The 57,459-nt window shown below is 52.1% G+C and carries 52 protein-coding genes, 2 tRNA genes and 1 pseudogene; 22 read left to right on the top strand and 33 right to left on the bottom strand.

Going from position 1 to position 57,459, the window contains the following annotated elements; all coding sequences use genetic code 11:
* Window positions 1–210 precede the first annotated feature (210 nt).
* The gene (locus tag OXI60_08520; GenBank protein ID MDE0309855.1) at window positions 211–438 is read left to right on the top strand and encodes a hypothetical protein; all 228 of its coding nucleotides are present in this window, start codon (window positions 211–213) and stop codon (window positions 436–438) included.
* 112 nt (window positions 439–550) lie between these two features.
* Window positions 551–754: a hypothetical protein gene (locus OXI60_08515; GenBank protein MDE0309854.1), complete on the top strand. Its 204-nt coding sequence runs from the start codon at window positions 551–553 to the stop codon at window positions 752–754.
* A gap of 64 nt (window positions 755–818) precedes the next feature.
* On the opposite strand, the gene OXI60_08510 is transcribed toward OXI60_08515, so the two are convergent.
* Window positions 819–3,140: a xanthine dehydrogenase family protein molybdopterin-binding subunit gene (locus OXI60_08510; GenBank protein ID MDE0309853.1), complete on the bottom strand. Its 2,322-nt coding sequence runs from the start codon at window positions 3,138–3,140 to the stop codon at window positions 819–821.
* 38 nt (window positions 3,141–3,178) lie between these two features.
* On the bottom strand, window positions 3,179–4,045 hold the full coding sequence (locus tag OXI60_08505) for a UTP--glucose-1-phosphate uridylyltransferase (GenBank protein ID MDE0309852.1): 867 nt from the start codon (window positions 4,043–4,045) through the stop codon (window positions 3,179–3,181).
* Between the two features lie 203 nt (window positions 4,046–4,248).
* Between OXI60_08505 and htpG the strand changes: the two genes are divergently transcribed.
* The 4 genes from htpG (at window position 4,249) to OXI60_08485 (ending at window position 7,830) form a co-directional block, all read left to right on the top strand.
* The gene (gene htpG / locus OXI60_08500) at window positions 4,249–6,156 is read left to right on the top strand and encodes a molecular chaperone HtpG (GenBank protein ID MDE0309851.1); all 1,908 of its coding nucleotides are present in this window, start codon (window positions 4,249–4,251) and stop codon (window positions 6,154–6,156) included.
* A gap of 116 nt (window positions 6,157–6,272) precedes the next feature.
* Window positions 6,273–6,350: transfer RNA gene (locus OXI60_08495), tRNA-Pro, on the top strand.
* A gap of 397 nt (window positions 6,351–6,747) precedes the next feature.
* A tRNA-His gene (locus tag OXI60_08490) sits at window positions 6,748–6,823 on the top strand.
* Window positions 6,824–6,861: 38 nt separating this feature from the next.
* Window positions 6,862–7,830: a threonine dehydratase gene (locus tag OXI60_08485; GenBank protein MDE0309850.1), complete on the top strand. Its 969-nt coding sequence runs from the start codon at window positions 6,862–6,864 to the stop codon at window positions 7,828–7,830.
* 138 nt (window positions 7,831–7,968) lie between these two features.
* On the opposite strand, the gene OXI60_08480 is transcribed toward OXI60_08485, so the two are convergent.
* Together OXI60_08480 and OXI60_08475 are read right to left on the bottom strand one after the other, a co-directional pair.
* Complete coding sequence (locus tag OXI60_08480) at window positions 7,969–9,210, bottom strand: type II toxin-antitoxin system HipA family toxin (GenBank protein MDE0309849.1); 1,242 nt, start codon at window positions 9,208–9,210, stop codon at window positions 7,969–7,971.
* Entirely contained in the window at window positions 9,207–9,515 is a 309-nt protein-coding gene (locus tag OXI60_08475) for a helix-turn-helix domain-containing protein (protein MDE0309848.1), read from the bottom strand. The genes OXI60_08480 and OXI60_08475 overlap by 4 nt, the downstream gene beginning before the upstream one ends.
* Before the next feature lie 448 nt (window positions 9,516–9,963).
* On the opposite strand from OXI60_08475, the gene OXI60_08470 reads away from it, so the two are divergent.
* Window positions 9,964–11,511 (top strand): trimethylamine methyltransferase family protein, encoded by a 1,548-nt coding sequence (locus OXI60_08470; protein MDE0309847.1) that lies wholly within the window; start codon window positions 9,964–9,966, stop codon window positions 11,509–11,511.
* 148 nt (window positions 11,512–11,659) lie between these two features.
* Here OXI60_08470 and doeB read toward each other — a convergent pair whose 3' ends face one another.
* The 6 genes from doeB to coaBC all read right to left on the bottom strand — a co-directional run bounded on the left by doeB (window position 11,660) and on the right by coaBC (window position 17,533).
* Window positions 11,660–12,652 carry a N(2)-acetyl-L-2,4-diaminobutanoate deacetylase DoeB gene (gene doeB / locus OXI60_08465; GenBank protein MDE0309846.1) on the bottom strand — a complete coding sequence of 331 codons (993 nt, stop codon included), beginning with the start codon at window positions 12,650–12,652 and terminating at the stop codon, window positions 11,660–11,662.
* Window positions 12,653–12,665: 13 nt separating this feature from the next.
* Window positions 12,666–13,658, bottom strand: coding sequence for an ectoine utilization protein EutC (gene eutC, locus OXI60_08460; GenBank protein ID MDE0309845.1), 993 nt, complete (start codon window positions 13,656–13,658; stop codon window positions 12,666–12,668).
* Window positions 13,659–13,798: 140 nt separating this feature from the next.
* Window positions 13,799–14,821, bottom strand: coding sequence for a homoserine O-succinyltransferase (locus OXI60_08455; protein ID MDE0309844.1), 1,023 nt, complete (start codon window positions 14,819–14,821; stop codon window positions 13,799–13,801).
* An 18-nt stretch (window positions 14,822–14,839) separates the two neighbouring features.
* Window positions 14,840–15,688: a hypothetical protein gene (locus OXI60_08450; GenBank protein MDE0309843.1), complete on the bottom strand. Its 849-nt coding sequence runs from the start codon at window positions 15,686–15,688 to the stop codon at window positions 14,840–14,842.
* A gap of 197 nt (window positions 15,689–15,885) precedes the next feature.
* The gene (dut, locus tag OXI60_08445) at window positions 15,886–16,341 is read right to left on the bottom strand and encodes a dUTP diphosphatase (GenBank protein MDE0309842.1); all 456 of its coding nucleotides are present in this window, start codon (window positions 16,339–16,341) and stop codon (window positions 15,886–15,888) included.
* Window positions 16,310–17,533 (bottom strand): bifunctional phosphopantothenoylcysteine decarboxylase/phosphopantothenate--cysteine ligase CoaBC, encoded by a 1,224-nt coding sequence (gene coaBC / locus OXI60_08440; GenBank protein ID MDE0309841.1) that lies wholly within the window; start codon window positions 17,531–17,533, stop codon window positions 16,310–16,312. The genes dut and coaBC overlap by 32 nt, the downstream gene beginning before the upstream one ends.
* Before the next feature lie 122 nt (window positions 17,534–17,655).
* Between coaBC and rpmB the strand changes: the two genes are divergently transcribed.
* Window positions 17,656–17,892 (top strand): 50S ribosomal protein L28, encoded by a 237-nt coding sequence (gene rpmB / locus OXI60_08435; protein MDE0309840.1) that lies wholly within the window; start codon window positions 17,656–17,658, stop codon window positions 17,890–17,892.
* Between the two features lie 24 nt (window positions 17,893–17,916).
* Window positions 17,917–18,102, top strand: a complete 186-nt coding sequence (rpmG, locus tag OXI60_08430; protein MDE0309839.1) for a 50S ribosomal protein L33 — start codon at window positions 17,917–17,919, stop codon at window positions 18,100–18,102.
* Window positions 18,103–18,202: 100 nt separating this feature from the next.
* Here the strand turns inward: rpmG and OXI60_08425 are convergent, their stop codons facing one another.
* Window positions 18,203–19,375: a transposase gene (locus OXI60_08425; protein MDE0309838.1), complete on the bottom strand. Its 1,173-nt coding sequence runs from the start codon at window positions 19,373–19,375 to the stop codon at window positions 18,203–18,205.
* 21 nt (window positions 19,376–19,396) lie between these two features.
* Window positions 19,397–19,615: a translation initiation factor IF-1 gene (gene infA / locus OXI60_08420; protein ID MDE0309837.1), complete on the bottom strand. Its 219-nt coding sequence runs from the start codon at window positions 19,613–19,615 to the stop codon at window positions 19,397–19,399.
* A gap of 421 nt (window positions 19,616–20,036) precedes the next feature.
* Here infA and OXI60_08415 point away from each other — a divergent pair, with 421 nt between their 5' ends.
* Window positions 20,037–20,450 (top strand): CopD family protein, encoded by a 414-nt coding sequence (locus tag OXI60_08415; protein MDE0309836.1) that lies wholly within the window; start codon window positions 20,037–20,039, stop codon window positions 20,448–20,450.
* 139 nt (window positions 20,451–20,589) lie between these two features.
* Here the strand turns inward: OXI60_08415 and OXI60_08410 are convergent, their stop codons facing one another.
* Window positions 20,590–21,366 carry a DUF1223 domain-containing protein gene (locus tag OXI60_08410; GenBank protein ID MDE0309835.1) on the bottom strand — a complete coding sequence of 259 codons (777 nt, stop codon included), beginning with the start codon at window positions 21,364–21,366 and terminating at the stop codon, window positions 20,590–20,592.
* A gap of 56 nt (window positions 21,367–21,422) precedes the next feature.
* Here OXI60_08410 and OXI60_08405 point away from each other — a divergent pair, with 56 nt between their 5' ends.
* Entirely contained in the window at window positions 21,423–21,905 is a 483-nt protein-coding gene (locus tag OXI60_08405) for a tRNA (cytidine(34)-2'-O)-methyltransferase (protein MDE0309834.1), read from the top strand.
* A gap of 397 nt (window positions 21,906–22,302) precedes the next feature.
* On the opposite strand, the gene OXI60_08400 is transcribed toward OXI60_08405, so the two are convergent.
* From OXI60_08400 to OXI60_08390, 3 genes are all read right to left on the bottom strand, one after another.
* Complete coding sequence (locus tag OXI60_08400; protein ID MDE0309833.1) at window positions 22,303–23,217, bottom strand: NAD-dependent epimerase/dehydratase family protein; 915 nt, start codon at window positions 23,215–23,217, stop codon at window positions 22,303–22,305.
* 9 nt (window positions 23,218–23,226) lie between these two features.
* On the bottom strand, window positions 23,227–24,399 hold the full coding sequence (locus tag OXI60_08395; protein MDE0309832.1) for a cation:proton antiporter: 1,173 nt from the start codon (window positions 24,397–24,399) through the stop codon (window positions 23,227–23,229).
* 81 nt (window positions 24,400–24,480) lie between these two features.
* Complete coding sequence (locus OXI60_08390; GenBank protein ID MDE0309831.1) at window positions 24,481–25,053, bottom strand: thioredoxin family protein; 573 nt, start codon at window positions 25,051–25,053, stop codon at window positions 24,481–24,483.
* A 462-nt stretch (window positions 25,054–25,515) separates the two neighbouring features.
* Here OXI60_08390 and OXI60_08385 point away from each other — a divergent pair, with 462 nt between their 5' ends.
* Window positions 25,516–26,313, top strand: a complete 798-nt coding sequence (locus OXI60_08385; protein MDE0309830.1) for a DUF547 domain-containing protein — start codon at window positions 25,516–25,518, stop codon at window positions 26,311–26,313.
* Window positions 26,314–26,317: 4 nt separating this feature from the next.
* Window positions 26,318–26,998: a glycosyltransferase family 2 protein gene (locus OXI60_08380; protein MDE0309829.1), complete on the top strand. Its 681-nt coding sequence runs from the start codon at window positions 26,318–26,320 to the stop codon at window positions 26,996–26,998.
* 18 nt (window positions 26,999–27,016) lie between these two features.
* Here the strand turns inward: OXI60_08380 and OXI60_08375 are convergent, their stop codons facing one another.
* Window positions 27,017–28,336, bottom strand: a complete 1,320-nt coding sequence (locus OXI60_08375) for a hypothetical protein (GenBank protein MDE0309828.1) — start codon at window positions 28,334–28,336, stop codon at window positions 27,017–27,019.
* 189 nt (window positions 28,337–28,525) lie between these two features.
* Here OXI60_08375 and OXI60_08370 point away from each other — a divergent pair, with 189 nt between their 5' ends.
* On the top strand, window positions 28,526–29,113 hold the full coding sequence (locus tag OXI60_08370) for a hypothetical protein (GenBank protein MDE0309827.1): 588 nt from the start codon (window positions 28,526–28,528) through the stop codon (window positions 29,111–29,113).
* 101 nt (window positions 29,114–29,214) lie between these two features.
* Here the strand turns inward: OXI60_08370 and OXI60_08365 are convergent, their stop codons facing one another.
* From OXI60_08365 to OXI60_08355, 3 genes are all read right to left on the bottom strand, one after another.
* The gene (locus OXI60_08365) at window positions 29,215–29,436 is read right to left on the bottom strand and encodes a hypothetical protein (protein MDE0309826.1); all 222 of its coding nucleotides are present in this window, start codon (window positions 29,434–29,436) and stop codon (window positions 29,215–29,217) included.
* A complete protein-coding gene (locus OXI60_08360; protein MDE0309825.1) occupies window positions 29,436–37,712 on the bottom strand; it encodes a hypothetical protein in 8,277 nt (2,758 codons plus the stop codon). Before OXI60_08360 ends, OXI60_08365 begins: the two co-directional genes overlap by 1 nt.
* Window positions 37,713–38,440: 728 nt before the next feature.
* On the bottom strand, window positions 38,441–38,773 hold the full coding sequence (locus OXI60_08355; GenBank protein MDE0309824.1) for a hypothetical protein: 333 nt from the start codon (window positions 38,771–38,773) through the stop codon (window positions 38,441–38,443).
* A 334-nt stretch (window positions 38,774–39,107) separates the two neighbouring features.
* Here OXI60_08355 and OXI60_08350 point away from each other — a divergent pair, with 334 nt between their 5' ends.
* Window positions 39,108–39,503: a hypothetical protein gene (locus OXI60_08350; protein ID MDE0309823.1), complete on the top strand. Its 396-nt coding sequence runs from the start codon at window positions 39,108–39,110 to the stop codon at window positions 39,501–39,503.
* 127 nt (window positions 39,504–39,630) lie between these two features.
* Here the strand turns inward: OXI60_08350 and moeB are convergent, their stop codons facing one another.
* Complete coding sequence (moeB, locus tag OXI60_08345) at window positions 39,631–40,401, bottom strand: molybdopterin-synthase adenylyltransferase MoeB (GenBank protein MDE0309822.1); 771 nt, start codon at window positions 40,399–40,401, stop codon at window positions 39,631–39,633.
* Window positions 40,402–40,461: 60 nt separating this feature from the next.
* Between moeB and moaC the strand changes: the two genes are divergently transcribed.
* From moaC to OXI60_08330, 3 genes are read left to right on the top strand one after another with little or no spacing between them, the layout of a single operon-like run.
* A complete protein-coding gene (gene moaC, locus OXI60_08340) occupies window positions 40,462–40,944 on the top strand; it encodes a cyclic pyranopterin monophosphate synthase MoaC (protein ID MDE0309821.1) in 483 nt (160 codons plus the stop codon).
* The gene (locus OXI60_08335; protein MDE0309820.1) at window positions 40,937–42,202 is read left to right on the top strand and encodes a molybdopterin molybdotransferase MoeA; all 1,266 of its coding nucleotides are present in this window, start codon (window positions 40,937–40,939) and stop codon (window positions 42,200–42,202) included. Before moaC ends, OXI60_08335 begins: the two co-directional genes overlap by 8 nt.
* A 16-nt stretch (window positions 42,203–42,218) precedes the next feature.
* A complete protein-coding gene (locus OXI60_08330; GenBank protein ID MDE0309819.1) occupies window positions 42,219–42,803 on the top strand; it encodes a class I SAM-dependent methyltransferase in 585 nt (194 codons plus the stop codon).
* A gap of 144 nt (window positions 42,804–42,947) precedes the next feature.
* On the opposite strand, the gene OXI60_08325 is transcribed toward OXI60_08330, so the two are convergent.
* The 10 genes from OXI60_08325 to OXI60_08280 all read right to left on the bottom strand — a co-directional run bounded on the left by OXI60_08325 (window position 42,948) and on the right by OXI60_08280 (window position 52,551).
* The gene (locus OXI60_08325) at window positions 42,948–43,256 is read right to left on the bottom strand and encodes a DUF1244 domain-containing protein (protein MDE0309818.1); all 309 of its coding nucleotides are present in this window, start codon (window positions 43,254–43,256) and stop codon (window positions 42,948–42,950) included.
* Between the two features lie 14 nt (window positions 43,257–43,270).
* Entirely contained in the window at window positions 43,271–43,723 is a 453-nt protein-coding gene (locus tag OXI60_08320) for a molybdenum cofactor biosynthesis protein MoaE (GenBank protein MDE0309817.1), read from the bottom strand.
* 2 nt (window positions 43,724–43,725) lie between these two features.
* Window positions 43,726–43,959 carry a MoaD/ThiS family protein gene (locus OXI60_08315; protein MDE0309816.1) on the bottom strand — a complete coding sequence of 78 codons (234 nt, stop codon included), beginning with the start codon at window positions 43,957–43,959 and terminating at the stop codon, window positions 43,726–43,728.
* Window positions 43,960–43,974: 15 nt separating this feature from the next.
* The gene (locus OXI60_08310; GenBank protein ID MDE0309815.1) at window positions 43,975–45,000 is read right to left on the bottom strand and encodes a fructose-bisphosphate aldolase class I; all 1,026 of its coding nucleotides are present in this window, start codon (window positions 44,998–45,000) and stop codon (window positions 43,975–43,977) included.
* A 49-nt stretch (window positions 45,001–45,049) separates the two neighbouring features.
* Complete coding sequence (gene pyk, locus OXI60_08305) at window positions 45,050–46,474, bottom strand: pyruvate kinase (protein ID MDE0309814.1); 1,425 nt, start codon at window positions 46,472–46,474, stop codon at window positions 45,050–45,052.
* Window positions 46,475–46,480: 6 nt separating this feature from the next.
* On the bottom strand, window positions 46,481–47,677 hold the full coding sequence (locus tag OXI60_08300) for a phosphoglycerate kinase (GenBank protein MDE0309813.1): 1,197 nt from the start codon (window positions 47,675–47,677) through the stop codon (window positions 46,481–46,483).
* Between the two features lie 8 nt (window positions 47,678–47,685).
* Entirely contained in the window at window positions 47,686–48,693 is a 1,008-nt protein-coding gene (gap, locus tag OXI60_08295) for a type I glyceraldehyde-3-phosphate dehydrogenase (protein ID MDE0309812.1), read from the bottom strand.
* Between the two features lie 51 nt (window positions 48,694–48,744).
* The gene (gene tkt, locus OXI60_08290; GenBank protein ID MDE0309811.1) at window positions 48,745–50,739 is read right to left on the bottom strand and encodes a transketolase; all 1,995 of its coding nucleotides are present in this window, start codon (window positions 50,737–50,739) and stop codon (window positions 48,745–48,747) included.
* A gap of 105 nt (window positions 50,740–50,844) precedes the next feature.
* Window positions 50,845–51,606, bottom strand: coding sequence for a metallophosphoesterase (locus OXI60_08285; protein MDE0309810.1), 762 nt, complete (start codon window positions 51,604–51,606; stop codon window positions 50,845–50,847).
* 123 nt (window positions 51,607–51,729) lie between these two features.
* Window positions 51,730–52,551, bottom strand: coding sequence for an SDR family NAD(P)-dependent oxidoreductase (locus OXI60_08280; protein MDE0309809.1), 822 nt, complete (start codon window positions 52,549–52,551; stop codon window positions 51,730–51,732).
* Window positions 52,552–53,022: 471 nt separating this feature from the next.
* Here OXI60_08280 and OXI60_08275 point away from each other — a divergent pair, with 471 nt between their 5' ends.
* The 3 genes from OXI60_08275 to OXI60_08265 all read left to right on the top strand — a co-directional run bounded on the left by OXI60_08275 (window position 53,023) and on the right by OXI60_08265 (window position 54,893).
* Complete coding sequence (locus OXI60_08275; protein MDE0309808.1) at window positions 53,023–53,643, top strand: YqgE/AlgH family protein; 621 nt, start codon at window positions 53,023–53,025, stop codon at window positions 53,641–53,643.
* Between the two features lie 84 nt (window positions 53,644–53,727).
* Window positions 53,728–54,195 carry a Holliday junction resolvase RuvX gene (ruvX, locus tag OXI60_08270; protein MDE0309807.1) on the top strand — a complete coding sequence of 156 codons (468 nt, stop codon included), beginning with the start codon at window positions 53,728–53,730 and terminating at the stop codon, window positions 54,193–54,195.
* Between the two features lie 80 nt (window positions 54,196–54,275).
* Entirely contained in the window at window positions 54,276–54,893 is a 618-nt protein-coding gene (locus OXI60_08265; protein MDE0309806.1) for a transposase, read from the top strand.
* Between the two features lie 846 nt (window positions 54,894–55,739).
* Here the strand turns inward: OXI60_08265 and OXI60_08260 are convergent.
* Window positions 55,740–55,964 carry a hypothetical protein gene (locus tag OXI60_08260; GenBank protein MDE0309805.1) on the bottom strand — a complete coding sequence of 75 codons (225 nt, stop codon included), beginning with the start codon at window positions 55,962–55,964 and terminating at the stop codon, window positions 55,740–55,742.
* 505 nt (window positions 55,965–56,469) lie between these two features.
* On the opposite strand from OXI60_08260, the gene OXI60_08255 reads away from it, so the two are divergent.
* Window positions 56,470–56,721 carry a DUF1902 domain-containing protein gene (locus OXI60_08255; GenBank protein ID MDE0309804.1) on the top strand — a complete coding sequence of 84 codons (252 nt, stop codon included), beginning with the start codon at window positions 56,470–56,472 and terminating at the stop codon, window positions 56,719–56,721.
* A 260-nt stretch (window positions 56,722–56,981) separates the two neighbouring features.
* Here the strand turns inward: OXI60_08255 and OXI60_08250 are convergent.
* Window positions 56,982–57,284, bottom strand: a pseudogene (locus OXI60_08250) (transposase).
* Between the last annotated feature and the right edge of the window lie 175 nt (window positions 57,285–57,459).

Raw genomic sequence — 57,459 nt, 5'->3', positions numbered from 1 at the left:
TTCGCAGGGGATTGGACAGTAGCACCGTTGGCGAGATTACGGACCTGGACCAAGATCAACTGGAAAAAATCAAGAGCACGCTGAACAATCCAGACTAAGCGTCTCGATTCATCAATTTCAACAGTGCCGCACTGGCCGGATGACTTGTCCAGGATGACAATGGGGCGGTTGCGAGATCTTTAGATTCAGAAGAGTGGGAGCGAAAAGGTTATGGCGTTGGCATTGAGCAGTCTTGAGTTAAGAGAACAGAAGGCGTGGCAGGAAGGTTGGAAGGAAGGTTGTAAGCAAGCCCGGCAGGAAGTTATTGACGAATACAGGACTACGATTGCGGAGCGACTGCTTCGCAGGGGATTTGACAGTAGCACTGTTGGCGAGGTTATGGACCTGGACCAAGACCAACTGGAAAGGATCAAAAGCACGCTGGACGACCCAGACTAAGCGGCTCGATTCATCAATTTCAACAGTGCCGCACTGGCCGGATGACTTGTCCAGGATGACAATGGGGCGGTTGCGAGATCTTTAGATTCAGGAGAGTGGGAGCGATAAGGTTATGGCATTGGCATTGAGCAGTCTTGAGTTAAGAGAACAGAAGGCGTGGCAGAAAGCCCGGCAGAAAGGTATTGACAAAAACAGGATCACGACTGCGGAGCGACTGCTTCGCAGGGGATTGGACAGTAGCACCGTTGGCGAGATTACGGACCTGGACCAAGACCAACTTGAAAGAATCAAAAGTACGCTGAACAACTCAAACTAAGCATCTCGATTCATTAATTTCAACGGCACCGCGCTGGCCACCGGACTTGTCCAAGATATTGAACTTAGGATATGGCTTGCCTTACACCCTGAATCCTGTACCACACACTTTCCGATGTGACCGGCATTTGAATGTCTGTGATGCCGAGCGGTTTCAATGCATCGGAGATTGCGTTCATGACAGCTGCAGGTGCGCCCATCGTGCCGATTTCCCCCACACCCTTCACGCCCAATGGGTTCTCATCGGTTTCAATCGCATTCCAGATTGTCACAAAATCGGGCACCTCGTCGGCTCGTAGTATCGCATAGTCCATGAAACTGCCGGTCAGCAACTGACCATCGTCATGACCATAGATCACTTTTTCACAAATCGCGTGGCCGATGCCCTGCACAATACCACCGTGCACCTGCCCTTTTGCAATCATGGGATTGACCAGTATCCCAGGATCGCTTACTGCGATATAGCTCTCGATTGTCACCGCTCCGGTTTCCGGGTCGACTTCCACCTCACAGGCATGACACCCACTGGCAAACATGCCAGCCTGTGCAAAGTGCTCATGAGAATCCGACAGCGACTCGTCACAGCCAGTCACTTTTTTCGCAATTTCAAACAATCCAACGCGGCGGTCCGTACCCGTTACACAGAAGCGACCCGCCGAATACTCAACATCCCGTTCAGATGCCTCCAGGTGCTCGGCTGCGTACCCGCGCGCCTTTTCCAGCACCTTCCGTGTCGCATGGAACATTGCAGTGCCGCCGAGTCGGAGTGATCGAGATGCATGGGTTCCTGATCCTGTTTTCACAAGATCGGTGTCACCGTCGATTATTCGCACGCGATCGACCGGGATTTGCAGCTGAGTGGCCAAAACCTGGGCGAATGCGGTTTCGTGACCCGTTCCAATTGATTTCGTACCAAGAAAGGCACTTACAAATTCCCCGTCAATCTGAACTTCGGCAAATTCATTCGGTGCCCCACCGACACTGTCGACAAAGACAGAAAATCCGATGCCCCTGTACTTGCCGGCCTCTTTTGAGGATTCATATCTGCGAAGATATTCGCCTTGGTCAATACACGCCAATAACTTGCTGAAATTGCCAACAAAGTCGCCCGCTGAATAAACCGCTCCCGTAGCTGTCCTCCAAGGCATGTCCTCGGTCCTGATCAGGTTATTGCGCCTGAAACTCAGCCGATTGACTGACAGTCTTCGGGCAGCCTCATCAACAGCACGCTCGATCGCATACGAGACTTCCGCGCGCGCCACACCTCGAAAAGCGCCAATCGATGCTGTATTGGAAAACACAGCCCGTAACCGATAGTGCGCGACTGGAATCCTGTATGCTCCGCAAGCCATCAGATTCATGTAATTCGCATACAACCACATTGAACGTGGCTGGAGGTAAGCGCCGACACGCCAGAAACTAGAAATTCGAATGGCAGTCATATCGCCTGATGCATCGACCGCAAGACTGACTTCCATCTTGTGGTCGCGCGATTGGATATCGGTGCTGAAACACTCAGTTCGATCGGGCACCCATCTCACCGGAGCGCCGGTCACCTGCGAAAGCCAGCCGACGACAGCAAATTCAGGATACGGAGATGTGCGCGCACCGAACCCGCCGCCCGTATCAGGCGATACGACCCGAACCGCACTCTCCGGCACGTTCAGCATCTCAGCAATCCCGCGCTGATGCCAATGTGGGGATTGACCACCGCAGTAAATCTCAAACCGATTGCGATCCGTGTCAAATCGAGCGATTACGGTACGCGGCTCCATGTAAACGGGGGTGTGCCTCGGAAAATCCACTTCAACGGTAATGACTTCCACGGCACAACCAAACGCCTCGTCGACCCCTGCATGATCGCCGTTTTCGTGATCGGTACAGAGGTTGCTGCCAAGCTCATCCCATATCAGCACTGCGTCATCCGCCAATGCATTGTCAATGTCGGTGATTGCTGGCAACGGCTCATAATCGACATCAATCAGCTCCGCCGCCTCCTGTGCTTGGATCGCACTGTCTGCGACTACTACAGCAACCGCTTCACCGACAAACCGTACCTTGTTTCTGGCAAGAGGCCATCTGCGGACATCCGGCAATTCACTGCCATCCCTGTTCGAAATCGGAAAATCAGGACTGCGAGTCAGCGGATTGATCGGTTGAAGCCCTGATTTTGCCAGTGTTTCGCCGTTTGCGACAGCCCTCACACCAGACAAATCGGCAGCCACGCTCATGTCAATCGATTTGATGCGCGCATGGGCGTGGGGACTTCTGACAAATACCGCGTGGAGTTGTCCTTCAAACTGAAGATCGTCCGTAAAGCAGCCGGCGCCGGTTACCAGCCGCTCGTCTTCAACACGCAATAACGATTCGCCGATCAGATTTCTCATATCGCTGGACTAAGTGCGTGCGCAAAAGGGACGCGTGGTCAATCCGACCCCGACAATTCTGCCACCTTTGCCATCAGGACGGGGTCCTGTCGTGCATAGGCGATATTCGCTGCAATGTAACCCGCCTTGCTGCCACAGTCGTACCGCGTACCCATGAATCTCAGTGCATGGACGGGCTGCTCGGAGGCGATTGAATTGATCGCATCAGTGAGCTGGATCTCACCCCCATGGCCTGCCTTGATTTTTTCAAGATGCGAGAATATCTGACTCGCCAGTACATACCGTCCGATCGCAGCGAGATTGGATGGCGCATCCTCCGGTCTTGGCTTTTCCACAACGCCATCGACCCGGTAAACCCGTCCTGAGGATTCAGTCGGTGTGATGACGCCATAACTGCTGATATTGTCGTTGTCGATCTGTTCAACAGCCAGGATGGAACTTCCGACATCATTGTGCAACTCTACCATCTGCTGCATGCAGGGCTTGTCCCACAAAACCAGATCATCCGGTAAGAGGACCGCAAAAAAATCCTCCTCAATCACGTCCCTTGCGCAGAGCACAGCGTGTCCCAGTCCCAGCGGTTTGTCCTGGATCACAAAATGAATGCTGTCCGGGTCCAGCGCATTTTCCTGCACCGACCTCAACTCACGGAGTTTTCCCTTGTGTTCAAGAACTTTTTGCAGATCCGGTTGTCGGGAAAAGTGTTTGGCAACCAGGTCGCTGTGTGCCGAAACAACAAAAACGAATCGCTCAATCCCCGCAGATCTCGCCTCCTGGACAGCATACTCAATCAGCGGACGATCAACAACCGGAAGCATTTCCTTTGTTATCGCCTTGGTTGCCGGCAAGAATCTGGTTCCGAGCCCGGCGATCGGAAGTACTACGGTACGAACAGATCCACTCATCGGTCGGGCTGACACCTTGAATGCGGGCATTGATCGTATCGCAACATCATGGTTCCCTATTTATTGATAAAATCCCCGTCAACTTAGCTTTGCATGGCCAAAGCAACAAATTTATAGCATTTGAATTCATCTTATGCTTGAATTATCCAAGTTTAACCCGATCTAAGTTGAAAATTTCACCGTAGGTATTGGAGTTCTTTCAGATGGCGGAAGATCAAGTTAACGAAAAGGTTTCTTTTCAGGCAGAGGTTCAGCAACTGCTGAATCTGGTCATTCATTCACTGTATTCGGAACGCGAGGTGTTTTTGCGGGAACTGATCTCAAACGCCTCTGACGCATGTGGTCGTCATAATTTCGAGTCTCTCACCGATTCGACACTTCTCGAGCAGGAGCAGGATTATTCGATTGAGGTCGAAGTCAGCAAACGACACAAGACCATCAAGATTCGGGACAATGGTGTCGGCATGACTCTCGATGAGGTGGTCGAGAACATCGGCACCATCGCCCGGTCAGGAACCAAGAAGTTCATGGAAGCGATGTCGGGAGATCAGACCGATGACAGCAATCTGATCGGCCAGTTCGGTGTCGGATTCTATTCGGCCTTCATGGTCGCCGAGCACGTTGAGATTCACACCCGCAAGGCCGGACAACCCAAACAAAGCGGCGTAAGCTGGAAGTCGGACGGAGTCAGTGGTTATACGATTGAAGACGAAACCATTGAGAGTCATGGAACTGAAGTCATTCTCTCCTTGCGCAAGGACGCCAAGGAATTCCTGGACGTTGACAAACTCAGGGGGATCATCAAAAAGTATTCTGACCACGTCTCCCTGCCGATTCGTCTGCGAAACGCACCGACCGCGAAAAAAGATGAGGAATGGGAACTCGCAAATTCGGGTTCCGCACTCTGGACTCGGTCCAGAAAGGACATTTCGGACGAGGAATACGACAATTTCTACACGACCCTGTCATACGACCAGGAAAAGCCTCTGTTGAGACTGCATAACCGGGTTGAGGGTCGACTCGAATATTCAGCGTTGCTGTTCATTCCATCCCGAGCACCTTATGATCTTTGGGATGTCGACCGGCGCCGGGGAGTGAAATTGTACGTGCGCCGGGTCTATATCATGGACGACACAGAAAATCTTCTGCCCTCCTATTTCAGGTTTGTGCGCGGGATTATCGATTCTGATGACCTGCCGTTGAATGTATCTCGTGAATTTCTGCAAAAAAACAAGCAGATCGAACGTATCCAGTCTGGAATCATTAAACGGCTGCTCAACGAGCTGAAGCGACTGGCTGGAAAGGATTCTGAGAAATATCAGCAGTTCTGGGAACAATTCGGAAAAGTCTTCAAGGAAGGTGTCACCGAAGATTCAGACAACCGGGAGACAATTGCACAGTTGCTCCGATTCTCAACAACCCAGACTGAGGGCTCGGACCAGACTGCCTCCTTGCAGGACTATGTTGACCGGATGAAGGAGAATCAGGATGCGATCTACTACATCACCGCAGACAGTCATGCGTCTGCTGAAGGTTCGCCGCATCTGGAAATTTTCAGGAAACATGACATTGAGGTATTGTTGTTGGGAGACCCGATCGACGAGTGGGTTGTGATGCATCTCACAGACTTTGCGGACAAGCCTCTTAAGTCAATTGCCAAAGGCGACCTTACACTGGATTGGCTCGATGACCAAGATACACCCAAGGAAGATCAGGCCAGTCAGGAAGTGGAATCGCTGGTGGAAAGGCTCAAGTCGGCGTTGGGTGAGCGTGCGTCGGATGTGCGAACGACTTCCAGGCTGACTGATTCACCTGCTTGCCTGGTTGCCAACGAATTCGCGCCAAGTCGCAACCTGACCCGGATTCTGAAAGCAACCGGACAGAACGCATTTGAGATGTCGCCGATTCTGGAAATCAACCCCGAGCATCCCCTGATCGTGCATCTGCTTGAAAAAGACGACGATCTGGATGACTGGGCGCATGTGCTGTTTGACCAGGCAGCTCTGAGTGAGGGCGCGATACTGGAAAAACCTTCTGACTATGTCAGGCGGGTCAATGCCTTGCTCGCAAACTCGATCGGGGATCAGCCTTCGATCATCGTTACGCCATGATCTGCATTCGTCTGATAGCCCAAAGATGTTACATCGGAACCAATCAGACAGTATAATTTCGGACATTGTCGCGACTCGGTGAATCCGATTGATTCACTGAGTTTTAGTGCTTTTAGCGGGGTATGGCGCAGTCTGGCTAGCGCACCTGCTTTGGGAGCAGGGGGTCGGGGGTTCAAATCCCTCTACCCCGACCAGTGTGAATTAAGCGCCTGTAGCTCAACTGGATAGAGCAACGGCCTTCGACAGGAGCCTTTACAGGGAAATAAACCTGTAAAGTGGAGGGCACTGTATCGGTGAAACCTTAACGCGTGGTGGCGATGGCAATACCGAGGAAACTGTCGCAATCTCATGGGATAGGATCCGTAGAGACTATACGTGCCCCACCTGAGACGGTGAAGATATAGTCCAGACCACAAACCGGCTTTGTACGATGTTTGAGTCCTACATTTCGGGCAGTGAAAACTGTAGTGGTAAGCTAAGCCGTAGGTTACAGGTTCGAGTCCTGTCAGGCGTGCCAGATTGTGACTTTCGCGCTGGAAGCATGAGAGAATCATATTGATCATTCATTAGAATCTTCAATTCCGAACCGTGGTGGGCGTAGCTCAGTTGGTAGAGCCCTGGATTGTGGTTCCAGTCGTCGTGGGTTCAAATCCCATCGTCCACCCCATCTCCTTTTCCATTCTCAGCTGACCTGATCTGATCACCGTGCACCTTCCCTCACTTGCTGACATGGAAGCGGCTGCGACGCTCATTTATGAGTACATGCAACCGACACCCCAATACCGCTGGCCCTTGCTATGTGAACGCAGTGCCGCTGACGTCTGGGTCAAACACGAAAATACCACACCGATCGGTTCATTCAAGATCCGCGGTGGAATCAACTACCTTGGCAGCACATCAGATAACCATGTGATTACCGCGACTCGGGGCAATCACGGCCAATCGGTCGCTTATGCCGCGAGTCTGTTCGGCAAAAAGGCTACCGTCGTCGCACCTCGGGGTAACAGCTGGTCTAAAAACCGGGCAATGCGTTCTTTCGGCGCGGAACTCATCGAACACGGCGCCGACTTCGATGAAGCTCGCGAATACGCACATCGGCAAGCGAGTGAACTGAACTTGCATTTTGTACCTTCGTTTCACGAGCAACTGGTGACGGGCGTTGCCTCATACGCGCTTGAATTGTTCGGGTCCGTGCCAGACCTGGATGCGGTTTATGTGCCGGTCGGTCTCGGGTCCGAAATATGTGCTGTGATTGCGGCGCGCGAAGCATTGAACCTGAAGTCTGAAGTTATTGGTGTGGTGGCGGCGAATGCGCCTTGTTACGCTCGATCATTCGAGCAGCGCAAAACCGTCGCAACTGACTCGGCCAACACCTTCGCCGACGGTGTCGCGGTCAGAATTCCAGACGAACAGGCACTGGAAATCATTCTTGAGCATGCAGCCAGAATCGTCACGGTGTCCGAGATGCAGATCGCACAAGCCGTTCGGAATTACTTTTCTGACACACATCACGTCGTTGAAGGTGCCGGTGCTGCGACGCTGGCGGCACTGATCAAGGAAAAAGACCGAATGTCAGGCAAGCGAGTCGGGATTATCGCATCGGGTGGAAATATCGATTCAGAACTGTTCCAGACAATATTGGGCTCAACCTTTCCAAAGGAAAATGTATCGTAATCATCTGACAACCCCCGGGTTCTGGGAAGTTGCAATTCAATAAACAAATGATGGACGTATATTGCGTCTTCGTGCAACAATGAGCTTCGCACACAGAACTCCTCATCTGGGTTTCCGCTTGCATCTGTTGCAGCTGTATTATGGTGCAGCCCCGTTGATTCGAGTCTGAATCAGGCGGATGTTGTCTGGCTCCACGCCATGATTCAAAGCCAGACTGCGCCAATTTGCAATCGACGATCTGGTTTGTTCAATGACAGAATCAATGAAACTTCGGTTGAAGTCTTCCTCGACCCCAAGGTTGACCAAATCGGCAATCTCAAAATTCTTTCCTTTTCCCAACACCATTGTTGACTGTTCACCGCTGGGACCTGACGAGAACGTCAGATCGTAGGCTGGCGACAATCGCCACTCACCATTTGAATCCATCAGAAAACTGAAGTTTTTTGAGTGATCATCACGATTGTGAGAGAGAACGTTAAAGACGGCCAATCTGAACATTTTTTCAGCTTGGTGAGTGTCTCTTGTCAATACTGTAGTCAGTCGAATCAGATCCTGATAATCAAGAGATGGTGTTCGAAAGTTCGAATGCAGCAATCCGCAAACACTATGACAATGAATGCGTTCGCCTTGGTTGCGGTCAAAACGCTTTGTCGCAAAATACCCTGGATTGTCTTGTGCTGGAAACAAGTGAACACATTTCATGTCCACCCCGGCGTCGATTGCCATTGCAGCGTAAACATATTCGATTGCGCCAGCATCCGTACCGTCATTGGAATTCGCGAACTTGACCAGCCACGGCTCATATCCGGCAGAATATGCAAGTTCCTTTCCGTAGACTATTTTCCGTTTGCCCGGATCGACACCAATTACAGCCTCGGGGCGCGCGCCTGCTGATGATCCGTTGAGACTAAGCAGTTCATTGATGACCTCACCCGATTCTCCTTCGAGTACGTAGCCGATTCTTTCTGCAAGCGTATCCAAATTGAGTTCGCCGACGAGTCCATCTGCCGACTCGCAAGGCTTGTAGACCAGCGCCCCCATTCCATCAAGTCCGACATGGGCCAATCGATCAAGCGGAGACATCTGCTGTGGCAATACATCTAATTTGCGCATCTTTCTATCCAGCAGCAAACGTCCCCATCCATCGGGAAGGCTGTCATAAAAAAGACCGGGCAGTCCTTCAAAAAGATGGCGGTCAAAACTTTTCACACCCGGAGCCAACGGGCACCGAATCGGAGAAAGTTCGAATCCTTTTTCAATGTAAGAAGCATCGTATTCGAAAAATATTCTTCCTCTTGCCGCCGCCAGCCGACCAACACGAATCAAGCGATTTGCGGTGGACAGATTTACTTCCAATTCACTGACAGGATGAAAGGTCACGTGCGCCGCCCTCGCTTTCGCATTGCGCGCGGTTCGAGAGATTCCAGAACCTCGTCAATTGACTTAAAGTTCTCCGCGCGCGGCTTGACCGCGGCAACAACCTCATCCAATCCACCCAGTATCGTCAGAAGTTTCAGAAAAGACTTAAGGGAGATCGAACCGCCCTGTTCAAACTTACGCAATGTATGGAGATTTACACCGGAGCGTTGCGCCAAGCCCTTTTGAGTCAGTTCTTGTTCCAGCCGCTTGGCGACTACCTGATCGCGCAATTGGTTTTGAGCGTTTGTCGCGTTAAGAAATAACATTATTATATTACTTATGTAAGATTATTCAATTTAATTATTATTATAATATTATTTATCCACGATTTACAGAATGAAGAGAATTCGTGCTGTCTTGCGTTTTGTTTGGGAATTCATGCGATACCCGAGCCTCTCGCAACTGAAAGCCGGCAAAGTCGTCACAATGTCGGGCAAATCCAAAACGTCTGTCGCCGCCTGCGTCAAGATCCGACCCGTTGCGGATAGGGTGTCACACAATGATTTTCACCTCTTCGCCGCATCTGGTCGGTACAATGACCAATTCTGATAAATCCGTCTTAGGCGGTAATTGATACACATCATGAAGTTAGATCGAACTACAGACTGCCCGACGAGAATCCGACATTCGATAACAAATTGTGATCGGTCCTGTTCCATAAGGCTTCGACTGATCGGGCACTCGACCTGATCCAACGACGCTGGAGCCAATCTGATGCGGCGCAAATCCCGACAGCGACCAGATCGCAATGCTGACATGATCCCGAGACTGGGCTGGCGCGAAGTCGTGAATCCGTATCCACCTCTTGATATCCTTTCCGGCGATCAGGTCGAGGCCATCCATCTTGCATCACTCGATGTCCTGCGCGACGCCGGAGTGAAGTTTTTCAGTTCCAGAGCGTTGGCGATATTCCACTCCATCGGCGCGAGCGTTGATCACAGCGAACAGATGGTCCGATTTGATCCGGACCTGGTCACAGACACCATCAAAACCATTCCTTCCCGCTTCCGGGTCAGAACACGAAATCCTCAACGCTCGGTGGAATTCGGCGGAACGAACATTAATTTTGCCACTGTCGGCGGACCTTCTTTTGTTTCAGACCTGGATCGCGGCCGTCGCGCCGGAACCCTGTCGGATCTGAAGGACTTCTTCAAACTTGTACATCAGCTTGAGATATTTCACTCAGGTGGGGCGAGTCCCTTCGAACCGCTCGAACTACCGGCCGAATCCCGGCATCTCGACAAATATCTGGCTGCGATCACACATCATGACCGGCTGTGGATGGCGAATATGATCGGTCCCTACAGGGCACGTGATGCATTGGAAATGATGGCCATCGTTCACAACATGACACCGAAACAGCTGACTGGACAACCGGTCACGGTCGGCAACATCAACGTCAATTCACCCCGCCAGGTCGATGAGGCGATGTCGGACGCGATGATTGAATTCGCGAACTGGGGTCAACCGGTTGTGGTTACACCTTTTACACTTCTCGGTGCGATGGCACCAACAACAATGGCAGGTGCATTGGTTCAGCAAAACGCCGAGGCACTGGCCTGCATGGTGCTGATTCAGGCTGTCCGTCCAGGATCGCCCATTGTATATGGAAGCTTTTCGAGCAACGTGGACATGAAGACCGGTTCTCCTGCTTTCGGCACGCCGGAGTATGTCAGAACGACATTGGCCAGCGCGCAGCTTGCGCGTCGATATTCGGTTCCCTTCCGTTCCAGCGGCCCTAACGCATCAAGTGCGCCCGACGAACAGGCCACCTATGAAACCTGTATGTCGATCTGGGCGGCAGTGATGGCGCATACAAATCTGTTGCTCCACGGTGGCGGATGGCTCGAGGGCGGTCTGGTTGCCTCATTTGAGAAATTGATCATCGACGCGGAAATCCTGCAAATGATGGCACTGTCACTCGAACCGATTGCAGTGAACCGGGATACCCTTGCAGTCGACGCCATCGCTGAAGTTCAGCCCGGCGGACATTTTTTCGGCGCCGCGCACACAATGGAACGATATGAGGACATCTTCTATACACCCCTGCTGTCGGATTGGCGTAATTTCGAGACATGGCACGATGATGGGGCGGTGGTCGCCTCCCAGCGGGCGAACAGGATCTGGAAGTCACTCCTCAAGGAATACGTGCCGCCCGCGATCGATCCGGCAGTCGTCGAGAACCTGACTGAGTTTGTGCAGCGGCGCAAACAGGAAATCGCCAATGGTCAGGAGGATGCGGTGCTTCACAATTCGAGCTAGATGACCGCGTCACAAAACCCCGGTCTGACAGAAGTCTCGACTATTGATAACTCAGAACCAGCTGCCCCGTGTCGCGGGCGAACGGCTTGAGGCACATCGCTGCAACAGTCCGTTCAGCAAAATCAGGCAAGTGATCGAGAATATCAGGCTACTTTCGCACCACCGCGATGACACTCATACAGTCGCCCGCTTGCACCAACCCGGGAAAGTGACGACCTGCAACCATGCCGCTGAGACGAGCTCGGTATTCAATCGGACGCTCCCCGGTTCGATCCAATGGCCAGACTCTGGCGATCACATCACCCTCGCTCAATTCATCTCCCAGATCAACTTCGGGTTCCAGCAACCCGTCGTGTTCGCAGACAACAAAACAATCCTCGCCCGGCATGTCGAGGTTCACGGTAGATTGGACAACCGGTTCCGCCTGAAGAACTCCGCAGTGAATCAGAAAGTTCCGGATGCCCTTGCGGGCGATTGACACAGTTCGTGACGTTGTCGTTCCACCCCCACCAAGTTCAGTGGTAACGAATACCTTCCCCTGCTTCTCCACCTCTGTGTCATACATGCCGACATTGCTTATTTCGAGCAGAATCAACGAGTACGGTGCATTGAATGCCTGCATCGCAGCAACACTGGCAGCTTGCTGTCGCTTGTCCTCAAGCACATGGGCACAGGCAAGGGGGAGAAACTCCAAAGTCTTGCCGCCTGAATGGATATCCAGTACGAAGTCCGCTTCGGGAACCAGGGTTCGACTGAAATAGTCGGCAATTTTCTCTGTCACAGATCCCTTGGGGTTACCGGGAAATACCCGGTTCATATTCCCATCATCAATTGGAGAGTTTCTCCACCCGGCGCGGAAAGCCGGGTAGTTGAACATCGGCACGATAATCACCCGACCCTTGATGTCTCGAGGTTTGAGGTTCAGTGCCAGATTCTGCAATGCGATCGGTCCCTCGTACTCATCGCCGTGATTGGCACCGGTCAGCAACACAGTCGGGCCGTTTCCATTACGGATGACACATACCGGTGTCATCACCGCTCCCCACGCCGAATCATTCCGACTGTAAGGCAGGTTCAGGAAACCATGGTGTTTTCCGTCCTTGTCGAAAGGAATAGTCGGGGCAATCGGATTTGATTCCATAGCTTTCGTCCTCTTAAGTTTCCATCATGATACCGACGCCGGCCTGCTGCACGCGTCGGTTGGCTTGGGTTGCAATCGCAGTATCCTGTACACCTGTACCGGTCAGATCGCAGATTGTTATAGCTTCAGGGAACAGTCGGCCGGGAACTTTACCACCAACAATCTCGCCAAGTTCCGGGAACAGACTTTCAGAATCTGCCGTACCGGCAACAATGGCGTGGTGCAGCTCACCGAGTCTTTCAGTTTGCGAACGTCGGTCTGGTACGTAAAGATCAGCAACCGACAGGCACTGTGGATGCAGTTCGTTCTTCGAGGTCTGGTCAGCTCCCATCGAAGTGACGTGCTGTCCCTTTTGCAGCCATTCTCCCATTACCAATGGTGAATCCGACGGTGTCGCCGTCACAATGATGTCTGCCGAACTGACCGAATTCTCGAGGTCCGAAACCGCCTGCACAGCAATTCCAAGTTTTTTCGAAAGTTTTCCAGCAACCGGGGTCACTTTCTTGATATCTCTGCCCCAAATCATCGCCTCCCGGATCGGTCGCACCAGACACAACGCCTCAAGCTGGAATTTCGCTTGCTGACCCGCACCGACGATACAGGCAACGGCCGAATCTTCCCGAGACAGGTAGCGCGCCGCGACCGCGCCGGCCGCGGCTGTTCTTACATCCGTCAGATAGCCGTTATCGAGAAATACCGCCTCCACCAGACCGGTTTGCGCAGAACATAGCACCATCAATCCTGTTGTACTCGGCAAACCAAGTTTGGAATTGTCGAAAAACCCGGGTGATATCTTGATCGCAAAACTCTCCAATCCCGGCACATAGGCGGTTTTTACATCCACCTCTCCGTTCGACTCTTCAATTGCCATGGTCAGTATCGGCGGCATGACTGCACCCTCTTCGGCCAGTGCGGTGAACGCACCTTCCATGCACTCAACCGCGTCCATGTCCAGTCGGATGACCTTGCGCAATTCGGATTCAGTGACAATCCTGATTTTCGACATGATTCAAACCAGTCTTTTTCTGATTTTCAGAAATCGAAGTGCAAATTTCAGATGGCCTCGAAGAGCATCGCCGATGCGTATTTCCGATCCGGTTCGCAACACAACCCTGGACTGACTCAGGCCGAATACACAAAAGAGTGTCAATTCGGTCCTGTCACCGCATGACGAACAATCGATCGAATCCAATTGCGATAAAGCACCTGTCCGTTGTCTTTCCAAGTGTTCACAATAGTGGGCACAACCTCAGACTCCGGAAATGCCGGTAACTCGGTCGAATGGTCAATCGCAGCGAGAAGATCACTTTCGAAACGGGAAAGTCTGTCCCTGGCCGCGTCATTCAGATAGTTGAGCGGATATCCAGGGTAGTCGGATCGCTCTCCGGCAATATAGCGCTTCACCTCGCGATTGAATTCCTTGAGCAGGCTGACGGCGTCATACTCCAGATGTCCCTGCAGGAAAATCCACTTGAATCCATCTGAACTCACAGCGATATCGAAGTCAGCGTCCTGACTGTATGCCAGAACTTCGATACCGGCACTCGTCAATTGCGTTGCAGTCATCTCAAAGACATGCGAGCGCGGCGAGTCGAAAGCGCTCGCCATATCTGCGACCAGAGGGTGGTTCGGACTGATGACGCGATGCGAATACACGCCCCACCTCTTGTCCGGTTCGCATCGGGTCCGCTTGATTCCATGAAACAGATCAATCACAGCATGTGACGCCAGGCAGGAACACATGATGGTCGGAACGCATTCGTCCGCCCATCGGATGACCCTCTCAAATTCGGGCCAAAAATCTTCGGCTCTCAGGTCCGATTCGCCGGGATTCGCCCCAGTCAGCACCAAGGCATTCAAACGCACCGGCTGATTGTCCGAAAATGAACTGTAATTCTGGTCGATGTAACCCCTCACATAGTCGGTTCGATTCTGTCCGCTGACCACAAAGGGGTGAATGTGCACCAGACAATCATCGGCGCCTTTCGCGAGCAGTCTCAGGAACTGTCGCTCCGTTGCGCGAAACGCGCGGTCCGGCATCATGTTGAGAAAACCAATGTGGATTTCAGGAAGGTCCGCGCTCGCAATCTGCCTCGGGGGAATACTGTCCAATCCTTCCCTTTGGAGCAGGTCCCACGAATTCAGGCCATTATTCCGCACAAGCGGCATCAGATAGGTTCTCCCTGTTCATTCGTCAGATGATTCCAATGCCTCACAAACCAGATCAACAAAATCCTGCTCATCTCGAATGCTCTCAATGGAATCGGCGGGAATGGTATAGCCATAACGAGACGCGATCGCCTCATACTTGGGCCGCCGGTATTCAACCAAAGCCGGGAAAATCCACTGTACAAACTGATCGGGATTAATCTGCTGTTCACTCACATATCCGTTTGTTTCCATAAATGATCGCAACTTGCCGTCGAGAAAATCGGAATCGTAAAAAAGAGGCTTGGGATGGCTGATCTGTCGTTCGATGACCGTCTGTTCAAGTTGACTGGAACTCGCCAGGTAGAGGATCAAGGTGTGCTCAGCCAGATGCTCAAACACGCGATTGTCATTCAGCTCACAGATACTGCCGCTGCAGTCATTGACAAAGTGTTCGTAACCGTAGATGGATTTGGCTTTACCGATAAACTCACCGACGTCCAGCATCGATTGCACCTCTGCCTCACAATGCATTTTCTGGCGATGCTTGAAGTCGGTCAGGGGGAGTCCACCGGATTTGCTGTCACCCAACTTGCCGACATATTTGGATAGCAATTCCAGATTATCAAACGTCATCGCGCTGCCGATGTAGATAGAATCACTGCGCAAAAGATCACGCAGAAAATCAATTCCCATGGCTTTTTCCTTGATATTGTCCAGTATCGGCTCAACCAGATAGCGGGTTCCTATCCGGTAGTCCGCAGAGAAGTGAAACCATGACGTATTCGGCAACTTGCGAGCCAGAGTTGTTTTACCGACACCCGACATTCCGATCAGCGTGACAGCTTTGCGATCCAAATCTCGAAATTCCTTACCTGATAGCTTCATGGCGATTCAATTCCTGCGTCAGTACCTATTGACGATATTATGCAACTCATCGAGTCTGATTCCGGAATTAAGGTGAGATATTCCGTTCAGTCCTCCGATGTCGACTGAATCAAGGAATATTTGTGGAAAGATCCGTCGAGCATCGCTTCGAATGATTATTGCACTATCATGTCGAAGTCCAAAACCAAGTGGCCGCTTTACCGCACACCGGTGTGTCCGAATCCACCCTCGGCACGAAGGCTCGGATCAAACTCACTGACCTCGGAGAGTTGCGGGCGAATAACCGGGACAAATACCATCTGCGCGATTCTGTCTCCCGGCTGAATGGTGAACTCGTCTGATCCTCGATTCCAGCACGAGATAAACACCTGCCCCTGATAGTCGGAATCAATCAGGCCGACCAGATTACCCAAAACGATACCGTGCTTGTGTCCGAGCCCTGACCTTGGCAATATCACAGCGGCGACGGCGGGATCTCCAATATCGATCGCGATACCCGACGGAATCAACTCACAGGCAGTTGGCGCAATCTGCAAGGGTCCGTCAATGCACGCCCTGAGATCCAAACCGGCTGCGCCTTCGGTTGAGTATTCAGGCAGGGGTATGGACTTCCCGATTCGGTTATCGAGTATTTTGTAGCTTACTCTGTGCATGAAACCGGATCGATATCTGTTCGATCAACTGTGCGGCAATGACCGTCTTCAGGGCCGGACCAATGGTGACAACTCCACTACGGTCAATCAATTCGAGAGTGTTGGTGTCGGATCCCAAGGCGCCTTGCTCACCACCGACATCATTGGCGGCGATCAGATCGACCCCCTTGGCTAGCAGTTTTCGCTTCCCTTCGGCAATCAGATTACCGGTTTCAGCAGCAAATCCGACTGCAAAAACTCCAGGATTGTGTTTCTTCACCTGCGCCAGGATATCCGGGTTCCTGGCAAGTTCGATGTGCAGCGAGTCACTATCACGCTTCTTGATCTTGTCAGGCGAAGCCGTCACCGGTCGATAGTCCGCCACCGCCGCTACGGAAATGAAGATTTCAGCGCTGTCAATGTGTTCGAGAACTGCCTGCAGCATCTGTCTCGCACTTGTCACTTGCAACAATCGATCAACACTTGTCGGAGCAGGTTGCTTGGCCGGGCCGGAAATCAGGGTTACCCGCGCACCAGCCTGAACTGCTGCCCGCGCAATCGCATACCCCATTTTTCCGGAACTGTGGTTGGTTATGCCGCGCACCGGATCGATCGCCTCCCACGTCGATCCAGCGGTTACCACCAAGTTGACACCCGCCAGAATACCATCGGAAAAATGTGACTCAACAATATTCGCAATCTCCTCCGGCATCAGCATACGGCCCGGTCCGAATTCCCCGCACGCCTGATCACCGACGCCCGGACCCAATATGAGAATCCCGCGATCTTGCAGAATTCCAACATTATCCTGAGTTGCAGCATTGCTCCACATCAACTGATTCATGGCCGGTGCCACCGCAACCGGTGCTTGCGTAGCCAGGCACAAGGTCGAAAGCAGATCGTCAGCGCCGCCATGGGCAAGTCTGGCCATAAAGCTTGCCGTTGCGGGTGCCACCAGAATCATATCCGCCCAACGGGCAAGTTCGATGTGACTCATCCCGGCTTCTGCGCTTTCGTCAAACAGATCAACCCTGACCTGATGCCCACTCACCGCCTGCATCGTCAGTGCAGTTATGAATTGCAGCGCATTCGGTGTCATGACAACCCTGACCTCGGCTGCGCTTTCGCGCAGGCGACGAACGACTTCTGCCGCCCGATAGGCCGCTATCCCACCGGTTACACCCAGCAGTATTTTTCGATTTTCGAGTGTCAACGAATTTCCCCGGTTGCTTTTTCTTGCGCTCTGAACGTGATGTCCACTTTGAATTTGTCGACCCAATAGTATAGAATGTGCCGCTTTATCGTCCAAGTCTCAATCAACCGTCCCGAAATGCGATGCCAAGAGTCTGTCAACTAACTGGAAAGAAAACAACCAGTGGAAACAACGTTTCCAACGCAAAGAACAAGACCAAGCGCCAATTCCGCCCCAATCTCCATTATCGTAGATTTTGGGTGGAAAGCGAAAACCGCTGGGTTAAGTTGCGATTGACCCGGAAGGCCATGCGTACCATCGACAAGAACGGAATCGACGCAGTGCTTGACGAGCTTCGCTCGAACGGCGTCAAGGTGTAAACTGAATACGGAGGATCAGGATTCATGGCCGAAGGCAAACAGGAAAGGAAACAAAAACGCGCGAACATCAAACTTGTTTCTTCCGCAGGAACAGGTCATTTCTATACGACTTCCAAGAACAATACCAACGCACCGGGAAAACTGGAACTCAAGAAATACGATCCTGTTGCCGGTAAACACGTCCTTTATAAGGAAAGCAAGCTCAAATAGTCGAACCTGATTTCGCCGTTCGAGGTCGGATCGGCGGTCCGCATCCCGGGAACCTCTTCAGCAGATGATGTGCAGCCTGTGCATCTGCCGTGCGTGCCGATCAGGCACAAACACTGCTTTTGAGTCGCGTGGAAAAGCGCATCAGTGAGTCTATACCGGACTGTTCGGCCAACTGGCACCACTCATCAAGCGAATGACGTAAATTGTCATAAGATGTCGAAGACTTCATGGCGATGCCTCGAAGTTTCTCTTTCATGACATAGACTTGATGCAGTTTCTTGTTTGACGCCAGTATCTGACGCAATAGTTGCCGATTTTTTTCACTCAGCCTGCCTTCTTCCGCCGATAGCAGCCGCCCGGCTCTCTTGGTCATCTTCTTGTATTCACCGGAGGCAAGACGAACTTCCTCTTTGATTACATCCAGTACAACCTCGCGTACGTAATTCGACATGACCTGAAATCGGTTCGCCGAAAACGCCTTGACGGTCTCCAGATCACAATGTCGTTGTTCGCTTCGATATTCCAGAACTGGAATTTTGCGATTGATTACGAGCAAACGCAGCGCACTGAAAAGGCGCACATACCACCAGCCGATGTCGACCTCCCACTTTCTTGCTGAAAACTGCGCAGATGACGCATACGCATGGTGGTTGTTGTGAAGCTCCTCGCCGCCGATAATGATCCCCCACGGTACAATGTTCCGACTTGCATCCGGCAAGTCGAAGTTTCGATAGCCGGCGTAATGTCCGATTCCATTGATCACACCCGCGGCCCAAAACGGAATCCACAGCATCTGCACGATCCAGATCGCACAACCCGCAACGATACCGAATAAGAGTACATTCAGTGCAAGCAGCAAGAACAGTCCGCTGTAATGATGCTTGCCGTATAGATGCCTTTCGATCCAGTCGTTCGGAGTGCCTTTGCCATACTTTTCAAGAATTCCGGGTAATCGGACTGCCCGGCGATACAGAAAGAATCCGCCCCACAAAACAGAACTGATACCGGTCTGCTGGGGACTATGCGGATCATCTTCAGATTCAACTGTAGCATGATGCTTACGGTGAACCGCCACCCATTCCTTGGTTACGATTCCAGTCGTAAACCAAAGCCAAAAGCGAAAGAAGTGACTGAGAATCGGATGCAGCTCAAGTGCCAGATGGGCCTGACAGCGATGCAGGAAAACAGTGACACTGACGATTGTGACATGCGTCAGCGCTAAAGCGACAACGATATATCCCCACCAGGGAAGTTGAAAAACTGAAAAACTCACTATTGGCGGCTTGTGGGGGAACTACCGTTCTCGATATACAATTCGTCCCTTGGTCAAATCATATGGTGTAATCTGCACGACAACCCGGTCTCCCCGTAAGATCCGAATGTAGTTCTTGCGCATCTTTCCCGAAATGTGGGCTGTGATGATGTGATCGTTGTCCAGTTTTACCCGAAACGTTGTGTTCGGCAATGTCTCCAGGACAGTGCCATTCATTTCAATCTGATCTTCTTTCGGCACAATATACGAGTCAATCCTCCTGACCAAGTGGTGTAATTCCGGTTGAAATCAATCCCGAATCCAACCGTATTAAATCACATTTTACTATGGTCCTCCGCCATAAAGCTCGGAGACCCGAGATTCAAATCAGGCAGATGTGATTTTTCCGTTGTACATACTTGCCGAAAAAGGGGGACGCAGGGTGCGTTTTACGGCTCCGCTGGACTCACAACTCGGCGCACAGATTGGAGTCCGATCAAGCGCAGATCCATATTGTCAATCTGTTTCCGGGCATGTTGCGTGTCAATGCCCGCAACTTAAGAAAATCTTCAGACTCGATAGAATTGGAAGACAGTCCAGACCGGTGAGGCGTGTTTATAATTCCCTAATGAATTTCCTGTTCATTCAGGACTGTCGCACGTCCGACAGGTTCATGCCCAATATGCTCTGGACAAAAACTTTCCACATTGTTTTCGTTGTGACCTGGTTCGCCGGTCTTTTCTACCTGCCGCGTCTATTCGTCTATCACGCTCAGACTGAAGATGAGCTCAGTCGGGAGCGTTTCAAGATCATGGAGCGAAAACTGTACTTCGGAATCTCAACTCCAAGTGCTGTACTGGCACTGGCGACTGGATTGGCACTTTGGCTGCACTATGGCTTCACAGGTACGTGGTTGTTCTATAAGTTGCTGTTTGTGATTGTTCTGGTCATCTATCATCTATGGTGCTGGAAATACCTGCTGGATTTCAAAAAAGGCAGCAATGTGAGGTCTCACGTGTTCTATCGTTGGTTCAACGAGGTGCCGGTCGTCCTGCTGATTGCCATTGTCGCGTTGGTTGTCCTGAAACCAACGTAGCCTTCGATCAGATCAGTCGCAAGATGGCAGATGAGTCTCAACCGTGCGGCGGATCACCTTGCTGCCCATGCCGGGCTGGCATTGATTCTCAGCCCAAATCACTCAGCACCCTTTTTCGCAGGTCGCTGGGACAAAAAGGTCAACTCGCAACTTTACAAATTGCCGCACCGATAATCGGGCCGGAAACGCTGCGGAGGAAACTGTCGTACTGCTGAACAATCACCGCACAATGCTGATTTTCATCCAGCACCCCGACTTCGGTTTCATATTCGACTGGCATGCCCCGCCACTTTCCGATCGACTTCAGATCGCGCACCACGTTGAAATTCTCAAGTGTCTTTCCCTTGTTCTCACCGGAAGGCACCTCGGTAACATGTTTCATCTCGTATATCACCAGCCAGACGTTCGCCCTGGTGTCATGCTCGCCCTTTACGCTGACGACCAGGTCACCGGATTCAGATACGACAGCATCCAGGTCGAGTACCAGATCCGATTCCCGTTTGATGTGCTGGTTCGCCTTGCTTATCTTGCTGCCGACGAAGGCATGTCTGCCATTCACAATCATTTGCGGGGTGTAAACTCCCTTGCGGCCTTTCAATCGCAGTCGGTTGTAGTCTCTTTGGCGTTTGCTATACTCGGCGGAAGAATACGGGTCCCGCCACTTTCCCGCTGATCCATAGACCAGGTTGTCCCAGTAGTCGACATGGAACTCAAGGCCAAGGATCTCATCGTTCTCATCAATGATCTCGCCCAGCAATTTTTCCGCCGGCGGACAGGAATAACAGCTTTGTGAGGTAAACAGCTCAAAAACATGCTTGACTTTGGAGTCAGCCTCAAGACTCGTCGCAGTCAGCATCGTTGTCACAGCCATCCCTGCGACGATCAGTGTCTGGAAAAACGCCCTTCCAATTAACATAATATGACTCCATGATCCGATCAATACTTCAATCCTGACCTATTCTACTTGCAATTTTGTTCAACGTCGTACTTGTTTCTCCTCAAATCCCGCCCAATACCGGAAATATCATCCGTCTTTGCGCGAATTCCGGTTGCCGGCTGCACCTGATCGAACCGTTGGGATTCGAGCTGGAAGACTCGAAACTGCGCCGGGCCGGGCTGGATTACCGGGAATGGGTCGATGTTCGTGTACACCCCACCTATTCGGACTTCACCGATATCCACGGCAACAGTCGAAATTTCACGTTCTCGAAATTTCATTCAAACGTCTACACCGGCGTCGATTACGCACCGCATGATAATCTGATTTTCGGATCAGAACTCTCGGGGCTGCCGGAATTCGTAAAATCCGGCGTGGACCCCGCGCATCGCCTGAGATTGCCGATGCTGCCGGACAACCGCAGCCTCAACCTGTCGAACGCAGTTGCAATCGTGGTCTACGAAGCATGGAGACAGAACGGATTTGCCATGAATGTTCCTGACTGCGTTTCAGACTGACTCACCATTGCCCGGTGTTTCCCATCGAATTCCAGGGCTCTCGGGGTGGCAGTGTCGCGCCCTTCTGCAACAGTTCATTTATGCAGAATAAACTTTATAAGTGTATGATTATATATATTAGCCGTAACAGTCATGATGTGCGGATTTGGGGTATTGATTCCGCTGTCACTGATGACATTAACGAAACCGGTTCGAATGGCGGGTAATTTCCAGACATAATACTGCCAGACGCTTCCAAGACACTGAAGCAGCGATGCAGCAGTGTGCAATGGCAGTTGTTGCCGTGCCCAGCCGGGTATTTCATGCGGCAATCGACAGCAGACAGGAGAACTGCTGAAAAAATGTCACTCGTCAGCCACGTCCGGTCAGCCCGTTGACCCGACGTGCCATCATGCATTCAATCCTGATGCAGCTGACCCGAACGTGTCATCTCACGAAAGCTCGCTTCCAGACCCTGTCTCGCAGTCGGATATCGCAAGTTGACAGATAACTCGTCAAGCATGCGACTGTTATTGACCTTACGCGATTCGCTCAGATACTGGCGCAATGAGTTGCTGTGCAACTCAGGTACGGATGGACTTGAGGATTCAATGACCCGGGGTAAATCGAAAATTTCCGCAACCAGATTCATGTATTCGATCATTCTCAATGGTTGTCCGTCGGTTACGTTGAAAATTCCCTCAGCATCCGAACTCATCGCAGCCATGCATACATCCGTCAGGTCGTCCACATGAACTCGGTTCAGAAAGCCGCTGCTGCCAGCGGGTGGCAAGGTGACGCCCCGCCGCAGTCTTTCGACAGGAACCCTGCCGGGTCCGTAAATCGCACCAACCCGAAGAATGACCACATCAACCGAATTCTGTCGAGCCCAGTCTGTCACAACAAGCTCGCTGTCAAGTCGGCGCCTGGCACGATCTGTCTGCGGATTGACTGGATCGTCTTCACAAACCCAGTCCCCTCGAGCATCACCGTAAACTCCCGTGGTACTGATCAGGACGAATTTCCGGGGAACCTCTGCCAAGGTGTTGCTCAAGAAGTTTCGAATCCGAGTGTCCTTGGTTCCTTCCGGAGGCGGCGGAACCAGATAGATCACACAAGCACCATCCCCTGCCGAAACATCCTTTGACTGCGGCAAGTCCAGGTCGCATTGCAACGATTCGACACCTTGAACAGGAACTCGCGTACTGGCTGTAAGTGCGATGACTGTGGTCCCGTCAGATACGGAATTTGCAGCGATTCGAGTTCCCGTGTAACCGCAACCTGCGATCACAACCGGGCTGGATACAGACTGACTGATATCGGTCCTATTCATGCTGTCGAGCTAATCCCGACGCAACCGGTCAGAAGGCGCCACCGGACTCGGGTAGCGAAATACAATCAGATAGGATGATCCGATGAACGTGAGCACGGTTGCCACAATCAGGAAGTTGGCGGTATTTTCGCCGATAATGCCTGACGTTATTGCCATGAAAACAATCAGTATGGAAAACTCACTGAGTTGTCCCAACCGGAAACCGGTTTCCCAACCCGTTTCTCTCTCCTCTTTGAACAACCCAAGAAGGAATCTATAGACTGTTGGCTTGATCGCAAGAACCAGCACAGTCAAGACAAGCGACGGTACAAAGACCTCAACAAATGCGGCACCGTTGAAGTGGGCGCCCATCGCAACAAAAAACAGAACCATGAAAAAGTCCCTGAGGGCTTGCAGACGTTCTGCAATATAGCGTGCAATAGGGGATGCGGCGACTGTCACGCCTGCGACAAACGCCCCTATCTCGTGTGACAGCCCGAAGACAGAGTGAGCCAACTCACCCAGACCCAGGCACCAGCCGACGATGACCAGGAATAGATATTCTCGAATCTGCTCGAATTTCGTGAGTAATTTTCGAATCACGAAGTATTCAAGCACAAATGCAATGGCTACAAACACCGGCAGTGTAATCACCGGCAGGAAATTTCGGACACTGACTTCACCCGTCACTCCGAGCCCCTGAATGACCACCAGTGCAAAGATTGCCAGCAGATCCTGCAGCAGAAGAATTCCAATCACCAGTTCACCGATGTGCCGATGGTGCAATGCTGTCGTGGGTAAGAGTTTGATGCCCATGATGGTACTGGAAAACCCGGTTGCAATACCGGTGATCACCGCTTCGATGACGGAGAATCCGAAAAGGGAAGCGACTGCGAATCCGATACAGAAAAATACAACTGACGAGATCAGTGTGACAGTCGAGACCGACTGGAAAATATTCAGCAGTTTCTGGGGGTAAAGATCAATCCCGAGCAGAAACAATAGAAAGATGATCCCGATGCTTGCGAGATTCTCCACTTGTGTGATCTCCGGAATCAGCGCCAGACCACCAGGACCGATGATCGCACCCAGAATAATGTAGACCACCGGCAGAACCTGCTTTGTATACAGCGCAATCGTCCCCAATACGGCTGCACCGACATAGATCAGGAAAATCGAATCCGCTATCAGTTCCGTTTCCATCGCACTTTCCCATTATCCACTCGGACTGATTCGTTAGCCCGTCGACTGCTTGGCATTCGCCACTGAGTCAGTACCCGACCATCAATCCGGGTTTCTCCACTTAATATTGCAACCTACGCTCGGAACCTGTTTCGATGATATCGCCGCACCTGCCAACAACGCATCGGCGGCGTTTCTCAGATCCTCACCTGTAACCGGAATCTGATTGCCAGGGCGACTGCTGTCGAACTGTCCCCGATAGACCAGCCTCAGATCCGGACCAAACAGGTATATGTCCGGCGTGCAGGCTGCGTCGTAAGCTTTTGCGACTTCCTGAGTCTCATCGTAGAGATAAGGAAAGATGTAGTCGTATCTGACCGCATCCGAACCCATCTGTTCCGGCCCGTCCTGAGGATGCGAGACTACATCATTCGCGCTGATTGCGATCACTGAGATACCCTTGTCCGCGTATTCGCGCGCAAAATCGGACAGTGCTGTCTTTATGTGAACCACATAGGGGCAATGATTGCATATGAACGCAATCACGATTGCGCGAGATCGTTCAAAATCAGTCAGCGAGACTCGTTTCGCGGGGACAATGGGGTTGGTATTCGGTAAAGTGAATTGTGGTGCACGGGTGCCCAGTTCCAACATGTTCGATGCGGTCTCAGCCATAAGATTCGAAAGTGATCAAAACAGTAAGCGGGTGTGAATTCGGACTATTAGTTTCAGGGCGTCTATTTCGGTATTTTTCTGTCGGTTCGGGTTCCATACCGGGCGATCGGGATACAACCTCATCAGATTCGCAGTTTGCAATATTGGAAACAGGTTAGTTGGGACGGTTGGGTGATTTGTACTTCAGTTTGCCTCAGCAAGTCAAGTTCACCGGCGGCATGTCGGGCCGCGGTGTTCCGAGACAAACAATTGGAAAACACTTTTATACATTATATCAATAAGTTAGTTACCCCATATTCGTTTCGGAAACATGCTTATAATTGGTCATGATCGGGAACTGCATTGGAAATCAATCAAGACCCGACCACCTCAGCTGAGGTGAACAATCCCTGTAGGACATCAAGGCAAGACGCCGGATCCGTCCTGCCAATCTTATAGACAAGCGTGAGCAGTTGACCACCCATGAAAGCAATCAAATTCAGTACTTTGATATTCCTACTCTCATTCAGCGTCCCTGCAATTTCGGACAATCTGTCGATTTTTCTTCAGCCGGCACCGAGTTCCGGTCAGGCCGACATAGATCATACACAGTGGAGCCGCCTGCTTTCGGAATACATCGACCAACGCGGGGGATTGAATTACTTTCGCTACCGCGATGTGAGTGAAGAGGATATGGAAACCCTTGAGGACTATATTGAGAACTTGCAGTCTGTTCAGGTAACCCGACTCGATGCCGATGAGCAGTTTGCCTACTGGATCAACCTCTATAACGCCTTGACAGTCTGGGTGATTCTCGAACACTATCCGATCGAGAGCATCCGCGATATATCTTATGGACTGCTGACCAGCGGACCGTGGAAAGAAGAACTGACGACGGTTCAGGGAGTCGAGCTCAGTCTCGACGATATCGAGCACAGGATCCTGCGTCCGGTTTTTCAGGACAGCAGGATTCATTATGCGGTCAACTGTGCATCTATCGGTTGCCCAAACCTGCAGACAACAGCATTCACCTCAGACAACCTTGAAGACCTTCTGGAGTTTTCGGCTGAACAGTACATCAACCATCCCAGAGGGGCGAGAATCGTCGACGGTGAACTGATTGTTTCCAGTATTTACGACTGGTACGAAGAAGACTTTGGTGGCAATGAGCAAAGCGTCATTGAACACTTGCTTGAGTACGCATCAACTGCACTTGGGGATGAGTTGGATGATTTTGATGACATTGATGACTACGAATATGACTGGGCGCTGAACGAATGACGTCATGATCGATCAGCAACATATTGCCGTCATCATTCCTGCATTGAACGAACAGGCGTCGATCGGAAGGGTCATCAGTGAGATTCCAAGCTATGTTGATCGAATCATCGTTGTTGACAATGACTCGATAGACGCGACGAAGGAGGTTTCTGAAAATGCAGGTGCCGTGGTTGTCGATGAACCGAAACGAGGGTATGGAAAAGCTTGCCTGACGGGAATTGCGGCGGCGGGCGATTCCGACGTCATCGCCTTTATCAATGGCAGCTACAGTGATTATCCGCAAGACCTTGACAAACTGATCAGACCGGTTGTTTCGGGCAGCTGCGACCTTGCGATCGGATGTCGACAGGACGACCCGCTGGCTCCGGGAGGCCGGTTTGCCCATCAGAAATTGGGCACTCAAATGGTCTGTCTTGCGATTCGGGTACTGCACGGTTACAGGTTCGAGGATCTCGGGCCATTGCGATGTATATCGCACCGCGTATTGCGGGAGTTGCAGATGGAGGATGAGGATTTCGGATGGACGGTGGAGATGCAGCTTAAAGCGGCGAAATCAGGTAAAACCGTTTTGCAGATTCCCGTACAGTATCGAAAAAGGGTGGGGCAGTCGAAGATCTCCGGGACTTTGCGCGGGTCGCTGATGGCTGGCTGCAAGATGTTCTATTGGGTTTTCAGGCTGTTGTAATTCGTCAGTCGGCCAGGGCTACCGATCATTTGCTATCGCAAATCGGCCGGCCCGACAGTCGATGACAAGGGCAATGCCAATGCATAGAACCTGAGCCACTTGCGCATACTGCGAAACTCGGTAGGCGTTTAGATCTGACTCGGGCATGTGAAGGCCGATGACATAGGAAAGCACGATCACAACCGACGCTGTCCAAGCCCATAGACTTGGCCAAATGACTGCAAAAGGCAACACCCAGACCAGATACCAGGCGTTCAGCACTGGGGATAGAATCAGCATCATCCCGAATATCCAGTCCATCCGCGGTATTTCGTTTGAGGAGTACGATTTTTGATATCGAACGAAGTAATAGCAATACCACAGCACAAACAGTGAAGCACTCAAGTATCGGGCGATCGGATCAGTCAGCAGGTATGCTAGAAAATAGAATACTGGCGCATTGAAAAGCCAGGTTCGTGCAAAGTATTCGAGTACTGCGATATCCGTATGCTGTTGATTGAGCAGGAACGGCAGATACATTATCAGTACAGTTGAGGCAACCAGAATCCAATAGCGAAGACGCTGTCGATATAGAAAAAATGGCAGGGCTGCAAGTGCCGGAACTTTTGAGGCGCAGGCCACTGCGATCAATATGCAGCCCAGTGCCGTGCGGCCGGACTTGCGCGCAAGCAACGCGGCCATCAACATACAAACTCCAATGACGTCAGGATGAGCGGTAAAGGCAAATTCCTTGATAACAAGCGGGCACCACGCGTACAGCAGCACGACGCGGGCTGGCACGAGTCGCCCCAGCATATAGATGATGGCCAAATCAAACAGAACCACGATGAATTGCAGCAAGTCAAGATTCACGGGTGAGATGAGATGAGACAGCAAGAATATGTACTGCAGTAACGGTGCATATATTGTCGCCAAATCGGGATTGTTGACTCCAGTCAGCAAAGCGTTGCATTGTGAGCTGAGATCGTTGGACAGAAACAGTGTTTCCGGAGCGATGCCGTACGGCGATCCATAGGTGACAGAAAGACAGGCGTCGAGAAGGTATCGATAAAAGTCATCTTCCAGGATTGGCTCTCCCCATACACCGATCAACCGGAACACAACCGCCCAGAAAAAAACAGTCTTAAAATGCAGATTAGTTTGATTTCTAGTCAGCCAGTACCAGTAAAGCAGGACAATCGCGGCGATGAGGTTGAAGCCGCTCAGGAAGGTGACAAGATCGTACCCAGTTGAATCTCTGGATAAAACCCCCTGGACAACATATGCAATCGCCAGTATCGTGCCGACGAAGGTCGAAGAGGCAAGATTGAAAATCGTTGATACTGAAAGCTTGTTCATGCCAATGATTTTACAGGCTGGCAACATGTGGTTTGAATCCGTGAATGTTGAATCACTCGTAGACGGTACACCCTGCTCGGATGACTGTTCGATCCGTGTGATCGTACATTGTGTTAAAATCCCGCTCCGCAATACATAGAGGTCAGGATTTGACCCGACATCAAAACTTTCAATTTTCTCTGGTGATTCATGATTATTTCAACCAAAAAGATAATTCGAATTGTCGCTATTATTTTATTTTTGGGTTTTTCCGCAAATCCAGTAGCTCTCGCTTCCCATACTGACGGTGGTGGAAATACTGGCGGTGGCGGTTCTGACAGCGGCAGCGGAAACAGCGGAAACAGCGGCAGCGGCGGAAACGGTGGAAACAGCGGCAGCGGCGGAAACGGTGGAAACAGCGGCAGCGGAAACAGCGGAAACAGCGGCAGCGGTGGAAACGGTGGAAACAGCGGCAGCGGTGGAAACGGTGGAAACAGCAGTGGCTCTAGCGCTGGAAACGGCAACTCCGAAGGTGGAGGCGGCGGTGCTGACAATGATTTTCGGCCTACGCTTATTGTTCCTAAGGCAACCTACCAGTTAGGAAAAAAAGTGTTTTTTGAGAATGTTGTTTGTGACAGCTGCATTTACGCTGATCTGGAACTTACACCCGAAAGTGTGGATGCCTCTTGGAAGGCGATCAAGAAGGACTTGCGCCGGTCAGGCGAAATTGGTTCCAATCTGAAGCGCAAGGAAAGAAAGGCAGTCGCTTTGTTTTTACGCAAGAGGTTTGACCTTTAGTCCGAAGTCAGATAATGCTTGATGCGGTACGCAAATGGAATGCGGGTGACTATACCGTTGTCCTACGGGATAAGAACGACTGGCCAGCAATTCAATAGCCATCACCGCGGCCCAAGCGGACTCGGAACCTGATACGATGTTGCCGGGTCTGTGTAATCCATCCGGAGCACAGGAAGACCGCGCGTTGCAATCATCGCAACACCGCGGAACTCAGCAACGTGGGTATCTTCAAAATACCCTTGGACATCAATGTCCGCACCGTCATCCAAATGCAGAATCGCTGCTTGCGGATTCGACCGGTTAGAACGCGGTGTCAGCCGCACTAATATAAAGATTTCAAGCGCACGCCGACCTCGTTATCCCTGCCGAGACTGCGCGAGTCGCGAAGCGTTGCATAGGAGTCAAACGAAAAATCCGATGGACAGGGAATGATGTGACTCAATCGCCAGCCAATTGTGAAGTCGTTTGATCTATCGCGGTGAGAAAATCGTAAATATGGGCTGCCAACAAACGCGCCGCCTGGCACCTCGAGCCCATAGGCAGTTTCTGCACCCCAGGCATTCGAATTCGCATGACCAGCATTTCGCTCCGGCGCATGGCTGCCAGATCGTATATCTGAATTCTCGGCTGCGAGGCTTCCCAACTGTTGGTTTATGCGCAAAGACAGTCCCCTTTTCGTAAATGGTTTGGGGTCGTAAGCCAGTTCAAAAGCCAGATTCCAAAGACGACTGTTGCGGTCTTCATGGGTCAAAAGCTTTCTGCCCTCAACGGAAAAATCGAATCCTGACTCAGTACTTTGCCAATTAATACCGGTTCCAAGCTCGAGTCCCCAGCCATTTTCGGCATCGCCGCCATCATGGCGTAAATCCAATTTCAATTTGTGATTGACCACAGTATCGGTTTTGAGAGTTCTTTCCCAGTTGCCTCCCAACCCCACTCGATACCGTGTGGCTTTTCCGGAAGCGGAATCCAGACTCGAAGATTCTCCGGAGGTGATTCGAGTGCACAGAGCGTCAGATGTGATGCCTAAGGTAAATCCCTGCGTTTCTGATGCATCATAGAGTGTGCCGGTCGCGCCTATGGCCAGCATGTTCCAACTCAATTCCGCTTCGTCTTTTCTATCTTCATCGTCAATCACAGTGACGCTGCCGGAACCGAAGCCGGCTGCACCCCAGACAGTCATAGTTTCAGTCACATCGCGTGCTGTCCATGGTGCGATCGAAACTGAATCGGAAGAAATTTTGCCCTCCAGTGCGGAACCTGCAGTGTAAATTCCCTCGCCTTTCGACATCGACAGTGCAATACCGCTTCGAGATTCACCGTTCGACCAGTCCGCACCAAGAATTGCGCTGGTCACTGTACCGTCAGTCGAAAATTCCTCATCGTCACTCTTAAACCCTGACTGGACACCATGGCCCCAAACTGCCAAGGAGGTGCCGTCGGCCTGCTTGTCCGTCAGGGAAAACGATAAGGCTGTCATCAACTGCCACGGGCTATAGGTTTGCGAACTGTGCCGATTCGTGTTGCAATATTCATCGTGCCGTCGACTGTTCAGGTAAGGTGGTTTTGCGCTATGTGCATCCTCGCATGATCCGCCTGACACCGTGAGTTTGTCATATCTCGATTCACTCCTCAACGGCACCCCTGCCAAAGACCCGGACAGACCGGAAGAATGCGGTTGATCTGTGATTCTGCCTTCAATGCTGTCGAACACCTGCTCGGCGACGGTTCTCGCAAATCGAACATTCCATGACTTGAGCATAAGTGAATCATCGGTGATTAGTCCGGTCGCTCTCCCGCGTTGCAGTATCGCATTGTGCGGATTCGACAGCGTCACTAGAAAATATTCATCGGGCTCGGCTGTTTCATCTGCAATTGTCTGCACGTTCAGTATGCGTTCCGTTTCACCTTTGTCGAATACCAGTACACCCGCAGACGCAAGGTAGTCAACATCGGATAGCGCAGTACGCGGAACTGTTTTCCAATCTACCGAGACGTTGCCCGCAGAAGGCTGCGTCAAGGTGATTCGAAATGCAAGGGGACTTCCCTCGCCACCCTGCGCGTCATCGATCGAAATCATGTTTGTTGCCGCGTCGGGCTCGTGTACTGCCACTGAAAGGCTGTCAACACTCAGGTTTCTGTAATCTTCCGGCCCGTCTGCGATCCTGTGAATGACAGCTGCGAAGTCATCCACTGAATTGGCATCCGTCTGAGGAAAAACTGTCACCGTCATCGCCTGGTCCCAGTCTTGATCGGTGAAGACCAAATTGACCTGATTGGCCACAGATTGTTCTTCGCCCAAGCTCAGCATGATTCGCGACGGATCATTGCTGATTGCCGACAAAATCACTTTTTCGCTTGGTTTTGGCGCTTTTGTCAGTTTCAGCGCATAGGTTTCAGGCTGCCCTCCTTCGATCAGTATCAATGTATCTTTGGGCACGATCACTCCCGCCTTGGGACGCTCTCCTGATCGGATTGTCAATGTGCCCAACTCAGCGTTCAACGAATGAGTCGGGTCCTCCAAAACCAGATTGATGTGCTCACTGACTTCCTGATCATCATTGTCGGATAACGCTTGCACTTTGAATGCAATCTCACCTTTGGACGCAACCATGAAGTCGTCGGCAGCAAGTTCCGCTCCGTTTGTTTTCATCAATCTGTAATCTGAACCGCGTTCAGCGCCACTCCCGACTCCGGTGACCGGTTGTACGTCCGTAAAGGCTGGACTGATCCCTGACACCGAAAACGACTGGACCTCACCTTCGTAAATGTCAGCAAGCGCCGGAAATACTGACACTTCGTCATCGATGATTTTGCCCGTAGCAGAGCCTGCACCGGTCGCTGTCGAAATCGATGCATGAACAGGGTCGGACAACGTCACCGTCACACTTTCGTCGTCCTCATCAATGATGTCTGCGTTGATCGGCACCTCAATTTCCGCAGTCAGTGAACCTGGTACGATTTCCACGAACGTCGAGTCAGGTTGATTGTAGTCACTCCCTTTCTTTGCAGTTCCACCGAGCGTGTAAGAAACCGTTACCACAGCGGGACTGTACGAACTCAAGGCAACCGTAAACGACATGCTAGCTTTCACCTTTGGATCATCGCCTTCCAATACGTCCACCGCGTCCTCCACCGATATGGTCGGTATGACGTGATCGTCATCGGTGATTGTTCCGACTCCGTCCAACGTCTGTCCACCTCCCCTAAACACGGCGTTTACCGGGTTCGAAAGCCGCACTGCAACGGTTTCGTCTCCCTCGGCAACCAAATCGCCTGAAACGTTGATTGCAATAGTCTTTGATTGTTCACCCGCTTCAAATCCAAGCGAGCCAGAAGTGATTTCCGTGTAGTCGTCACCTTCAGTTGCGCTGCCGGTTTCGGCATCAGCGTAGTCCACCGTGACGTGGCGGGTGGTTGTGTGGGTCAGGGACACCGTAAATTCCAAACTCGAATCCTCATCGTCCCCTTCTGCAACTTCCGGACTGTCAATCGAGATAACGGGGATTCCTTCATCGTCGATTATTGTTAATTCCACATCTTCCGGGTCTGCAACACCGGAATCTCCTGACACGACAGCTGACACAGTGACTTTCTTATTGCCATCCTCAATGTCGTTGTCGCTGGCTGTTATGGATACCGTGCCTGTACTCTTCTGCTTCTCAGCATCAATGGTCAGGGTCGTTCCGGCTTGGGTAAAATCACCCGCTGCAGCAGGTGAGATAGCGGTAGCTGAAACTGTCAGAGTTACGCTCTCACTTGATTTTCCACTCAATGCTGCCGTCACATTGCTACTGCTGGAAGTTCCACTCTCGACGATGGTCGCAGGCGTCAAATTCAAAGTGACGGTCGGTAACTCTTCGTCGTCGGCAAGCTCTATATGCGTATTCGTGAACGCAATGCCTTGCATCGAGCTATGAATGCTGACCAGCTCATCGTTCTCCTTGATTTCATCATTCGTCGGTGTCAAGGTGAACTCCACTGAACCGCGTGAATCACCCGCCTTGATGAGGACCTCTTGAACCTCAACTGCCAGATAGTCAATGCCCCGTTCAGCACTGTCACCGTCCCTGCCGATCGTTACCTGGAAAGACTGATCTGTCGAAAACCGGGTCGCGCCGGCAATCTCAGCAGTCACGAGAACTGTTGTTGCACCGCCGTCTTCGGATATGGAATCCTGAACACCTTCCGAGGCTGTGTCTGCATCCGCAACAAGTGTAACTTCCGACGGCGCAACATCATTGTCCTTGATGGTCACCACATGTTGCTTTACAGCACCCAGCCTGGCGTGACCTCCATCGCTGACTGTCAGGTTCACATTGAAGGCTTCGTCGGTCTCGTCCAGGACATCATCCACAATGGTTACCATCAATGTCTTGTTCACTTCGGTGGCGGCAAAGTCCAGACTGCCGCTCGCCTGTGCATAGTCATCAGGTGCAGCAGCACTGCCGTCTGATGTGGCAAAGTCGATACTTGATACAAGCAGTGACTCACCGGTCTTCGTCACCGTCAATGTAACGGTGGAAGGATCTGCGTCCTCTTGTGCCGAACTGGTACTTGCCGAAAATTCAAACACCGGCAGGTCGTCCGCGTCCGTGATGGTGCCGATCGCCGAATCAGCCGACGGACTGATAGCATAGCGGGTGGCATCTGTCAGACCAACCGTGAAGTAATGATCTCCCTCGTAGACTTGATCCTGCGTCGTCTGAACAGAAATGGTACCGACCTTCAAGCCTTCGGGAATCGTAATGGACGCGTTTTCCCCCGCATCTGTGTAATCTTCCGAATTCGCTACCTGGTAGGCCGCATCATCGGTATTTCCACGTCCATTGGATGTCGAAAATTTAATCTGTACGCCACCTTTAGGCGCATCGGCCGGCAAGGTCACCTTGAATTCAGCCTTAGTGCCTTCCACTGCGGAAGCCGCTGCGATGGTGATCTGCGGATCATTGTCAGCAATCGGTATCGAAATCGGTGCGCCCATTAGCGAAATTCCGCCGCCGAGACCAGTGGAGGTTGGTGCCCGGTCATCGGAACCGTAAGCAATATTGACTGTACGTTCTACCGAGTCAGTGTTCTCGGTCGCAGTGAGTGTCATCGTGACGCCGCTCAATCCGTTTCCCGACAGTGTCACTGCAGGATTCTGGCCACTGTGGGGAGAGTCTGTTGATACCGATACTCCCGCAGGAAGCGGAGACTCAAACTTCAGTGTGTAGTGAGTATATACGGTCGCACCAGTAACCGTCAGTGGCACCGTCACGCTTTCTTCAGTCTGCAATGCACGTCCCAGCGCAATCTCAATCTGTTCACTGCCGCCCTCGGCAATGAAACCTGTTGCGATCCGAGTCAGATTTATCGTCGTCGCATCATCGTCGGTGATAGTTCCGGTCGCTGTGCGATGTGCAATCGAATTTCCCGCATCGGGTTCGCTCAGCTCGACTAGAAAAGTTTCGCTTGGTTCGTCCTGAGTGTCATCGGTTGTCGGTACCGATATCGTCTGGCTAAGCTCGTCAGCATCAAAATTCAACACCTTTGCTGTGGTTTGCCCGGTGTAATCGGCTGCCGACGCTGGATTGGCGCCGTCAGTGTCCTTGACAGTCATCCACTTTACCGCTGCAGCTTTGTCTGAGGCTCCAACCCGGCTTACCGTAAAACTGATTGAACCGCCCTCCTTCTGTGAAGCATCACTGATCGAAAAAGACGATGCCTCAACTTTGTCGGTTACGATTACATCGAGTTCAACCACTTCAACATCATCGTAGCCGCCGCCACCGGTGCTGTGACGAATCACAGCTTTTCGGTGATCATTGCTGTTGTTTCGATTGTCTTGTATGCCGGTTACCATGACCTTTTGCTTGGTTTTCCACGTAGTCGGGGAAAATTCCAATGTTGACGATTGATCAGCTGACGCGACCGCTGTCGCTACTGTGGCATCGGTACTTGATAGCGAAACGGTGACATCGGATTCGGGTTTCGTACCCAACCACACTTCGTATGACTCAGTTGCTCCTTCTTCAACGGTCAACTCTCTTGCAGGATCGATATTGACCTGTTTGCGGTCATCGTCCACGAGCACAATTGACGCCTGCTTGACAACGAACATGATGTCTTGGCTTTCAGCCAGACCTTCAACAACAATCGTTTCTTCTGACTCACCGACGTCGTCGTCGGTCGGTGTGAGCGTGAGGTAAACGACGTTGTCCCCCTCGTTCGACTGAGGCTGAATTGTGATTTGCTTGTTTTCAGGAGACCATGACGCGGTATAGTCTTCACCTGTAACGGCAGTGCCTCCAAGGTCAAGCGTCAAAATCACAGCATTGTCAGCCATCGTGACATTCGGGTCAAACTGCGCACTTACCGTCGCGATTAATTCACCGCCACCTTCCGACAGTGTATCTTCATCAATCTGAATGACCACCGCCGGCGTCAGTTCGTCATCTTTCAGGGTCAATTCGGCGGCTTCGACAGACCGGCCAGGTACATTCGCACTGATCACGATCGATTCATCTCCCTCCAGCAGCGAATCGTCAGTCGGTGTGATTGTCGCGGTTGTCGTTCCCGACCGTGCGTTGGCCGCAATGGTCACCGTGTCGCCTCCGCTGCGAGAGTAGTCGTTTGTGCGAGCTGTCCCGCCCCAGTTCAGTGCAATATCCAGATCCTTGGCAAGCACAGTGTCCGAAACGTCGCCCCATTCAGCGCTGATCGAGAGTTTTACAGCGCTGCCGTCCTCGGAAATTTCATCCAGCGAAGCTGAAAGCCTGATTCCAGCAGCATCGATAATGCGAATTTTGACCGGACGGACGAATTGTTCCATCGCCAGATCTGAATTACCTTCAATTTTCAGGTATTCAGATTTAACTTCACGCTTGAAGTCATCAACAGGCGTAAACAAGATGCTGTTCGCAATCCCTGTTTTCTGATGTGCTGGAATCGTTACGCTTTGTGTTCCCTCTATGGCGTAATCTTCGTCACTCGTGGAGATATTGACAAACTTCAGAGGAACCGTTAAGTCCATAGGCAGCGCATGGCCGACATTTGTCGCCTGAATCTCAAGTGTCTGCTGACCGTTGCCTTCTCGAAATGTTTGGGGTGTGACGTTCAGCTCCACCCCGATTCTTCCGCCGTATATTGACCCCCTGTTGGCCTGCCCGGCGGAATGATGTGTAAAGTCTGTGGATGTTTTTGGAAGAGGTTTGTCTACGACTCCACAGATTTTGGGGGATAACTGAGAGCACCATCCATCGAACTTTACCGCTCCTTTTGGAATCTTGATCACCCCGTCAAAGTCGTAATCCCCGTGTTGCACGGTGTAAGCGCAGTCAATATTGGTATGGCCGTCGCGCGTCGCACAACTCATCGATGACGCGCCGCTGTCGAGTTCGATCTCAACACTTGGCGTACCTTTTATTGTGACCGGAACTTCAGTAACCCAGGATAATCTGAAGACCTGGTCACCGAGCGTGAAAGACTTTGACGGAACCCATGAGGGAGTGTAGCTGTCAATCTCGAAGCCCGCATCAGCCATGCCAAAAAAATTGAACCCTTTGGTCCACGCCTTTGCCGTAGTTGGTGATACGATCCCCGAATACTCAATTCTGTTTGACGCGCTGGACCCTGAAAGGTTGTAGAGGAAAGTTACAGATTGTTCCTTTGAATGTCTTTTCCCGGACTTGACTGTGAATGTCATTGAGTCAGGATCGATCTTTCCAGCGTCCTCCGCATTGTATGTCACCGAGTATTCCGTGGCCGGCGTCGGCGTTCCAGGCGCAACCGAAACCCGGCAGATTCCTTGTTTCGAAACTCCCGCATAGCGTGGCAGATTTCGGCAGATCAGCTGAAATGCAGTTGCCGTATCAGATTGGGTTATTCCCAAGATCGGGCTTTTAGTTGCGGCAATCGATACATCATTCGAGATGTTGAGAACAACATCGACATATACAGTTTCACTGAGTTCTTCATCCGGATCATCAATTACCGTTATTGGAGTTGTAATCGAGTGGTGAACTGTGTTGGCAGGATATTCGAAATTTATCGTATTTGGCGTCTTGTCATCAACAAAGTAATAATCGTCCTTGGATGCATTGTGAGTGCGGCCACGATAACTTAAGTTCGCTGCATGGACAATCGTACCGGCAGTCAGATTTTCCAGCAAGGCGCCCCCTCGCAGTTCAAGGGCAATGATCAGGTTTACCGAGCCGCCTTCATTGACTCTGCGGTTGTCACCGTTCGGGATTTGCGACGATACGAGTAAAGTCGGCGCTGCTTCGTTGTCGGCAAGTGGAAAGTCGGTGCCGGTTACAACCGTACCGACCGCAGTACCGGTGATGCTGATCACCTCATCACCCTCATAAAAATTATCGTCTAGAGGCGTTAGAATCAAGTCTGCATCTGCTTGCAATTGTCCGGCAGCAATTGTAATTTTCGGCAGTTGTTCAACAGTGTAGTCAGTTGACTTCGCCGTGCCCGTCAGCGTCAGGGTAATGACTGTGTCTTCGCTACGCTCAGCTTTCATTGTTGCAGTTACGGTAATCGTAGCGATTCCGGCGGTTTCTGCAAGTTCTGTTCCGGTTGGTACTGAAAGTGTCACTGCGGTAGGCATCTGGCCATAAATCTCTGGCGAAAACAGTATTGCGATTGATATCAGAACCGAACTGCAACAACTGAGGATGAACTGTGCATCCGTTTTTGAAATTCGCGGGAATGAGACAACTGGCGAGCGTTCGAGCGCCAAGGTGCGCCAAGTCAATGGAAGTTGCCGGCTCACGGAACGAACAAGTAACTTCAGGCCTGCTTTGACAGGTTGGTGAGACAAGAATATGGATTTAGCAAGTTTCAATTTGACTGTCATAATTTAGAAGTTTAGGTGACTGAAAACAGAATCGGATTTTGGTGATCGCAGCCGCTGGCATGGGTGTCGCAGTTACGGGGGGATATGGATCGCAGGTATGGCAGACATATCAAGACGCACGCGGCACGATGATGCGGCCGCGTCCAACGGTCTGCGGATGAAGTGACTGGTCTTGGTGACCGAGCAGAAGATGTAATCCTTACAATAACTGTTGATAGCCAACAGGTTGAATCCTTCATTGAAATGTTGCCCTCGCATCCTGTTGCAGGCAACCATATGTGCGACTAAAGTCCGATTTCCTCCACTGCTGTCGAGCAGCACGGAAGGTGAATCTGCCTGGCTCTTGGCCGCTTGTCAGCGCGTATGTCGATGAACTGTGATCACAACACGATGCCGATTGAAAGCATCGTCCACAGTACGCTGAGTGCGGGCTTTGGAGCCGACTTTACCTGAGTGGTGGCAGAGTTATCCGAAAGAACCTACAAGAAACCCGAGCTATTGTTCATCCCGAAATCTCCAATTTCGATATCGAGCCTGCCGCAGCCTTCCTGTAGTGCCAGCGCTGTCCGAGCGCTGAAATATGACATTGTCGGTGGGCGGCCATCCTTGGCACAAAATAATTTTCCATTGCATGTCAGTAAAACGCGTCCGCCTTTTTGCAAAGACAATCGAATGAGCTGCACATCAATCGCAACCAACGTGATGTCGCCTAAGCAGGCAACATGAAGTCTCTGCCGCACTGGGCCGGTGGCCATTTGAAACAATAGTGCGGCCTTGCGATGAACTGCGAGTTGAATGGCAGATTCATTCACGCACAGAAATTTTACTCCAACCCTTCCCCATTTTGTGTCTGAGATGTCCAGCAATTCGCATTGCAGTCCGACGCGGGTTTTGCCTGAAGCTTTTCTTTGCCCCGCAGATCACGCGTTCGAGCGGCCCCCGAAATTCTGAGGATTGGCTGTGTACGATCTTCATTGGATCGATGACTGAATTGTCCTTCAATATATGTGGAAGTGATGCCCGACACTTGTCTGTACGAATCGGATGAAGTCAACTTCCAGCTGATGCCGATCGAAAGAAAGACATTTTTTCGTTAAAATAAAGGCATGGTTCAACATCAGGCTCCATTGTTATGCTGAGGTGATCATGTCTATTTCAACCAAATACATCACTCGTATTATTTCCCTGGTCTTTTGCTGCTTGTTCGCAAGTTCGGTTGCGTTTGCTTCCGGCGGTGGCGGTGGCGGTAGCGGCGGCGGTGGCGGTGGCAGTAGTGGCGGCGGTGGTGGTGGCGGCGGCGACCACAAGCCAGCGCTCATAGTGCCCAAAGCAACCTACGAATTGGGAAAGAAAGTATTTTTTGAACGTATCGTGTGTGACAGTTGTATCTATGCCGATCTGGAACTGACGCCTGAGAGCGTGGGTTCTTCCTGGAAAGCAATCAAGAAGGATTTGCGACGTTCAGGCGAAATCGGTTCCAATCTGGAACGCAAGGAAAGAAAGTCGGTCAAATTGTTCATACGCAAGAGATTTGACCTGTAGATCGCGATGCGAGTGTCCGGACACGTAACCGGATGAGTTCAACTGCTCAACCGGCGCGCCGGGACTGACCTGCATTTATTTGCCGTAGACGGCCGGCACGAATGCCCGCCAATTCACGCCGGCGGGCTCAGCCAGCAGCTGTGGCGGCTGAAACCACGGAACTGCAGACAGGGCAACGCCGGTCCTTTGGTATTGTGACTTCCTGCCATTCCAACCTGCTGGCGTCATACAGAAATAACTTGCCATGCGCGCTGGTGCCGACGCCTGCAATAATCTTCAAAACCTCGGTCGCCTGCAACGAACCGATAGTACCGCATACCGAGCCCAGCACTCCGGTTTCGCTGCACCGCTCAACAGGCTCATCTTCCGCAGCATACAGACACCGGAAGCAAGGGCTGTCTCCCAGATCAGGTCGATATACTGCAAACTGGCCGTCCATTCGGATCGCGGCACCTGAAACCAACGGCGTCCGGGTTGCCACGCTGGCTTCGTTCAACGCAAATCGAATATCAAAATTATCCGTTGCATCAACAACAACAGCAACGGATTGGACCTGGTCATAGAGTTCCGAACCTGATAACTTCCGATCGATTCCGGTAATCTTGATTTCGTGATTCAATGCGGTCAGTGTCTGTATGGCCGACTCGACTTTGGAGATACCGACAGATTGACTTGAATGCACAATCTGGCGCTGGAGATTGGACAGATCAACTGTATCGAAATCATTCAATACAAGATGCCCGACTCCACTGCCGGCGAGATACATCGTAACCGCAGACCCCAATCCGCCCAGACCAACGACCAAGACGGCGCTATCCATGATTCTCTGCTGACCTTCGATGCCGAATTCGGTCATCATGATCTGCCGGTTGTAGCGCAATAAAATGGAATCGTCCATCGTATCAGTTTATTATGTAAAAGTATTTGATCATTCCCAAGATACCGCTTTCTGACAACCATGTCAAAACTCACACACTTCAACGAACAAGGCGATGCGCACATGGTCGATGTGGGCGAAAAGCAACCTACAGCCCGGCGAGCTGTCGCAGAAGGGCGTATCCGAATGTCATTATCCACTGTTGAGCAAATCATATCCAGCACCAACAAAAAGGGGGATGTTCTGGGAGTGGCTCGCCTTGCCGGAATCATGGCAGCCAAAAAGACTTCGGATCTTGTGCCGCTGTGCCATCCATTATCCCTGACCCATGTCACGGTCGATCTTGAGTGCGACCGGCCGACATCAAGTGTTTACTGTCGGGCGGCGACCGAGACCCGCGACCGGACCGGAGTGGAAATTGAGGCGCTGACGGCGGTTCAAGTGGCACTGCTGACTGTTTACGACATGTGCAAGGCGACCGACCGCGGGATGATCATCGAATCCGTACAACTGATCGAGAAGTCCGGCGGACGTTCAGGGCATTGGAAACGCAAAGATGGCTGATCCTGTTTTGAATGACAGCTGCATGGCCGATTTTGACGCGGCCTCCACGCCATACGAGGAAGCGCTATTGTCAATCCTGCAAAGCGTCACACCGGTCACCGATAAAGAACGATTGCCAATTCGAGACGCACTGCACCGTATCATCGCAGAAGATGTCTGCGCGGATCAGGACGTACCGACTGACCGCAGTTCGGCGATGGACGGCTATGCCTGCAGATACTCCGACCTGGCAGGCAACAATGCACAATCCACCTTGTACCGGGTCGGCACCTCAGCAGCCGGAAGTCCGTTCGCCGGTGAGGTCAAAACCGGTGGCTGTGTCCGAATATTCACCGGTGGTGTTGTACCCGATGGACTGGATACGGTTGTAATGCAGGAAGACTGCCGCGTCGACGACGATGTCGTCACCACAATCAATACACATCAGCCGGGGCAGCATATTCGGCAATCCGGCGAGGACATTGCCGCCGGTGATATCGCATTGGCAAATGGTCGAAAGATCGGAACCGCGGAACTTGGGTTGCTGGCCTCGGTCGGCCGAAGCGAGGTGTCGGTGTATCGGAAACCCAAGGTGGCATTTTTTTCCACCGGGGATGAGTTGCGGGCAGTCGGCGAGAAACTGAACCCGGGGGATGTCTACGACAGCAATCGCTACACACTGTATGGAATGCTCCTGAGTGCCGAGGCAGAACCCATTGATCTCGGCGTCGTCCGCGATGACCTCGAGCAGACAATCACCGCCTTGAAAGTCGGCGCGGCAAAGGCAGATGCAGTAATCACATCTGCCGGCGCGTCGGTGGGCGATGCGGATTTCGTCAAGCAGGCGCTCGAATCTCTGGGAGAACTGACACTGTGGAAGGTCGCTATGAAGCCGGGACGGCCATTGGCATTCGGCAAGATCGGCAAAACCTGGTTTTTCGGTCTTCCGGGAAATCCGGTATCGGTCATGGTCACATTTGACAAGTTCGTTCGTCCCGCACTGAGTCGCCTGAAAGGCGAAAATCCATCGACTCCGATTCAATTGCTCGCGCGAATTGCCAATCCAATTCGCAAACGTCCCGGCAGACTGGAGTTTCAGCGCGGAATCCTAAGTTTCAACGCCAACGGGGAGCCGGTGGTCGAATCGACCGGCAATCAGAGTTCCGGTGTATTGACTTCCATGAGCCGCGCCAACTGCTACATTGTCCTGCCATTGACATCAGGCGATATGGCCGCAGGGACCATGGTTACCGTGGAGCCGTTCGAGGCACTCGTATGACAGTGTCGGATGATTCATGTCTGATGCGGCAAAATGGGATCGGAAATACCGGCGAAAAGAGCACAGGAATGAATTGACGCCGGATCCGCTGCTCGTTGAGTACAGCGATAGATTCGAACCGGCGCATACCGTCATCGACCTCGCCTGCGGAACCGGGCGAAATGCAGTCTTTGTGGCCAAACTCGGTTGTTTTACAGTAGCGTTGGACTGCAGTCGGGAAGCGCTTCGACGCTGTAAAACGCTCGCACAGGAATCCGACGTCCAGATACATGCCATTGCGGCCGACCTGAATGAAACCCGCTTGGCAACTGAATCAACAGATGCCATCGTGTGTTTCAACTACCTCAACCTGGAATTGGCGGAGAATATGCAGGCGGCACTCAGACCAGGTGGCTTGCTCATAATGAAGACGTTCAATCAGAATTTCCTGAATATCAACCCGCGTTTCAACTCCGACTACGTTCTCAAGCCAGGCAGTCTCAAGACAGCATTCAACCAATTGAGGATTGTCGCGGCAGATGACGATTGTGTTCCACAATCGAAAACCAAAAGCTTCATTGTCGCTCAGAAACCGGACCGTTCGTCACCGCCTCGAACTTGAGGCGGTACTTGGCTGAAGGCCTCGCCAACACTGAATTCCCGACACTGGTTGTGGTGTTAATCGAACTATAGATTGTTCCAATTGACTGCGGTACCCATTGCAACAGACGTTCGGGCACGAGGAACAACTCAATCGGGAGAAGTCTCAGTGCCCTGATGGATCCGACTCTGTCCTAGCCTGATACGCCTGTTTCTGCTGTGCAGTCGCTTCCGTCTGATATTTCTCCTTCCAGTCCGAATATGGCATGCCGTAGATGATCTCGCGAACTTCTTCGTAACTGAGCTCGTGACCCCGATCCTCGGCTGCACTGCGATACCATTTGGAAAGACAGTTGCGGCAGAAATTCGCCAGATTCATCAGATCGATGTTCTGCACCTCGGTATGAGAGCGAAAGTGCCCCACAAGATGCCGAAATACCGCTGCTTCTATTTCAGTTCGGGTTGTTTCGTCCATATTCAATTACCTGTCTATTTTACAGCCCCCTTGGGGCCTGGGGTATTATGCTCAACCCAGCGATTCGCACCGTCGGATAGCTGCTCCTTCTTCCAGAACGGTGCCTGTGACTTGAGATATTCAACCAGCTTCTCGCAAGCTTCAAATGCTTCAGCGCGATGCTTGGACCACACTCCCACCAATACTATCGGGTCACCCGGTGCGATATCACCGATTCGATGCAAGATTACGACATCCACTGTTTCGTGGTCAGCCTGAACCTGATGTGCCGCTTGGGCAAGATGCTCCTCTGTCATTCCCGCATAATGCTCGAGCGTCATTCGGGTAACCGCATCACCTTCGTTCATGTCGCGCATGGTACCGACAAAAACCGCCGTCGCGCCGAATGAACCCGGCGTCAGTGACGACTCGTGCTCAAGCACCTCCTGCCAAGGATCAAAAGCCGACTCAAGCACTTCGATTCGCACTGCTATCCTCCTGTAACAGGTGGGAAAAAGGCGACCTCATCGCCTTCCTTGACCGTTGCGTCAAAGTCCGAGTACTCCCGATTGATCGCAACCAAGGCATTGCCGGGGATCGGCATTTCGCTCACGCAATGCATCCATGCATCTCTCGCGGTATGGATGCCTTCATCCGAAATCAGTTGCTCGCGTCGACCGACCCGATCTGCCAGGCTTGCGAAAAATCGAACTGTAATTGTCACGGCGAGTTCTCTCGTTCAGGCGGCTTCACCATCCATCTCGCTAGTATATTCACCCCTGGACGCGTATGCATTGACCATTGCCCGGCGCAATGCCTGGCCATGAACTTCCGCCTGCCTGCTATTGTCACCGCTCCATGCCTTCATCGGAGCCTGTTGCAACGCCCGTCCATAGGAAAAAGTCAGAGGCCACGGCAGATCGACATCAAGCTGATTCATTCGGTTAAGGTGCAAAGTCGCCTTCTCGTCGGTCTGACCGCCTGAGAGAAACGCAATACCCGCCACCTCGCAAGGTACCGTAGCCCGCAGACAGTCGACTGTCTGTTCGGCCACTTCGTCAACACTGGCCTGTTGCGCACAGTCCATGCCCGACAGCACCATATTCGGCTTGAGCACGGTGCCACTTGGCACAACACCTTGCTGGTGAAGCTGTTCATAAACGACACCCAGGGTTGTTTCCGTTACGGTCCGACAGGTTGCGATGTCATGGGTTCCGTCCATCAGAACCTCCGGTTCGACGATCGGTACCACACCGGCTTCCTGACACAACGCCGCATAACGCGCCAATGCATGTGCGTTGGCCATGATACAGGCGTCTGTCGGAATACCGTCACCGATTGTGATGACTGCGCGCCACTTCGCAAATCTGGCACCCAGTGTGACGTATTCCTCAAGTCGTTCGCGAAGACCGTCCAGACCCTCAGTCACTTTCTCGCTCGAGTGTCCGGCCAATACCTTGGCCCCCTTATCCACCTTGATTCCAGGAACAATCCCGATGCGGTCGAGATATGAAGCGAACGGAACCTCGCCTTTCACTTTCTGACGAATGGTCTCGTCAAATAAGATCGCTCCGCTGATGTAGTCTGAAATACCTGGTGCTGTGACCAGCATTTGCCGATAACTGAGACGGTTCTCCTCGGTTGATGCAACGCCAAGCTTGTCAAATCTGGCAGTACACGTTGCGGTACTTTCATCCATGGCAAGAATGCCCCGTCCCGGAGCAACCATCTGGCGCGCTGTCGCTTCAAGTCTTTCCAATTCCATATCCTGCTTCTCCATACCTCAAAGACATAAATTCGCCGCTGAATCTGATTCAAACGGTTATGATTTTCATTGTATTGGTTCCACCCTTGATCCCGGTCACCTCGCCCCGCGTGACGATCAGGATGTCACCCTTCTCGATAATTCCCCGGTCCAGGAATTCACTCACCGCCTGATGTTCGATCGGCACATCGGAGTCCTTGTCCATTTCAAAGTCGACTGGATGAACCCCCCTGAACATCGTCACACGGCGCTGTGTTGATGCGTGCGAGGTCAGCGCATAGATGGGGATTCCGGACAATGTCTGCGAGAGCCATTTGGCAGTGGACCCGGATTCGGTCAACGAGAGAATTGCGGTGACATCAAAGTGCCGGGCTGTGTACATGGTCGCCATTCCGACTGCCTCTTCGGTACCGGAAAACTGCTCTTCGCTGCGTTCCAGACGATCCACCGCCGGATCAGTCGATTCCGAGCCGCGGCAAATTCGATTGACCGTTGCCACAACTTTGGCCGGATGCTTGCCGACCGCCGACTCCTGCGAAAGCATGACCGAATCGGTACCGTCCAGTACCGCATTGGCGACATCAAGAACCTCCGCCCGCGTCGGTGTGGTATTCGTAATCATCGAAGTCATCATCTGTGTCGCGGTGATGACGAATCTGTTGCATTTGCGGGCCGCCTTGATCAGACGTTTCTGCACTCCCGGCAATTGGGCGTTACCGATTTCGACCGCGAGATCTCCGCGCGCGATCATCACTCCGTCTGACGCTTCCACAATCTCGTCAAAATTCTCAACCGCTTCGACACGTTCGATCTTCGAGACAATGCCACCCTCACAACCGGTCGCCCGCAACAGTTCGCGGGCAAAGTTCACATCGACCGCGTTGCGTACGAACGAAACCGCCAGATAGTCCACGTCGATATCGCCAGCAAGGCGGATATCCTGATGATCCTTGGGCGTGAGAGACTCCGCGGTCAAACCCCCGCCTTGCCGATTGATTCCCTTTGAATCGGACAATGGTCCGCCGACCAAAACCTCGGTGGTGATGACAGGATCCAGAACCTCAGTGACCCTCAGCACGATATTTCCGTCATCGATGACCAGGACATCTCCAAGTTTGACATCGCGCGGAAGATTCTTGTAGGTGACACCGACGCGTTTGCCGGTACCGGCACCCTCTTCCAGTTCAGCATCAAGTTCGAACTTCTCGCCTTCCTGCAGTATGACTTGTCCGTCAATGAATCGGGTGATCCGAATTTTCGGCCCCTGCAGGTCGGCGAGTATGCCGATCGGCCTGTTCAGCAATGAAGCGTGTTTTCGCACCAACTCGATTCTCTTTCGGTGATCGTCGCCCGTTCCATGCGAAAGGTTTACCCGGACAACGTTCAGACCCTTCTCGATGAGTCGCTTCATTTCTCGGTCCGAATCAGTTGCCGGACCCAGCGTCGCTACAATTTTTGTCTGCCTCAATACCATTCCCGCTCAAGCTGCCACATGTGCGGCTGCGTATCTGGCGGCATGTTCTTCCAAAGCCCGGACTGCGGGCAATTCACTGCCCTGAACATACTCCAGAAATGCGCCGCCGCCTGTTGAGACGTATGAAATCTGATCCATCAGTTCAAATGTTTCCAGTGCCGCCAGCGTATCGCCGCCACCGGCAACGGAATATGCCCCGCTCGCTGCTACGGCCTCAGCAACACAACGTGTACCCATATCGAAAGGTGCAAATTCAAATGCGCCGACCGGACCGTTCCATACGATGGTCCCGGATTCGGCGATGATTGACTGATACATCTGCCGGGTTCGGGTGCCGATATCCAAAATCATGTCGTCTGCTGTAACTTCGTCTATCTGTTTCTCACAACTCTCGATACTGGGTGCGAGCTGCGGCGCTACCACCACATCCCGCGGCAAGGGAATCTCACATCCTGCAGACTCGGCTGTGGACAGAACCCGTTGCGCGACGCCCAGCAGTTCAGGTTCATAAAGTGACTTGCCAACGCCATATCCACTCGCCGCAAGAAATGTGTTCGCAATACCCCCGCCCACAATCAGATACCGGGACATGCCTGAGAGCTGTTCCAGCGTCTGCAGCTTACCCTGAATTTTCGCACCGCCTACGATCGATACGAATGGTGACGCCGGTTCATTCAGCGCGCGATCAAGTGAGTCGATCTCCTGCTGGACCAGCAGTCCTGCACAAGCAGTCTCGACAAATTCGATGACGCCTGTCAGCGAAGCCTGCCGGCGATGCGCGGCACCGAATGCGTCGAACACGAACACATCTCCAAGATCGGCGATCCGTCGGCTCAGTGACGGATCACAGGACCCCTCTCCTTTGAGAAATCTGACATTCTCACACAGCGCCACCTGTCCGGGCTGCAAGGACACTCCCCCAATCCAGTCCCGCAGGAACTGGACCTCGCACCCGAGCAGTTCGGAAAGCGCTTTGGCAACAGGCTCAAGCGAATAATCGGGGTCAGACTTTCCCTCCTCGGGCCGACCCAGGTGTGTCAGGATCAGAATCGAGGCGTTCTGATCCAACGCGTATCTGATCGAATCCATCGCGGCGTGAATACGCTCCTTGCCGTATAGCTCACCATCGTGAATCGACACGTTCAGATCGGCACGGATCACCACCCGTTTGCCTTGAATATCAACCTGTTGCAGTCTCAACATATTCAGCGTCAGGAAACATTCATGAATGCTGCTGCGGTATCCAGCATTCGATTCGAGAATGCCCATTCGTTGTCATACCAGCAACATACCTTGGCCGCCCGATCGCCCACGACTCGGGTGGTCGATGCCTCAAAAACCGATGACACCGAGGAGTGGTTGAAATCGACCGAAACCAGCGGCTTGTCATTGAATGCGAGTATCCCCTCAAGCGGGCCCTGTGCCGCCGATCTGACTGATTCGTGGATTGCCTCGACACTGACATCTGATTCGGTTTCAACTGTCAGGTCGACCAATGACACATTCACCGTCGGCACCCGTACCGCAAAACCATCCAGCTTGCCATCCAGTTCCGGCAGGACCAGGCCGATCGCAGCCGCGGCGCCGGTGCTGGTCGGAATCATGGACTGGGTCGCCGACCGGGCGCGCCGCAGATCGGTGTGGAATACATCAGTCAGCACCTGATCATTGGTGAAAGCATGCACCGTTGTCATCAATCCGGAGCGGATTCCAAACGCATCATTCAGAACCTTGGCAATCGGTGCCAGACAGTTGGTGGTACATGAAGCGTTGGAGACTACGGTATGCGAGGCATCCAGGACATCGTGATTCACGCCGTAGACGATCGTCGCATCGACCCCTTTTCCGGGTGCCGAAAGCAGAACCTTGGAAGCCCCCGCTTCCAGATGTCCGGATGCTTTGTCCTTGCTCGCAAAAAACCCCGTGCATTCCAGAACAAGGTCAATATCCAGCTCGCTCCAGGGAAGACTTGCGGGTACTCTCTGCGAAAATGTGCGCACGAGGTTGCCATCCACCGTAAATCCGTTATCCACTGCTTCAACCGTCCCCGCGAATTTTCCATGGACAGTATCGTATTGGAGCAAATGCGCATTGGTCTCGGTATCCGCCAGATCATTGACCGCGACCACAGCCAGGTCATGCTTCGGTGATTCATATAGTGCTCTCATGATGTTGCGGCCGATTCGGCCGAATCCATTGATGGCGACTTTTACTGTCATGGTTATATCTACCTATTTTGAGAATGGTTGAACACCTGTTCAACGCGCCTGTCAATCGAGCAGCTGCAGTACTGCTTGCTCGACTGCGTCGGCAGTCAGGTTAAACAGCTTATATACATCTTCGGCCGGGGCCGACTCACCGAACTGGTCCACGCCCAGAATACGTCCGCCGGGCCCCGCAACTTTCGACCACAGGGCGGTAACCCCCGCTTCGACGATGACGCGTGCGGATACACTCGGCGGGAGAACCGAATCCCGGTATTGTTCAGTTTGCGATTCAAAGACATCCGTAGATGGCATCGACACCACGCGGATTCGCCTGCCCGCCGCTGCCAGTGACCGAGCCGCATTAACTGCCAATTCCACTTCGGTGCCGGTGGCGATGATCAAGGCTTCCGGAATGCCTTCGCAGTCCATCAGGACGTACCCGCCTCTTGCGATCTGATCTGTTGCAGCGGGGTCACGCGACTGCTGTGATGTCTTCTGGCGCGAGAGCAACAGGCATGTCGGTCCGTTGCTGCGTTCAATGGCAGCTTTCCATGCAACCAGCGTCTCCTGTGAATCACACGGACGCCAGACCGACAAATTCGGCATCAATCGCAGGGTCGCGGCCTGTTCGACCGCTTGATGAGTCGGTCCATCCTCGCCAAGCCCGATTGAATCGTGTGTCAAGACCATGATGGATCGCACCCGCATCAGTGCAGCCATCCGAATTGCGTTTCGGGCATACTCCGAGAACATCAGGAATGTCGCCCCGTATGGAATGAGCCCGCCGTGCAGTGCAAGTCCGTTGTTGATCGCGGTCATTCCGAACTCCCGCACGCCGTAATAGATGTAGTTGCCCTGCGGATTGGAGCTGTCATTGACCGTTGAGCCACTCCACAACGTAAGATTGGACCCCGTCAGGTCGGCAGACCCTCCAATGAGTTCCGGCAACATGGGTCCGAATGATTCAAGTGCGACTTTTGAGGACTGTCGGGTGGCGAGAGCTGTGTCGCTGACACAAGCAACTGCTTTGGCGCTGCTGGAATTCCAATCTCCCGGCAACTCGCCATCAATGCGACGCCTGAACTCAGCCGCAAGTTCCGGGTATGCCTCTCGGTAAGAGACAAACCGTTCATTCCATTGCGATTCAAGCTGAGCGCCGCGCGCAGTGCTGTCGAACGCGGCATAGATGGAAGCGGGAACTTCAAATGCTGGATACTCCCACCCGATATTCTTTCGGGTCAGTGCGATCTCATCATCGCCGAGCGGTGCGCCATGCGCGGCGGCTGTTGCCGCCTTATTGGGCGCGCCCCATCCGATGGTGGTCTTGCAGCAGATCATGCTCGGCTGGTCAGTTTGCAGCATTGCGGCACCGATCGCGTCTTTCACCTGCGTCGGATCGTGGCCGTCAATTTCATCGATTACATGCCAGCCATAAGCACGGAACCGATCGGCAGAATTGTCAGTGAACCAACCGGAAACCTCTCCGTCAATCGAAATATTATTGTCGTCATAGATCACAATCAGCTTGCCGAGTTTGTGGGTACCGGCCAGCGAAGCCACCTCATGGGAAAGTCCTTCCATCAGGCAACCGTCGCCGACAAACGCGTAGGTGTAATGGTCAACAATCTGATGGCCTGGCCGATTGAACTGTGCTGCCAGTACTTTCTCTGCCATGGCGAAACCGACTGCGTTTGCAAGTCCCTGCGCCAGCGGACCTGTCGTGGTCTCGACGCCGGGTGTCAGTCCATATTCCGGATGGCCCGGTGTTTTCGAATGCAACTGACGAAAATTCCTGATCTCATCCAGCGACAGTTCATATCCGGTCAGGTGAAGCAAGGCGTAGATCAGCATTGAGCCATGCCCGTTCGACAGTACAAACCGGTCGCGGTCACGCCACTTCGGATTGGCTGGATTGTGCTTGAGCAAATCGCACCACAACACTTCGGCGATGTCGGCCATGCCCATCGGCATACCGGGATGTCCGGATTTTGCGGCCTGCACCGCGTCCATTGCCAACGCGCGTATTGCGTTGGCTTTTTCCAGTCGTGTTGGAGTTATCTCGAGGTCCACAGCACTGCGCCTGCTGCCCACTTCACCAATCAATCAAAAGAGTTTTCGGACGCTCATCGTGATGGCTCAATTTGTCGGGCGTCGATGAGAGATTCATTGAACGCTGATTATACATTCTGCCCTGAAGTTTGGGTTGCCGTGCTCATTGGGTATTGTTGAGTAACCGCGGGGATTGGAAACAACACGTGTCGTGCCGATCTGATAGTCGACGGACTCGTGGGTATGTCCATGAATCCACAAACTGGCTTGGCTTTGCATGATCAGATCATCCAGCGATGATGCGTAGAAAGACGAGAATTCCGGATCAACCCTTTCATATCGAAGTGATTTCAATGATGGCGCATGATGCGTGACGACAACGGTCTTCATTGCGGCGCGAGACGAGTCGTTGAGTTCCGACTCAAGGTAGCGACGCGACTCGAAGTGGAAGCGCTGTGTGTCGTCAGGGTCAAGCACCCGATCTCCAAACTTGATCAGACGATAGTCATTCATCATATGAGACCCCAGAGCCTTCAATTGCAGCTCATCGCCGGTACTCCTCAGATCTGTCCACAACGTGGCGCATAGAAACCTGACGTTGCCGACTTCGACTGAGCGATTTTCGCAGAAGTGTATGTTGGAGCCTTTGGTCTCCTGTCGGATTGCATGGTGCACAGCAGCCACTTCACCGCGATAGTATTCGTGGTTGCCACACAGGTAGATGACCGGTACTTCCGTGAAATTGGATTTCGCCCAACTCGCTCCCTGACTGCCCAAGTGTATGTCACCTGCCAGGACGACGACATCGTAACCCGAACGCGGAACATCGCAGTTCGAAAACTCAAGATGCAAATCCGAATAGATCAAGATTTTCATTATGCAAGCGCTCTGAACGATCGGCTGGCACGGGCAAGTGTCGTGTACGGGTCCTTTCCCTGCTCTGTCAGCTTGAAATTATGGCCAGGCATGTGTTGCAGATTCAATTCCAGGGAGTTTCGATTACCAAAGCGCTCCGCCAGTCACCTGAATATTGTCCATGGACATGCCGAAAGCCTCTTCCCGGCACAGGAAGATCACCGTCGCCGCGATTTCTTCTGGCTGGATCATCCGATTTTGGGGATTGTCGGCGATTATGTCGGCAATGACATCGGATGAGCTGCGTCCGGCTCCTTCGCGCTGCGCCATCAGCTCGGTATCGTCGCGCATCATTTTAGTCTCGACCCAGGTCGGGGAAATCATTACGCAGCTGACCCCGTGCGGCGCTCCCTCAAGTGCCACACAACGGGTCAATCCCAATAGTCCCGCCTTGGATGCACAGTACGCTGCATTGTCTTCGCAACCGACTGTCGCGGCAGTGGAGCCGATATTGATGATTCTTCCCCAGCCCCGCTCGATCATCTCAGCCACTACCGTGCGCGTCATGCGAAACGCACCAGTCAGATTGGTTTCAATCACCTGATTCCAAGGCGCGTCGGGATGTCCGGCAACGGCGTGCTGAACGGCAATGCCTGCGGAGTTCACCAAGATGTCAACCCGGTCGAATCGCTGACGAACTGCGGAAACAAAAGTTGCAACCGAATCGCTATCGCATACATCCACATGTCCCAAAAAGACATCTTGCCCGTAGACCGAAAACGAGTCGCGGATTGCATCGACTTCCCGTTGGTCTCGGTTGCCTATGCGCGAGCCGATGGCTACCCTTGCACCGCATTGTGCCAGACTGCGTGCGGATGCCAGTCCGATTCCGGAACATCCGCCGGTCACCACAGCCGTACGGCCTGTCAGAAAGCTGTCATTCGGATTGGTGGAGGCTTGTGACATACTTTGGTATCCTTGCACCGGACAGAGTCAGACAATCAATCGATTATCGCGGTGTTGTCGGCCAATGTGCCAGCTGTCTGATCCAGACCCGTTACTGTCCGTGCAAAGCAATAAGGATTCAAGCTTCAACTATACAGCAATGAGTCTCACTCATGTTCTATTTGAACTGCCGATTGAAAATTCTTTGCCTGAATCGGCAGTCTGCCTTGAAAAGCCAAGTGGCAGCTTCTCAGCGGCGGGTGAATTCGGTTCAGGACCCGAAGACAATCGGGAAACCGAGCCAAGTCCAATTGTGTTCGATGTGAGGACCACGGACTGGTACTGATTGTGACTGACCTCAAGCGCACCGACACGGAATCGAGAACGTCTCGGAGAGTTCGAGATCGCGCAATCGCGAGATCCCGTCAAACCTGTCGAATCTGTGGCGATGGAGCGGTTCCATCATGGGTTTACGACGCTTTTGCGGAACTTATGACCAAATTCGTTCTGTATAATGTCCCGAGTTATGACCAGTGTTTTCAACCACATCTCACCCGCATGTCCTGGCTGACCAATCAATTTCTCGTCGCAATGCCATCGCTGACGGATTCGATTTTCGATCGCAGTGTTGTTCTTGTTTGCCAGCATAACGAATCCGGCGCACTCGGAATCGTCGTCAACAAACCGACCGATATTTTCATGAAGGACATATTGACTGAGCTTGATCTTGACGTCGATGATGTTCCGGAGAATGACATCCCTGTCTTTTTGGGCGGTCCGGTCCAGATGGAAAGAGGGCTGGTTCTTCACGACTCCAGCAACAGTTGGGATGCGACAATCGCAGTCGGCTCGGAACTCGGATTGACGATGTCGAGAGATGTCCTTGAAGCAATCTCAGAAAAACGCGGTCCGTCCCGATGCATTCTCTTACTCGGTTTCTCAGGCTGGGAAAGCGAGCAACTGGAATCTGAGATGCAGGAAAATTTGTGGCTGACCGCACCGGCTGACAGCTCCATCCTGTTCGATACCCCAATCCACGAGCGGTGGCACAAGGCAGCATCGTTGGTCGGAATTGATATCGAATCACTATCGACAGTGGCAGGTCACGCCTGACTCCTTCGGAACAGATTACCCGATAGTCCGGGGTGACGCTGTGATCCCCGCGTTGAGAACATCCTGCAATCTGAGTTAGGCATCTTGGACTCGTCTGCAGTGTCACTTGAGAATCTCAACTCAGTGCTGGCTTTCGATTACGGCACGCAGAGAATCGGTGTTGCCGCCGGCAACCGTCAGATTGGAACCGCCCAGGGTATCGACATCGTCCACGTTCGCAACGGAACACCGGACCTGGAAAAAATCAAAGGCTTGGTGGATACATGGAAACCTGACTGTTTTGTTGTGGGTGTGCCATTCACCGATTCGGACAGCAACGGGAATCTGTCGGGCGAGATCAGGGTATTTGTGAGAATGCTCGAACGTGTGTACGCCCTGCCGGTTTTTGAAACCAACGAAAGACTCAGTACCGAAGAATCATCAAATCGCATCAATGCCTTGAGCAGACGCGTCAGCAATCGAAAGAAAACTGAGCTCAGGAACATGATCGCAGCCGAAATCATTCTGGAAACCTTCCTGGCCGGTGCCGGCGAATTGAGACATTCACCGTAAACATTCACCGTAAAACCTGCATAACTGAAAACGGCATCATCAATCGGTTCAGGAAGCGATTTGAGGCCGCTTTGGCACAGATGAATGAGGCTTTGGAAAAACCCAAGGCGCGCAACAAGGCGGAATACATTGAGCGACGGATCGGGCGCATTGAGAAAACCAACGCACGAGTGGCGCAGCATTACAGGATTGATGTTCATCGCGATGAAAGCCAGACCCGGGTTGAGCGTCTGTCGTGGCGCTGCGAGCCGGTTGACGGCACCATGGCCACGCATCCCGGAGTGTATTGCTTTCGCAGCAACATCGTTGACTGGGATGTCGAGACGATGTGGCGCACCTATATGACGCTCAGTGAGGTAGAGGCGGTATTCCGGTCGTTGAAATCCGAGTTGGGACTGCGTCCGGTGTATCACCAAAAGCAGCATCGTGCCAATGGGCATTTGCTGATTACGGTATTAGCCTATCAGGCGGTGTGTGTGCTTCGCACACGGATGAAGGCTAATGGCTGTCATGACAGCTGGACGACGGTGAGAGATGCGCTTTGCACGATCACCCGCACGACGAGTTCATTTGAGCGAAAAGACGGGCGTATGCTGCATGTCCGAATAACAGCCAGTGCCGATGCGGACCAGGCTGCGACTTACAAGGCTATGGGCATTGCCCCTCCGCCCCGCAAGCTTCACACAACAATCGTTTAATTCGTTCTGCCGAATAATCCACCGGCTGCACAATGGTTTGGGGTGACGATTTGACAGCGAAGACTTTGGGTCAGGGAACCCTGAAAAAGCTGTTGCATAAAGCCGGACAGTTGATGGCTGATTTTCAGTCTTGTCAGCCTGAATGACTGATATCGGCTGCGACACCGAAAATGCTTATTTGCTGGAGGGTCTGGCGGAATGTAGATGTTCGCACATCATTTGTGCGCTGTCCAGGATTCTTACGGTGTGGCGTTGTAGAATGTCCGGCGGAATGAAGTACAGGTGATTTTGGGCAACTGCTGTTATCGTTGGCCACTGCAGCCACTCGTCGAGCCACTCCGGTTCTTGCTCACCGTGTCCACTCGCAACAATAACCTGGGGGTCGCGTCGGATAACAGTTTCAACGCTTATTCGCGGTGCCATAGGCAATGCATCCGAAAAAAATGTTTCTCCCGCCACACAGGCGCATCACGCTCGAAATCAAGTGCTCACCATTGATCGTTACCAGCGGCTTATTCCATACCTGGTAAAACACACGCAAGGTTTCGGCCTCGCTGTATCGGCTTCGTAAATTTAACAACCTGTTGGTAAACAGCTGCTGCGCCTTTGCTGTAACTTCCTCTGTGCCAAGCAATTTTCCAGCGAATACGCAGAGCAGTCTGAATTGGCACGAAACGCAACGGGACTGCTACTCCATCCAGTAGTTGGCGAAGCCGTCAATGAAGCAATGACAATACAGAATCACGAAATCCGTTTTTCAACGGTGGATTTGACAGGCTCTTGTGTCGAAATTTCAAAACAACTCTTGAAAGCGGTAGATTTAGAAATGTGACCACATAAAATTTCCTAATTGCCACTTAACAAAAGCCATATTTCAAGAGCTTTTCCAGCATAGACGGTGACAACCGCCTGTGACACGCTCTGCCGCCCCCGTGTGCAGCACGTGCTTCGGCTTTGCAGATTCCCTTTGGTTGCAGCCCTTCCCTCGTTCGACTCCGCCAAGGCTTGCGCCTCTTTGTTCGCCGCTGTCATCAGTACTATGCCTGCATCCGACTGGTTTACCCCGTTCATCTTTAAATTCAGAATACCTCCTTTCTTTCAGCGTCCTTGACACGACCGTCAAGGAAAGATAAACCCCTCCCAGGTCCCGACACAGCGCGTGCGCACATTCATCGATTCCCTCGAAACCGCAGAGCTCAGCTGCACCTCACCATTACAGTACAGCCGATATTGCCTTCGGCCACGCTGACAGCCTCGACACTCTGTACATCTTCGTTTTCGATGCTCAATCATCATGGCTATGCGTACCGCTGCCGACACTTCACCAATACCCTCGCGAATATTGGCGCACGGCTCGCGGCGACAGCATGTGGTTAACATTTACCATCTATCGGACTTTCACCGACTGCCCTAATGCCAGTTAGCCTGGCGTTCCAACGTATCCGAACTTTTGCAAATTTTCGATTCGAGGTTAAGTTGGGTAATATTACAAATCGTATAATAGGTTAAGTATCTTTTGATTTTATTCGTAGTTTCCTAATGCACTTAGCTAGGACATAGATTAGTTTTTTACAAAATGTTTAGTGAAAGTAATGAAATTTGTATTTCTGCCAGTTGGGACCCTGAAGCACAGGTTTGGGTTGCGGTCAGTGATGATGTCCCAGGATTAGTAGCCGAAGCAAGCTCACTACAGAAATTAATTTCTAAATTACAGGTATTAGTACCGGAATTGTGTGAACTCAACAATCATCTGATGAAAGCACCGTCGGACAAAATTTCAATCTCTGCTGATTACAAGCGATTTGAAGAGGAACTTCAGGTTTCTTAACTGGTGGCGAATTACACCAGAAGACTAAAAAGAATCCTTGTTAAGTCTGGCTGCAACAAAGTCAGGCAAGGAAAGGGAGATCACGAGATATGGTACAGCCCAAAATCCAATACTAATTTTCCAGTTGATAGTGCCATCAAATCAAGGCATACTGCAAATTCAGTTCTGAAACAGGCTGGTTTGCCTAAGGCATTCTAACTTTTGAAATGCTTCATAAACAGAGTTATCGCTAAAAGTGGTGCGTGACGGGGCAGAGAGTTTCAAGCGGCTACCTGGTCGGTTTCCTGTTTCACTTCGATTCCGTCTTTGAATTGCACCCCTTCAATGACTTTCCCTAACTCCTTAAAACCTCGTAGCCGACGCCAGTTTTGCTGCGTACACTGACCCAATTTGAACATCATACACAACATTCCCGATCGGGTTAAACATCCTTTCGAGCGTTTTGTACGGTGCCGAATAGTCGAAAACGCCGATTCGATCGGGTTCGATGTCCGAATACTCTGCCAGTGCTTGGCCGGAAAATCGTAAAACGCTAACAGCTCCTCTCGATCCTTCATCAAACACTTGTGGATACCGGTTGAAATTCCCCACTATGTCGTGGACGACATAGTGAATAGGATTTTATTTGATGTGCGTGAGCACGACAAATAAAATCATTGAACTGAGCTGCGTTTTGCACCCCTGTTCGCCTATGGGAAAAGTATCGAGGAATCAGCCTTGATGAAAAGGAGATGAAGC

Source organism: Acidiferrobacterales bacterium (genome assembly GCA_028820695.1).
Lineage (GTDB): Bacteria > Pseudomonadota > Gammaproteobacteria > Arenicellales > JAJDZL01 > JAJDZL01.
Note: the sequence above shows the minus strand (reverse complement) of the source record. Positions and strands in the feature narration are given on the sequence as shown.

Bases quoted from the DNA above. Each gene is read 5' to 3' on its own strand.
- OXI60_08520 (MDE0309855.1), top strand. From the start codon at position 211: ATGGCGTTGGCATTGAGCAGTCTTGAGTTAAGAGAACAGAAGGCGTGG.
- OXI60_08515 (MDE0309854.1), top strand. From the start codon at position 551: ATGGCATTGGCATTGAGCAGTCTTGAGTTAAGAGAACAGAAGGCGTGG.
- OXI60_08510 (MDE0309853.1), bottom strand. From the start codon at position 3,140: ATGAGAAATCTGATCGGCGAATCGTTATTGCGTGTTGAAGACGAGCGG.
- OXI60_08505 (MDE0309852.1), bottom strand. From the start codon at position 4,045: ATGAGTGGATCTGTTCGTACCGTAGTACTTCCGATCGCCGGGCTCGGA.
- htpG (MDE0309851.1), top strand. From the start codon at position 4,249: ATGGCGGAAGATCAAGTTAACGAAAAGGTTTCTTTTCAGGCAGAGGTT.
- OXI60_08475 (MDE0309848.1), bottom strand. From the start codon at position 9,515: ATGTTATTTCTTAACGCGACAAACGCTCAAAACCAATTGCGCGATCAG.
- OXI60_08470 (MDE0309847.1), top strand. From the start codon at position 9,964: ATGCGGCGCAAATCCCGACAGCGACCAGATCGCAATGCTGACATGATC.
- doeB (MDE0309846.1), bottom strand. From the start codon at position 12,652: ATGGAATCAAATCCGATTGCCCCGACTATTCCTTTCGACAAGGACGGA.
- eutC (MDE0309845.1), bottom strand. From the start codon at position 13,658: ATGTCGAAAATCAGGATTGTCACTGAATCCGAATTGCGCAAGGTCATC.
- OXI60_08455 (MDE0309844.1), bottom strand. From the start codon at position 14,821: ATGCCGCTTGTGCGGAATAATGGCCTGAATTCGTGGGACCTGCTCCAA.
- OXI60_08450 (MDE0309843.1), bottom strand. From the start codon at position 15,688: ATGAAGCTATCAGGTAAGGAATTTCGAGATTTGGATCGCAAAGCTGTC.
- dut (MDE0309842.1), bottom strand. From the start codon at position 16,341: ATGCACAGAGTAAGCTACAAAATACTCGATAACCGAATCGGGAAGTCC.
- rpmB (MDE0309840.1), top strand. From the start codon at position 17,656: ATGCCAAGAGTCTGTCAACTAACTGGAAAGAAAACAACCAGTGGAAAC.
- rpmG (MDE0309839.1), top strand. From the start codon at position 17,917: ATGGCCGAAGGCAAACAGGAAAGGAAACAAAAACGCGCGAACATCAAA.
- OXI60_08415 (MDE0309836.1), top strand. From the start codon at position 20,037: ATGCTCTGGACAAAAACTTTCCACATTGTTTTCGTTGTGACCTGGTTC.
- OXI60_08410 (MDE0309835.1), bottom strand. From the start codon at position 21,366: ATGTTAATTGGAAGGGCGTTTTTCCAGACACTGATCGTCGCAGGGATG.
- OXI60_08400 (MDE0309833.1), bottom strand. From the start codon at position 23,217: ATGAATAGGACCGATATCAGTCAGTCTGTATCCAGCCCGGTTGTGATC.
- OXI60_08395 (MDE0309832.1), bottom strand. From the start codon at position 24,399: ATGGAAACGGAACTGATAGCGGATTCGATTTTCCTGATCTATGTCGGT.
- OXI60_08390 (MDE0309831.1), bottom strand. From the start codon at position 25,053: ATGGCTGAGACCGCATCGAACATGTTGGAACTGGGCACCCGTGCACCA.
- OXI60_08385 (MDE0309830.1), top strand. From the start codon at position 25,516: ATGAAAGCAATCAAATTCAGTACTTTGATATTCCTACTCTCATTCAGC.
- OXI60_08380 (MDE0309829.1), top strand. From the start codon at position 26,318: ATGATCGATCAGCAACATATTGCCGTCATCATTCCTGCATTGAACGAA.
- OXI60_08375 (MDE0309828.1), bottom strand. From the start codon at position 28,336: ATGAACAAGCTTTCAGTATCAACGATTTTCAATCTTGCCTCTTCGACC.
- OXI60_08370 (MDE0309827.1), top strand. From the start codon at position 28,526: ATGATTATTTCAACCAAAAAGATAATTCGAATTGTCGCTATTATTTTA.
- OXI60_08360 (MDE0309825.1), bottom strand. From the start codon at position 37,712: ATGCCTACCGCAGTGACACTTTCAGTACCAACCGGAACAGAACTTGCA.
- OXI60_08350 (MDE0309823.1), top strand. From the start codon at position 39,108: ATGTCTATTTCAACCAAATACATCACTCGTATTATTTCCCTGGTCTTT.
- moeB (MDE0309822.1), bottom strand. From the start codon at position 40,401: ATGGACGATTCCATTTTATTGCGCTACAACCGGCAGATCATGATGACC.
- moaC (MDE0309821.1), top strand. From the start codon at position 40,462: ATGTCAAAACTCACACACTTCAACGAACAAGGCGATGCGCACATGGTC.
- OXI60_08335 (MDE0309820.1), top strand. From the start codon at position 40,937: ATGGCTGATCCTGTTTTGAATGACAGCTGCATGGCCGATTTTGACGCG.
- OXI60_08330 (MDE0309819.1), top strand. From the start codon at position 42,219: ATGTCTGATGCGGCAAAATGGGATCGGAAATACCGGCGAAAAGAGCAC.
- OXI60_08325 (MDE0309818.1), bottom strand. From the start codon at position 43,256: ATGGACGAAACAACCCGAACTGAAATAGAAGCAGCGGTATTTCGGCAT.
- OXI60_08310 (MDE0309815.1), bottom strand. From the start codon at position 45,000: ATGGAATTGGAAAGACTTGAAGCGACAGCGCGCCAGATGGTTGCTCCG.
- pyk (MDE0309814.1), bottom strand. From the start codon at position 46,474: ATGGTATTGAGGCAGACAAAAATTGTAGCGACGCTGGGTCCGGCAACT.
- OXI60_08300 (MDE0309813.1), bottom strand. From the start codon at position 47,677: ATGTTGAGACTGCAACAGGTTGATATTCAAGGCAAACGGGTGGTGATC.
- gap (MDE0309812.1), bottom strand. From the start codon at position 48,693: ATGACAGTAAAAGTCGCCATCAATGGATTCGGCCGAATCGGCCGCAAC.
- OXI60_08285 (MDE0309810.1), bottom strand. From the start codon at position 51,606: ATGAAAATCTTGATCTATTCGGATTTGCATCTTGAGTTTTCGAACTGC.
- OXI60_08280 (MDE0309809.1), bottom strand. From the start codon at position 52,551: ATGTCACAAGCCTCCACCAATCCGAATGACAGCTTTCTGACAGGCCGT.
- OXI60_08275 (MDE0309808.1), top strand. From the start codon at position 53,023: ATGACCAAATTCGTTCTGTATAATGTCCCGAGTTATGACCAGTGTTTT.
- OXI60_08265 (MDE0309806.1), top strand. From the start codon at position 54,276: ATGAATGAGGCTTTGGAAAAACCCAAGGCGCGCAACAAGGCGGAATAC.
- OXI60_08260 (MDE0309805.1), bottom strand. From the start codon at position 55,964: ATGAACGGGGTAAACCAGTCGGATGCAGGCATAGTACTGATGACAGCG.
- OXI60_08255 (MDE0309804.1), top strand. From the start codon at position 56,470: ATGTTTAGTGAAAGTAATGAAATTTGTATTTCTGCCAGTTGGGACCCT.